The organism is Paraglaciecola psychrophila 170 (assembly GCF_000347635.1).
Taxonomy (GTDB): Bacteria; Pseudomonadota; Gammaproteobacteria; order Enterobacterales; family Alteromonadaceae; genus Paraglaciecola; species Paraglaciecola psychrophila.
On the sequence record NC_020514.1, the window covers coordinates 2,133,844 to 2,191,514 of the forward strand.

A 57,671-nucleotide genomic window follows, 5' to 3' on the forward strand; every position below is an offset into this window, starting at 1 on the left:
CAAAATACGACATTGGTGTTGTCGACTGACAGCGAACTATTTCAGTATTTGCAACACACCCAAACCGGCAAGTTAAGCCCTAAAAACTAGTATGCATTCTGTTGGTTGGGTGGGTTTTAGACGTCCAAATAAAAGTGATTTTAACTGATTGCATAAACGTCTCTGAAAACACCATCAGAGACGCGTTTTACATGTTTAGCTTATCTATAAAGTTGAATGTAGCAGACGCGATAATATTGCTTAAATTAAAGACTTAATAACGGATAATTAACGGAGTGAAACTAATGAGAACAAACAAGACCGATCAAAATGAAGCGAATATTCCAAACTTTGCGGCCTTAAACAACTCCATAGTAAATGAGCAAGAACAACTGGTAAAAAAATTATTGGTAAAAGAATTATTGGCAAACGAAACAATGCAAAAGCTTGAAAAAAACTATCTCATTGATATAGCTAAACATAAAAATAATAGCACTATCATAAAACTACTTGAAGATATTCCAACACGGTTGCACAGCTAGTATTGGCTTTATATATCATCAGGTGCTGTTTTAATCCTTAACATTGGAGGTGAATAAACATGGAACTTAACGTTATCGACGAACATTATCCTAGCAAAGTGGTTGGTATATATAATGAAGAATCTTGCGTAAACAAATCTTCTGAGAAGCTAATCAAAGAGGTGGGCTTTTTGGTAGAGCGGATTAGTACCGTAAGTCCTGAAGATACCGATTTTGAGTATAAATTGGTGCATGACAGCAAAGGACTGGTCAGACTGTCCTAAGTTCACATTTGATACTAGGGCTGCGGCTGTTCGGTGATTGGGCTTATAATAGCAGGCGTATTAATGACTATTGGCCCTGCTTTTGCCACATCAAGCCCAGTGATGATGTTATCGGTTGCGGCTATTTTAGGTGATTTTTAACGGTTTGTTAATTGCCGGGGCTATCTCTATACGCCCAGATCATGAACAATCGATTAACAGCGCTCGGCACGCCACTCATCATTAGATAGAAAAAGCTAAAAATAATAATGCAGCCCTTAGCAATAAAGCTGTCAGAGTCGTTTTAGTACTTCGATTGTCTCCTATATGTTATACCATTTCATCTTAATTACTGCCCACCTTTACCCAATCCCTTGGATCTGAATTTAGTATCCTTAGTGGGTCGCTAATATAATCTTCTCTCTGTGTAGCGCAGCGCTCGGCGCCAGACGCTCTTTTTTCTCTGTGGTGAAAATTTTTGTAGTTGAAAGGCTAAACAACAAGATATTTGGACCACCGAGAACACCGGGTGCCGCACACAGAGAGCACAAAGAAAAGAAAAGCCTCCTGATTAAGCAAATCTTGCTCTGCCCCTGAATTAGGAGTGAGCAATTAGCTCACTATTTTATATGGAATGGTATAAAACATGTGGCAAGCAGGCGCAATAGAGCATTTAAAAAGTACAGCTTTTGGTGCACTTAACAAGCCAACGAAATATCGCAAATTGTGAAGGTAAATAGATAAGGTATTCAGGATGCCATTGCAGGCCGATGACTTTGTCTTCTTTTGATTCTATAGCTTGTGTAATGTTGTCTAGATCCCAGCCTACTACCTTAAGGTTTGCCCCAGTAACTCTGATTGCTTGATGATGAAGACTGTTAACCAGCAGATGTCGCTTGTTGGAAATACTAGCTAATAAGGAACCTTTTGAGACTTGAACTTGTTTAGTTGGCAATAATCCAGGGCGATTGTAAGTATGCTGTCGTAACGATCTAATATCTTGAAAAAGAGAGCCCCCCAAAACCACATTAATCAGCTGGGCTCCGCGGCAAATACCTATCAGGGGAATGGTTTTATTCAATGCTTTTTTAATCCAATCGATTTCCAATTGGTCACGTTTAATGTCAATTTTGACGTTATTATTAATCTCCCCTTTATAGTATTCAGGATTAATATCATCGCCTCCACCTACAATTAATGCATCAATTAACTCGATATTTTGAGAATGGCGCACACTGATTCGTGCTGGTATGGCACCTGCTAATCTCAGAGCAAGCGCTGTGCACCACCAACTAGGCGACCAGCGTTTTGCGTTGCCGCTTACACCAATTCGTGGTCTTTTAACCATTGGTCTAAATATTTCACCCATTTGTTGCGGATTACTCCAATTAGAGGTTGCCCAGCATCAAGAAATGCACTACTGAGTTCCTCAAGATCATCTGGGCGTTGCGCTAATTGCTCAACTACCCACCAGATATTCCATGATTGTGCCAGTGACCAATCTCTGTGTTCGATATTGCAATTAGGCAGTCGATAATGAAAGGCCGGTCGGGACTTTATTTTGGGATCATCAACCTTATTGAAAACTCGCTGTTTATCTATCTCGGCTAAAAGAGGGAGCAAGTCTAAAGCGCGGTTACGGCTTGCATTGTACTCTAAATAATCATCAAAAATTTTATCCATAGTGGGAGATGTCTGGGATGCCAATAACTTAACGTAACTCTCTGGGTATAGGTCTATATAAGGACTTATCTTGCGTGAGGTATTGACATGATGAGCCTCAACCAACCACCACTGAAGTAAGGAAAAAGACCGCAAGTAAGCAAACAATGTCTCAGCGTCAAGGTTGGGGATCTCCGTGTTAATGTGTACGCCGTATGCCGCAATGAGGGATTCTTCGGTTCCCACCGCCCCAGCTCTGCGCAATCTTGATACCATAGGTTCTAGAAGGTTAAGGCTAGTTATTGGAATAGGTGGGCAGACTACTTCCACAGGAACCAGAGCACTCGCGACTTTACTAAGCTGCTTGATCCATTCATCGTCTTTTTCACTGTGGTTACTTGCTTTAGCTGTTCGTTTAAGAAAGTCCCAGTCAATTTCAACATTGAAATCACCCATTGAAGCGACATGAATAAGCTGCTCAGCTGCGTTATTGACACCGAGATTTCCACCAAGGGATGACTGAACTGTGTCAACGGTTTCATCTAAGGTCAGCCCAGAAAATTCCAATTCAAATCCGACTCTACGGGAATTCCCGTCACCTTTAATAGTGACCGATGGCTTCTTAAAAGTAACCTTTTGATCCATTGTGAAAATCTCCTTTATGAAAATAGTAAAACGCATTGTTAACATACTTAAGATAGTTGGCTAACGGTAAGGTTTAAAGAGTAAATGCTTTTGGTCCGGTTGCCGACACCTTGCAATACGTTAGATTACCGAAGGACCTTATCATTTCAACTCGCTCTCTTTATTATCTTGTAAAAAAGTATTACCCGCCTCGATACCGGCACGATAATCGTGTTGTAAATCCATATTGGTACTGCTTAACTGCTTACTTTGAATATTGTCTTTTGCAAAAATTTGAATGATCTCGACATCTTCAGGAGGGTTATCGATAAAGGTTCGCTCTTGCTGATAAGCATGCTCATGCTGAACCAAGTAACTAACGATTTTTGGGCAATACCCAGACTCGTAAACCCATGACTTTAGGTTACGTACCCAAGCAGATTGAGTATGTAGGTCTGCGTTTACAGTGCGAATAACTACAATTTTTCGAGCACCGCGACGATACGCTTCTCGAATGGGTAGTGGCGCAGCAAGTCCACCGTCAAGGTAGAAGTCCGCTTGAGGATAATCATCACTTGCTTCTGTCTGATTAACTGTACTTAAAGATAACCACGGCGCTAGTTTAACCCCTTGCTTATATAAAAAAGGTAATGCACTCGAGGCTTTAAGGAATTCGCGCCAGTTGTTGCTATCACCTTTTGGGCTTAAGAAATAAGCTTGTCTGTTGCGTGAATTGGTTGCGGTTATTAATAATTCTCGTTTTCCTAATGATTTCGTTGCCGCTATAAAGTCTAAGGCGTAAACACCTTTTAATGGTTTTATCAAAATACCAATCCAAATCGACAATATTGTCCCCCACTAATCCACGGCCTAGTTGGTAAAAACGTTTACGACGTGATAACTCACTAATTAATCGCTCGGCATAGCCTTTTTGACCAGATAAAAAACTGGTGATATTTTGTGAACCAGCAGATGTGCCTATAAATAAATCGAAGGGATCAAAATCATTCTCTAACCAGGCATCTAATACACCTGCTGTGAATATCCCTCGTTGACCACCACCTTCAGCAATAAGTGCCATTTTACCGCGGGGGGCTTTACCGGGATTAATGAGTTGCTTTGATGAAAGGAGATGCATGTTGGGCCCTTTTCAAATATTTACTTTTTGAGATAAGTCTAAATAACCAGCGAGCAGGGATCTTTAACGTACGTTGTTAGTCGATCAGACGCGAGTCGGCAAACATCAGTATTACCTCCTAATCTCGTGTTCGACGCAGGATGAACTAAGTCCAAAGTGATCCGAGCAATAAATGTTTAAATAGTATGATAGATCGGTAATTAATTTTATGAAATTAGAGGTTCCCGCACTCAAATAAGGGTTATCCCTAATTTCAAACACTTAAGGTTCGCTGTAGCTTAAAACCTCGGACTGATAAGCTTGGTTCAAATGACTAGAATTAAAATCACTAAAATAAATAAGTATTTAGTTCGAGTATCGCTTACGAAAATACACGACATGGGAGATGCAAAAATTACAACCATCATTCAGTTTATGTTGGTCACTTTGTTTTGCATCGTGAGTAACCATGCCACTGCTTCAGATTACATGAATGAACAGCAGAAGGTGCCGGAAATCGTTATTGCGTTTGGGGCGGCTAATATTTTTGACAGCTCTAGATATGCGGGGGTCGGGCTTGAGTATCGCTTCGTACCAGTTTGGCGAAAACTTCGACCGATTGTTGGCTATGCCACGACTCGTGAACAAGACCAATATGTTTACATTGGTGTTCGTTACTTCTTTAAACTTAATGATGTGTGGTTATTCAATCCCACCTTCGCCGTTGGGCTCTTCGATTCTGATGACGGTATAAATCTTGGTGGTAATGTCCAATTTCGTTCAGGATTTGAGTTTAGTCGTGAAATCAACGACAGAGCACGTCTCGGTCTTGGTTTTTCACACTTATCCAATTCTCGAATTTATCGCTCGAACCCAGGCACTGAGACAGTAGAGTTAACTCTAGCAATCACCTTTTAGCATCATGTCACACGTTTATTATGCCCGTTTAAATGTCTTGAGCTAAGAGCATTTAATCTGTATCGACAGTTACCATACGATCAATAAAGTTCAGACCGCTCTTAATTTTTAAACAGCGTTAACGCTATGAATACATATCCAAGAACGTTCTCACATATCGGAATATCCGTATCTAATGAAGAAAACGCAGTAAAGTTTTACAGTGACTTTCATGGGCCGGTTGACTTAATAGAACCAGCTGTTATTTTTGAAGAGAAGAATGCGCCAATCAGACAAATGTGTATTGATATGCTTGGGCCAAGCTGGGGCTTGTTCAAAATTGCCCATGTTTTTACTAGTGATAAGATTGGAGTTGAAAAGTTTGAGTTCAAAAAACAACGAAACGCCAAAAGATTCTGAACGTAAAAGTTAAAGACGGGTACCTTTCACTTTTACGTTCAGAATCCAGACATTTAAATACTGTAGCAAAAATTGGTGAACTCAGAGGTAAATAGCGTATGCCTATCCATGAATACTAACCTAGAGAAAAGCCCAACAGGATGTGTTATTTTGCAAACCCTTTTTTCATCATATTTGAGATTTACCCACATAGCTATGAACTGACTTATTCCCAAGGTGTGTACTAGAAGGTAGGTTGGTTATAGTATTAATTTATTCTTAACATCAAATTTTTACTGGCCTCACAGCTATTTTCAAGCCTTATTTTTAATACTGCTTCCAAGTCTATTAGCGTTTTAATCCAACAAGAAACAGGGCTGGACGTAGTAACCAATGTCATCACTTTCTAACTTCAATATCGTTAATCAAATTGCGCTCTAACCTTACTAAGGGATAGCCACAATCGTTTAGGGGATACCCACAGTGGTTCCTAGCAACCCATTAAAGTAAGATTTATTGATTAGTGGGGCAGGTTAAAAGTAGGACTATCACTAGCTCGTCAACTAATGTATTAAAAATATTGCGAGCTATAAACTTTGGTGTTACCACATAATGCAACTAGTCCTGAGTAATTAAGCGGAGCTAGATACTACTAAAATCAGGAGTAACAATATGCAAGTTGAAACAATTAGAGATGTACTCAATTGGACGGTTTTATTCCACAAAAATTTAAAAATTAGCTTAAAACATAGTTCTAAACAAAATAAAGATGAACGAGCAAGAATGATTCTTGGTTACTTGTCAGAGCATGAAGAGAGTTTAGAGCATATTGTTCAAGGGCTTGAAAATGACGCTGACGAAAAAGCGTTGAACACCTGGTGTTTTGATTATATCGAAAAACACTCGATTATTGAGTATGTCCATTGCGACTCACTCTTTGAAGAATTAGATATGCCGCACATTATGGAAAAAATAGTAAACCATCACGAACAAGTCATTGAGTTGTACATTCATATTTATTCTCGTGTCGATATAGACAGCGCAAAAAAATTGCTTGATGCGATTAAAGACGTTGAGGAAAACGAGATAAAGCGAATAGTACAATCGACTAATCGGTTTTCGGATATGTAGTTGGGAGTGGGGGAGGTGACATTATTGCTGTATCGCTACAATATGTCTGTTCACCAAATGTCTGAGTATATTAAAGTATGTAACTAGGCTTGAAAGATTGGAACTGAATGAATGGGGTATGAAATTATATTTGTCGCAGTTCAATGATTGGTATTCTAATGGCAGCAGTTCCGACAATGGCAGACATACGAACGAAGCATTATATTCCTGTATTTTGCTGCTAAAATCCTTCAAAATCGACTTCTTCTATCCGTCGGTCATGTGCCAAGACTCGTCAGTCAAGACTCATTGCTTGACTCAGCGGTTCTAGCAGAAAGGAGACATTAAGGCCTTAAGTCCTTTCTTCGTTTTATAAGTAAAAAGTGTCTATGGTTTAATGGGAACATCAGCAAACAACTTCGGAACGACTAGAACAACCTACGAAAGAATCAGAGCTGTAAAGCTCTTAAAGGTTAATACCATTACACTTCTAGGAAGCTGCCTTTTTAACATTCTTAATTCGCATAAATAAAGGTTTGATACATAAATGGGATAATACCGACACAACACTAAATATCACCACACCAACAAAAGGCATAACTGGCCCTGTGAAAAACGTAGCCCCCAATACATAACCTAAAATACATTCCATTTTGTGAAGTGGCACAAATATCGCTGCAAGCATTAACCCAAGTAAAAAAAACATGGCAATATTTGCATAGCCAAAGCTAAATATGGTCGATTGAACCAAGCTAACCAAAAGTAGTGTTATGAATGCAATCAAAACACCGCGATAAAATTGGCGGCTATCATCAAACTGCTGAGATGATAGGTTATTCACTCGTTTTTCAATACGCACTGCTGCCCACCAAACCAGAGCTGGTAAAATAACAAGCCCCCACCAATTCTATACACCAGGAAGATCTGACCGCATAAAAAAGTGATGCGTTACAACGCCTCCATTCACGTATTCCCATGCTAAGCAACACATTTGAAATATAACGACTCCAATCATCATACTGATTCTTAACCTATTGAATTTCTGATCGCTCATATTAGTTATTTCTTTTTTTAATTTAATTTTGATAACAGTAGCGTACTAAGGGCAATAACGGTGCCAAGTATAAGGTGTTGAATTTATATGTTTTAATTTATATGTTTTAATTTATAAGTTTTAATTTATATGTTTGGAAGGTATGTAGTTAATTAGAGTAAATGTTTATGTTTTAAGCCAATTGGTTGTTATTTTCGAGAATTGCACATTAATCACTGCAGGCGTGATACTTGTTTATTCTTAGGTGGCTGTTGACGTTGAATGACTGGTTTGACAGTAAACTTGTTATATAAGTCGTCCTTGCTGACCGTCTCTGTAAATCGTTCATTGCCGTCAGTCAAATTTGTTTAATCGTAAGATTATTTTTCGTTCAACATAGTCTGATAGTTCGAATTCTCTTAAGACCGCTTTAGGTCCAAACTGTGTGAAAACTGCTTTTACTAAATTAATCACGCAATGCTAAGTAAAATGTGTATTTGATTGGTTAGAGCACTTAGTCAGATTTTAATGTACGACACATAATTACATCAGTTCTCGTTTAAATAATCGCTTGGAAATAATTTACACACAGCCTGGGTCGATAGTAGCCCTTTTAGCCAAAAGCAATAGTGACGATTGAGTGGCAAACATCAGTTTAATTTAATTAAGCCCCCACTGACGGCTTAAGGTACAAACCCTTGTGTCAGTGAAAGCTGATATCGATGGGCTTTAGTAGCAAAGTACACATCTAAGATTCTTAGTACTAATTACGGCTGTATGCAATTTTAGTGATGTAATGTTGTTTCAAAAATTCAAAACAAGTCTTTTCGTTCTCAGTCCAAGACTTGGCAGCATTAGAGTAGTTCGATATCAATGATGTCTAATAAACTGCGATTCATTCTTTGCCATTGATGTCAGTAAGTTCAAGGCCGTCAACAACAAATCAAAAAATCACACACCCAGCAAAGTCCAATTCCAGATTTACTGCGTGGAGAAGAGTATTCAAAAATACTTAAGTCAAATGGATACTAAAGACGAGAATGAAAAAGAGTCGTCAAACACCGTCTCAGCCTCAAAGTTAGCAGCAGCGCTTGATTGAGCTTAAAGCGCTTGAAGTAGAAGCGAATGAGCACCCAGACAAACAGATATCACAAACCGACCCTGATGATGCACGTTTGATGAAGACGCGGCATATGGAAAGACAGGTTTGCTACTACGTACAAACGGCAGTAGACACCAAGCACCATCTCATTCACCCATCATGACGTTATGATGACCACTGATAGAGGCCAATTAACCTTAGTGGCACAGCAAGTACAGCAAGCAATGAAGAAGAAAGACATCATCATCATTGCAGAGAAAGGTTACTTCAGCCGTATTGATATCAAGGCGTCACATGACCTAGGTATGACTATTAATGTGCCTTAAATTGATACGTCTGGCTCGGCGAAAAAAGGAATATTCAACAAGTCCCTGTTTAAGTTTGACAAGGATAAAGATGTGTATATTTGCCCTGCGTGCGAGACCTTACAAAACCGTTTTCGTTCAAACGAAAAAGGAGTTGAACAAGACGTCTACTTTAATAATATCGCCTGTAGCCAGTGTGAAATACTTGCTAAATGCACGACTAGCGCAAAGAACGAGGTTCGGCGAATGAGGCGATGAATACACGAATCAATCATTGAAGATATGCAAAAACGGCTTGGCAATAATCCTGATATAACTTTTCTGAGAAAGCAAACAGTGGAACACCCGTTTGGCACCATGAAAATGTGGATGGGTACTACTCACTTTGTAACCAAGGGTCTTGATAGCGCCGGCACTGAAATGAGCCTCAGTGTGCTGGCGTATAACCTGAAACGAATGATGTCGATAATGGGAACAACTGGTTTGATGGAGGCTATGATGGCCTAGGGTAGTTAATCCTCAAAAAATAAAGTGTAAAGCCTTATTAACAGCCAATATTGCTACTCATAAGTCACTCAACGCTCACATTTACCATTTCAAATAGATATTCGACACATCAACTCCGATGCTAAGGATGTGACTGAAGCTGTCGCAGATTAGTATTTAAAATAGTTTTTACACAGTTTGTGCCAGTTGCGGTCGTAGCTGCGGCTCAAAAAAACTGGTTTTAAGGCGCTTATTTTCCACCATTGCAGACAGTCGAGGAATGAAAGTAATAACACACAGTCGTGTCATTACTTTTATGTCAGCAGGTGCGATATAGCTGACGTAAGCGATGTCGAACCCTTTAAATTTTAAGTAAAATTGTTTACATATTTGGGGAAGATCAGTGAGTCCAAGAGTGATGGATAAACTCCGCACCTTCGTTGTCGCGCGAGGTAACAATTCGAATATCTACATCTTCTGAAATTGTGTCAGTAGCGTCGATAAACCTGCCGTTCACTTGTGCCGAGACGGTGTTTTAGCCAAACCTAGGCCAATACCTGCTGCAACTTCCAGTGCGGTAACCCCTTATGAAAATTATTTTTTTGAACCATCAGGAGTCGTAATACATGTATTATTTATCATATTATAAAATGAAACTCTCAATATTCTTAACTTATTATTTTTGCTTCTGGTCAATCACAACCGCATTATGCGCATGAAGGCTCTCTTGATGCTCGACTTTAAACCAGTAATCATTCACAAAACTAGCCTGCTCAAGTGCTGACTTAATTCTTCGTGCTGCATCCTCACAGAACATCAAGTTTTCGGCGTTTAGTTTTGCAAATGCTTGTTCATCGCTTCGCTTGACGGCCGTTTGTACTGGCGTACCAATTGCTTTTTCTAGTTCGAAGATGAACCATGACAAATCAGGCCAGTCGTTGTTGCCTAATGCAAAATGAAGATAAGCATAAGAACGTTGACTGTGAGGTGTTGCGATTGAACCGGATTGAGATTGCACCCATTGCATTAGGGTAGCCTTATCAATCGCTAAACCTGGAAACTCTTCGTCAATTGCACTTGCATACAATTGGCGAGCCAGAGATGCCGAGCAAGGGCATGTGCTGGAATAAGGTATCGTGATCGAAAATTGACAGTTTAAGCCTTGATCACTTTTTTCAGCTTTCAGTGTCACAGGGTATGACTGATAGCCACTCTCATCACTAAGTAATGCAGGTTTGTTTAAAATCAAATCAAATGTAAGTTCTATCTTTGATTGATGAGAAATACCTAGCTGAGATTCAATGAGTGAATTGAGTAAGTGCTCTACGTTGTCTTTATTGCATTCAAGTTCAGCTAATTTATTAATTGTTTTATGTAACCGCGACATGTGAATGCCTTTTGCATCCGGTGTATCTAGGCTCACAAACACATTGGCTTTTGCGGGTATGGTTTGTAATTTTTTGCTCGATAAACGTACTGAAATAGGAACGGCAATCTCTTCCATGCCTACCCATTGTAAAGGCGATGAGGTTTCTGCTTTTAATTCAGAAGTAATATCTGGTAGCGTATTCATTAACATTGTTTTTTATCTCGTTTATCGGTTGAAGGTAAGGCGTTTGGAGGGCACTGATTGGTGAATCACTTGCTGGCCGTTAAATACTTGCTGACCATTTACCCATGTGCTTTGAATGCTTGAAGAAAATTGATGATTATCAAACGGCGTCCAGCCACAGTGATAATGCGTGTTTTTGTTGCTTACAGTAGTGGTCTGGTTCATATCCACTAACACTAGATCCGCGTAGTAACCTTCACGAATAAAACCGCGATTATTTATCGCATAACGCTTTGCTGGGTTATGGGCAATCTTTTCAATAACAAGTTCTATGCTCAAGCGTTTGTCTTTGACGGCCTCCAATAAACTTAACAAAGCGTGTTCCACTAAAGGTAAACCGGCCGGTGCCTGGTTATAGTCCTGCTGTTTTTCTTCCAAAGTGTGCGGTGCATGATCAGTCGCAATAATGTCGATTTGATTGGTGTGTAAGGCTTTTATCAATGCATCACGGTCTTTTGATGACTTAATCGAGGGGTTGCATTTAATTAAATTTCCCAACCGCTGGTAGTCTTGATCACTGAACCAAAGGTGATGTACACACGCTTCTGCTGTGATGTGTTTGCCTTCAATTGTCCCAGCCTCAAACAAACTCAGTTCTTTTTCTGTGGTGATATGTAATACATGTAACTGACTGCGGTATTTTTTTGCGAGGCTTACTGCATAAGATGACGAAGCGAAGCATGCTGCTGTATCCCTTATTACTGGATGATCCAATATGGTTGGAACCCTTCCTGAACGACTTATCCTTGCAAGGTTTTGCTGAATTATTGGGCTGCTTTCGCAATGAGTCACAATCAATACTGGGCTTTCACAAAAAATAGCCTCGAGTGCCTTAGGGTTTTCAACTAGTAAATCACCGGTAGATGCCCCCATAAAAACCTTCACACCACAGTGTTTTTGCGGATTCAGAAGTTTGATTTGATCAAGGTTATTTTCTGTTGCACCCAGATAAAATGAATAGTTAGCCATGGAGCTTTGCGCCGCTATTACAAACTTACTTTCTAAAGCATCAATTGATGTGGTGGCCGGATTGACATTCGGCATTTCCATATAACTGGTAATGCCACCAGCAACCGCCGCACGAGACTCACTGGCAATAGTGCCTTTATGAGTTAAGCCCGGCTCGCGAAAGTGTACTTGATCATCAATCATACCTGGTAATAGGTATTGCCCGCGTGCTTCTATAATTTGATCACCTTGTGAGGCTTTTATCTCTGAGCTAATACAGTCTATGTACCGCCCTCGAATTCTCAGGTCAGATTCTTTGATCGTTCCTTCATTTACGATCAGTGCATTTTAATAACGACGGAATGAGTCATCTGATTAGGCCTTGTGTTTAAAATTTATATTTTCAAATGATATGAGATGATATAACATATCTTTCTTGGATTATAGAAATTAAACTCAAAGACAATTTAATGCACAAACAACCAATGATACTTATTCAACCGCTTCACATCACAAATGGATCAACATGAGCGAAACGACTTCGCCTGAGATTAAAGAGTCTCAAACATCGAATGACAGCGCTCGCTCGAGTGTGCTTCATGTATGCACTTCATGCAGGGCGGCTGGTTCGGTGCGTGAGCCAATTGAAAGTCGTGCTGGTTTTAAACTCTATCAGGCGCTTCGTGCAATGTTTAATGAAAGCACTTTGGGTGACCATGTAGAGGTTAAGCCTGCTGAGTGTCTTAGCTTATGTCCGCGTCCTTGTGCAATTGCACTCTCATCGGCCGGCGCGTGGAGCTATCTCTTTGGTGATCAAGATCCCGAGAAAAGCGCAAGTGATATTGTTGAGTGCATCGCGCTATACCTCGATATCCCAGACGGGTTCATGCCAAGAAAAACACGCCCAAGGCTGTTACAGGCCAGCATATTAGGACGTGTGCCACCACTCGAAATAGCCACTGGTGTGGGTGATTCTCAGCCGACCCGCCGCGAAGAACAGTCTGATCGTTCCGCTAATAAAAATTTTAAATTACACGCATCTGTTCAAAGTTCGGGTGATTTAGCAAGTTTAGGATTAAAATAATGTGCCCAAAATCCAGGTAATATTGAGCTCTTAATCATGCTCAATGACATCGTGTGGATAAACAGCTCACGATAAATATGTATTATAAAATAGGTGGCCCCATATGAATACTCAGCAATTAAGTCATATTATTTGTAAAGCAAAGGATATTTGTGCTCGTTCTGGAGGGCGTTTGACTGAAAAGCGCAAACACGTTTTGGAACACTTGCTGGAATCTAGCACACCGTTATCTGCCTACGAAATTACCGATGCCTACAACAAGGTATCTGAAAAATCCATGCCGACAATGTCTGTGTATCGCATTTTAGAATTTCTCGAAACAGAGAGCCTAGTGCATAAGCTGAGCTCAGCCAACAAATACGTTGCGTGTTCGCATATATTAGGGGGTTGCTCACAAGAGATAACTCAGTTTTTAATCTGTGGTAAATGTCAAAGCACAAAGGAAATCGCAGTCTCAAAAGGCATCATTGATGAATTGGGTAAACTCGTGGATAAAGTAGGTTACAGGCTTACAAATTCACAGTTGGAGCTGCAATGCTTATGCAATAATTGTTCGGCGAGTACGGCTTAGTCATGCGGAATAATCTACATCGATTACTTGAGTCCACCTCTACAGGTGAACAAGCGTGAAGAAGCTCAAGGTCATGCTGCCAAACCCTCTGCTGTATTGGAGTGTCTTCAGTCGCATAGGTTTGGCAATCGGCTTGAGCATGATCATGTGGGCACTAGTATTAGGAATGACCTATTCATCATGAGTATTCGACTTAACAATCTCACGCTTGCCTACGAACGACATCCTGCGGTGCACCATCTAACCGCCACGATCGCTCAAGGTGACTGGCTGGCCATAGTAGGCCCAAACGGCGCAGGTAAATCGACTTTGTTGAATGCCATGGCTGGGCTAACAGCCATAAATGAAGGCAGTATTGAAGGCCTATGCCCAAATACAGTAGCTTATCTGCCGCAGCAAGCTCAGTTAGATAACAGTTTCCCTCTTACTGTATTTGAACTAGTCGTCATGGGCTTATGGGCCAAACTTGGCTTTTCTAAATCGCTGAGCGGGTTGCAACATAAGCAATGCGTAGATGCTATCGCAGTGGTCGGTTTACAGGGTTTTGAGCACCGGATGATTAATACGCTGTCCGGTGGGCAACTGCAACGCTGCCTATTCGCACGAGTATTGCTGCAAGATCAACCCGTGATCCTTTTGGATGAGCCCTTTAATGCGATTGATTTGAAAACCTTGACCGATCTCACTCAAGTGATAAAGCGATGGCACCAAAATAATCGCACCGTAATAATGGTGACGCATGACCTTGACTACGTTCAAAAACATTGCCCACAAACATTACTACTATCGCGAGAATGCATTGGACATGGCACTACAAAGGACATACTTACCACAGGAAATTTAAAAAAAGCAAGGCAGCTTTCTGAAGCATTTGATGAACGTGCTCACTTGTGCATGCAAGGTGCAGCCTGATATGGGGGAGCTATTACTAGGTCCTTTCAACGACTACGTTTTTATGCAGCGTGCACTAATAGGTTGCCTTAGCGTATGTTTGGGCGCTGTGCCTGTTGGAATATTCATGACACTAAGGCGCATGAGCCTGACCGGCGATGCTATGGCACATGCGATACTTCCAGGCGCTGCCATTGCTTATTTGTTATCAGGTTTATCCTTGCTGGCGCTCACCTTGGGTGGGTTAGTAGCGGGTCTTGTGGTTGCTGTGCTTGCTGGTTGGGTAGCGCGTAATACGCATCTTAAGGAAGACACCAGTTTGGCCGCTTTTTACTTAATTTCTCTGGCATTAGGTGTGTTAATTATTTCACTTAAGCACAGTAACGTAGACTTATTTCATGTACTTTTTGGCAATATTTTAGCACTCGATAATGCGGCGCTTTGGTTGCTAGCCAGCATCAGTAGTATCAGTTTAGTACTCTTAGCTTTCTTATATAGGCCATTGGTGATCGAGTGTGTCGACCCTTCGTTTTTACGCGGTTCCGGCTACGCGAGCTCAATCGCCCATTATGGCTTTTTATTTTTAATGGTGATCAACCTAGTCGCAGGGTTCCATGCATTGGGCACGTTGATGGCGATTGGCACAATGATATTGCCAGCGGCGGCGGCCCGCTTTTGGGCAAAGACACTAGACGGTATTTTACTTATCGCAATAGTGATGAGCTTTGCCGGTTGTTACGCCGGGCTATTACTGTCTTTCTATTTCGATTTACCTACAGGGCCAGCCATAGTGCTGTCATTAGGCATCGTCTACATTACCTCGCTATTGGTAGGTCTTAACGGCGGGTTACTTGAAAAATACAATTCCAATCGTCATCTCACAGGCTAAAAAACGATGAACAGACTACTCCCTTTTTCTACATTTCAGTTTCTTTGCTCAGGGTTTCTTGGCCTAGTATTTTTAATGAATACAGTCAGCGCCAACGAATCGAGTATTCGCGTCGTTACTAGTTTTTCCATTTTGGAAGATTTAGTTAACAAGTTGGGCGGTGAACACGTCGTGGTGGCCAATTTGGTTGCCCGCAATCAAGATGCGCATACCTATCAACCCAAACCTTCTGATGCGGTTGCCATTGCTAAAGCTGATTTGGTCGTCTTTAATGGCTTGGCATTTGAAGGTTGGATAACACGTTTAATAAAGAATAGCGGCTATAAAAACAAACAACTTATTGCCAGTGATGGGGTCAACGCTATACGTAATGGCGAAGAGGTTGACCCACATGCCTGGCAGAGTTTTGACAATATTCGTGTGTATATTCAGAACATCACTCACACATTGATCACGCTAAGGCCACAGCACACCGATGAATTTACCCAGCGCCAACAACAGTACCTTAATTCATTAAATACTTTAGAGAACAACCTGCTAAAAGAACTTGCAGATATCCCCGAGAATAAACGCATTGTTGTTACTAGCCATGATGCCTTCGGGTATTTAGAGCGTGAATTCAACATTCGTTTTTTAGCTCCGCTTGGCCTAAGCATAGAGATAGAAGCCTCAGCCCAAGATGTCGCTAATGTGATTGATCAGATACGCGAGCAGAATGTAAAAGCACTCTTTGTAGAAAACATCAATAGCCCGCGTTTGCTAGAGCGTATTGCATCTGAGACAAATGCGGTCATTGGTGGTCGCCTGTATTCGGATGCATTAAGTGACGTCGATGGCCCAGCAGGCACGTATTTAAACATGATGCAGCACAATATTAGTTCGTTAATCAGCGCCTTTAACTTGCCTTCGCATTAACTATAAAACGATATGATATATCACAACTTAAAAACTCAAAAAACGCAACAACGAGGATATCTTAATGCCTACTAAAACTCCCGTAACGGTACTCACCGGTTTTCTTGGTAGTGGTAAAACCACGCTGCTTAATCGTATCTTGTCTGAAGATCACGGTCTTCGCATCGCAGTGATTGAAAATGAATTTGGCGAAATTGGTATTGATCAAGACTTGGTGATCAATGCTGATGAAGAGATTTTCGAAATGAATAATGGCTGTATTTGCTGCACCGTACGTGGTGATCTCATTCGTATATTGGGCGATTTGGCCCAGCGCAAAGACAAATTCGACCTTGTGATTTTAGAAACAACTGGATTGGCGGACCCTGGCCCCGTTGCGCAGACGTTTTTTGTGGATGAAGCTACTCGTGAGCAATACGAGCTCGATGGCATTATTACACTTGTCGACGCAAAGCATGTCCACACACACCTTGATGATAATACAGATGAGGTTATGGCTCAGGTTGCTTTCGCTGATCGTATTATTATCAACAAAGCCGATTTGATAACGCAAGACGAGATGTCCGCTCTTAGAAGACGCTTGTATGATGTTAATCAAATGGCTGGTTTTTATTCGGCCACCATGGCGGATGCACCCATTGCTGAACTGCTGAATATTGGAGGTTTTAATTTGCAGCACGCGATTGAGATGAAACCCAGTTTTCTTGAGCCAGAATACCCCTTCGAATGGGGGGGTATTTGGAGGTTGCCAGCGGGTCACTACCGTTTTCAATTTGAAAATGGTCCAGATCCTGACATGTCCTTTCTAATGGCAAATGTGAGTGACGTCTCTGAGGCGGCTGTATTGGCGTTAGCCGAAACAGTGTTTGTTGAGTTTTCAAAGGCAACGGTGCCTCTGATGCACGGTCAGACAATGTCCGATGTTGGAACGTGTTACCGGCTTCAGCTCGAAGGGCAAGAATTTTATGAATTTAACTTCGAGATAGAGTCCAACAAAGAAATAGCGATTTTTTCCCAGCACACACCAGAAGAGTTTGAGTTGAAACTATTGAGTCAGGATGATACCGAATACACCCCAATTGCAGAGCACTATTTCAATGCCGAACATGAGCACGACGACGCAGTGTCGTCTGTCTCTGTTGAATTACCAGGACTGTTCGATTCAGACAAGATAAATGCTTGGCTCAGCGCATTTCTAGAAATAAAGGGCATTGATATTTATCGCATGAAAGGTGTTCTCGGCGTTCAAGGCGAGAGCCTTCGATTCGTATTCCAGGGCGTGCATATGATGTTTGGTAGCCAGCCCGGTGAACCTTGGGGCGATGAGCCACCTGTCAACCGTATTGTATTTATAGGTAAAGACCTAGATGAACAGTTTATACGTCATTCTCTTGAAGGCTGTCTGCATTAGCGTTTTGAAAAGGAATAACATGAGTCAACCATATGAAAGATATTAAGAACATTTTCCAAGGTCTTGAAAATAAACTAAGACAGTCACCTTGGTTTGAAGACGACTGGCAGATATACAACCGAGGTGCATACCTACAGCTCTATAAATCGAATTGGCACAATCAAAATCAAGGTGGAATACATTTTGAAACTTTTATTGAAGCGCCTCAGATTAAACAGAAAGCATTTCCAGTTTGCATGCATGCTGAAGAGGATTGTCCTTCTCAAGCAAAATTTATTCAAAAATTTCTAGAAATAGAAAGTTCTCGTATAGATGGTTGGAAAGGATTCAAGGTATCTGGAAAGGGTTACAGTATTTGCCAGCGAACACTACCGCTCAATTACAAAAATTTGGAACAACGGCTTTTAGAGGAGTTTAACCGACTTCGGCAATTAGAGTCTGGTGTTGAGCAGGTTTTACGTGAGCTTTGATTACAGAGTTATTTAAACCAGAGCGACTTGATTATAGAGCAAAAGTTATGAGAGCAAAAAAGTGAAGCAACATCAAAGCCCTTGCATTGATATCTGTGAATTCACTGGGCCTAAGAGGTGGTGTTTGGGTTGCGGGCGTACTCGTCACGAGTGCGAAATATGGAAGGAGATGAAACCGTACGCTAGAAATCGCCTTATGAATGAACTTCAAAAACGGATGTTTCAAATTACTGATAAGCGTTCTGAATAGTTCGGGACGCCGTCGGTAAATAAAGAAATCTTTTGCATAGATGTTATGATATGTTATATCATAACATCTAATGGAGTGGTGTTTGGCTAGCGGTCTTACTCGGCAAGAGTGTAAAAAGTGAAAGGCGATGAAACCGTATGCTAGAAACCACCTTATGAATGCACTTCAAAAACGGATGTTTCAAATCATCGATTAGTGTTCTGAATAATTTGGACGCCATCGGTAAATAACGACAATTTTTTTAAATACTTAATGATACGATGTATCATATCTTGATGTGAGATAGTTAATGTTTAATATTTATTATAAAAATAGGGTTTTGCAGAACAACCTAAAACCTGCTCTTTTACGCAAGCTTAAGGCTGCTCTGCGCAGCCTGCCCACCTTAGCAATAATAACGAGTTCCTGTGCGGCAATAGCCAACGATGCTAATAACGACATGCAGACGGGTTTCGAAAGTACAGTCGAGGTAATTCACGTCATTGGTAATAAGGTAACCTCTATTAGCGAAAGCGGCAGCCGATTAGGCTTAAGTTTGAAGGAAATACCCGCGACCATCGACATCATTAGTGGCGACGCCATACGCATTAGAAATGACTTTTCACTTCTAAATGCAGTGACGCGAAGTGCAGGATTTTCTGGCGCAGGAAACCCAGGTAATGGCGGCACGAGTATTAGCGCAAGGGGGTTTACAGGTCAAGATGCGGTCACCAAACTCTATGATGGCAATCGTTACTTCACGCTTGCCGGCACCCTTACTTTTCCTTTTGACACTTGGGCGGTGGAACGGATTGAGATTTTGAAAGGGCCTGCTTCCGTATTGTATGGACTTGGCGGTATCGCTGGTGCTTACAACGTCATTCCCAAATCTCCTTCAGAGGAGTTTGAGGCGGACATTCGGCTTTCGGTTGGCGAAAACAACACACAATTTCTAGGCGCGAGTGTTAATGGCACACTCGCGGAATCTGTGGTAGGTCGAGCCGATATTAGTGTTAGCAAATCAGATAATTGGGTCAGCAATGGCGCAAGCGAATCTGAGATGGTGGCTTTAGCGCTTAAATGGCAAGCAAGCGACAACCTAGCGTTAACTGTGCGTCATGACGCGGGCGAACAATCACCGTTACGTTATTTCGGCATACCCCTGGTTGACGGCGATTTTAATAAAGACTGGGTCGGATTAAATTTTAACGTAGGTGATTCGCGAATAAATTATGACGATCGAATAACACGCCTAATCGCTGATTGGAACATATCGGATTCTGTCAGCCTTGATGCAGAACTATTTTCATTGGATACCGACCGTTACTGGCAAACTGCAGAGACCTACTCAACCAACAGTGACAGTAGTTTGATTATACGTGCAGATCCACTGATTATACGCCACGAATTAAAGCAACAAGGGCTGCGTGGTAACCTTGTATTCAATTCAAATATTGGCGATATGGGGTGGAAGTCATCTGTTGGATTTGAGCTTACGGATGCCAGCATGAACTACACATCCAACTTTAATTCATCACACCCCAACTCGGTAGACTGGGGCGGTGATACTGATTCAGTGGACCCGACTAACTTTATTGCTGGCTCATGGTCGGATTTGACCGACAGTGTTGCGGTACTTGATCAGGTATCGGACGTCAGCCAAGTGGCCATATTTGCAGAAACACAGTTACGCTTCACTGATAAATTTGCGCTTGTTTCTGGTCTTCGCTACGACATTATCAAGACGGATTACGAACGACTAACCTACAACGAATTCGGTGTTCGAGATACTACTGTAGACAATAGTGTTAACCAGAACGTTAAGCCATTAATGGTGAGGTTAGGATTTGTTTACGATCTAAATCAAGATACTGCATTATATGGACAAGTCTCGACAGGTGACACACACCAAAATGGCGGTGATATTGTTCGTGTTAGAAATTCACTGCGTGAAGCAGACACGGTAACGGTGAAACAAACTGAAATAGGAATTAAACAATCGTTGATGGAGGGAGGGCTTACGTGGAATCTGGCGATATTTAATATCGCTAGAAAGAATATGCTGATTGACGACCCGGATAATTCCGATCCAACCGTCTTCACATTAGTACCCGAACAAACCGCGCAGGGCATTGAGATTGGACTTAACTATATTTTAAACGAAAGTCTGGTCACGTATATCAATGCGGCTATAGTCGACTCAGAACGCGATACAGGTAGTGAATTTACTCCCACTCCGTACAGCCCAGATATCACTTTAAATGCAGGCTTTTTTTATAACGCAACAGAGCGCGTTCGCTTCGGTGCTGACCTAAGATATGTTGACGAACGCCCTTATAAAAACACCCCCATACCGTCTTATACCGTTTGGGATCTGTTCCTTGGTTATAGTATCAATGAGTCTGCCCGGCTGACGGTCAACGCCAAGAACATTAGCGATGAGCTCTATGCAACATCGGCTCACTGGGCTGGCGGTCAATGGTCAGTTGGGGAGCCACGCACTCTTAGCCTTACGCTGGATCTTAATTTTTAAGAGGAGCCTCCCTCTTCTTATCCAACGTTCCTAATTAAAGTTCCTAGTTAAAGTCATAGATGTCCCATTTAAAGTGGGGTTTGTCTATGGCCTTTACCAGCTTTAAACAGATCACCTAAGCCCAATGGATAACAATGAATTTTAAACGCACCTTATATCTAACGCACCGTTGGTTCGGCATTGTAATGTCGATGATATTCTTTCTTTGGTTTGCGTCGGGCATTGTGATGTTGTATGTCGAATACCCTGAACTGACCGAACGTGAACGGGTTAATGCTGCGTCTCTATTGGAATTAAAAGCCATAAATACGAGTTTTTCTGACATTCAAGATCAAATTTTAAGTGAGTCAGCCATTAATCAATTGGACCTCTTGTCAGTACTAGGAAGACCTGCATACAAATTGACGTTCGCTGATAACAGCAAAACGATTATTTACGCTGATAATGGCAATACGCTTAAGGACATTCAGCCGTCAGATGCTGAAAAAATAGCGACTTTATACGCGCAAAATAGTGACCCTACTTCGCAGAACAATGCGCCTGAATATTTAGCAAGTATAGAGATGGATCAGTGGACGGTTTATGGAGGATTCAATGAGCATCGCCCATTACATAAGGTGGGCCTTAATAATACAAAAGGCACTATTTTATATATATCCAGCTCTACAGGTGAGGTCCTTCGAGATACTCATAGCTATGAACGAATGTGGAATTGGGTCGGTTCGACTATACATTGGATTTACCCAATGCAATTGCGCAAACATTCAAACCTTTGGGTCAACGTCGTCATTGTTATTTCGTTTGCGGGGGTTATTTCGGTTGTCTCAGGAACAATCGTTGGCTTTTTAAGGTTACGCCTAAAGCGTCGCTATAAAAATGGAGCGGTTACGCCGTATACAGGCATACAAAAATGGCATCACCTTTTGGGTGTTATGTTTGCCCTTTTTATCACCATGTTTATAGTGAGTGGTCTTTTTTCAATGAACCCATTTGGGGTTTTCAACAATAAGACCTCTTCTGTTGAGCAAATCAACCGTTATACCGGTGGCACTTATGACTTAACTAAGTTTGATCAGAGCCTTGAAAACCTAAGCGACAATGCCGAGACAATGCAAGATATTAAAGAGCTCTCTTGGCAGATGCTTGACGGCGAAGGTTTACTCATTGCTAAAAGAGAAAATGGCAATAATTTACTAGACCCTCTGCGCATAGTGACTAACTTAAACGCAGAGGAACTCGAACCAAAAACGCGTTCCGCAATTTCTCAATTACTACCCGATAGTGAATTAGTCAAACTAGATAAAATCACCGAATACGATAATTATTATTACACCACACATAACCGTTATATGCCCTTGCCGGTCTTTAGAGCTCGGTTTTCTGATATCGAAAACACTTGGTATTACATTGATGCCACAACAAGTAAAATATTAGCTCGTTCGACACAACCAGACCGGATAAAACGCTGGCTCTATAACGGTTTACATAGTTTGGATTTTCAATTTCTACTAGTAAATTGGCCGTTGCGGGAAGGTATAGTCATATTTTTATCGATAACCGGAGTTATATTCTCGTTAACCTCTTTGGTAATGGCCTGGCGCAGATTACGAAAAAACAAATTATTAAAAACCAAACAATTAACGAATAGCTAAAATGAACAGATATTACTTTAAGGTCTCATCACCCTGTCATCTTATAACCTAGTTGAGCTGTCTATTGGTTATAGAATCAACGAGAAAAGTCGAGTGACGGTTAATGCGCAGAATATCTTTGATTAACTCTTTTCAACAGCAGACCGCTAGACAGACGGACAATGGCTGGTTAGACAACTAGGAAGCCTCAGTTTTACACTTGATTTTGATTTTTAAAAAACTATTACAGTAAAAGTGTTGCTTGTATGGGTAGACTGAAATGAATTTTTTTCGATCCATACATGTATCACTCCATTTTTATATGACTCAAAAAAACAGAGGGTGTCACGATGAAATTAATAAACCTCATAGCTACTGCTTCAGTACTATCGGCCTGCAGCCAACTACCTACGGGAACTGCTGACAATGCCTCACTTACATGGATGGAGGTTAAACCTGAGCCTTTTGCATACCAAGATCAGTCCGAAAAATACAAGTCTACCGAACTTGAGATCGTACTCGCTGCTGGTAGCGCCATGGAGCTTAAATTTGCCATGCAGAAGCACGATACGATGGTTTATCAATGGCAAGTGCAAGGAGATGCTGAAGGCCTTTCCCTAACAGAGTTTCATGGGCATACGGCAAAACCGGACGATGGCAGCCTAGGAACCTTGGTTTTCTACAAAAAGCATCAAGACAGTCAAGAAAGTGGCAGTTTGACTGCAGCATTCGCAGGTGACCACGGCTGGTATTTCGAGAATGACACAGACAAAGACATTAGTATTCAACTCACGGCTGCAGGTTGGTACGAAAGTGTGAAGGAAATCCCCGTACCCAGGTAATCCATAAAGGTATCTACAAAGGCTGGCAGCTTAACGTTTTTAGTCTTTGTATTTACTATGGTTAAACATAGACTAAGGCTCTCTGTTTATAGATATTTAGCTTCTAGATAGCTCTTCAAATACACAGGGTCACCCATCTAGATTTTCATAATGTATTGATGCATACGCATCCCACAAAAGTACTCAGTGCCAGACAACGTTCAAGTGCTTTATCACAGATCTATGGCTTACTCCCAAGCTGCTAAGAAAACTTAAAAGGCAAAACTTAAATAGGCCACCCATAATAATTTGACTGATTTTTGTACTGTACTAAGTTTTGATAACACCAATTGAAATAGCACAAATTTAAAGGAGTCACTCATGCCCAAGCCTTGCTCTTCTGGGCAACCTCATCGACACCCCCTATTACCATTGCGTTTCACGTTGCGTTAGACGTGCCTTTTTATGTGGTACGGTAGCCACGCTATTGACGAATATTCAGGTACGAGTTACGAGCACAGACGGACCTAGGTCGAAGACAAGGTGTTGTGGTTACCGTTAGTATTTGCCATTGGTATATGCGCCTATGCTGTGATGAGCAATCATGTGCATTGGGTGCTGTGTGTGGATAAAGATAAAGATAAAGATAAAGACATGTCTTGGTCAGATAAACAAGTGGTAGGACGCTGGCATCGGTTACATAGAGGCACATTACTGAGCCAGAAATTCATGCGTAACGAGTTGTTAAGTGAGAGTGAATGGATAAGCCTTAAAGAGACTATCACTATATACCGTCAGCGTTTGTATGATATCAGTTGGTTGATGGCCAGTTTAAGCGAGCCCATCGCCAGGCAGGCCAATAAAGAAGACGGCTGTACAGGCCGATTTTATTCGCTGCCATCCCTGGCGCTCACCCTTCGGGCCAGCTGAAGCTGTTCAACTTTTTTTCCAGAAAAATTTGTGGGAAGGGCGTTTTAAATCTCAAGCCTGCTTTTACGACAAGAAGGGATGATGCTGCAGTCTTATCTTGTATGGCGCATGTCGACTTAAACCCGATTAGAGCTAAAATGGCAAAAACCTCCGAAACATCAAATCACACCAGCATTCAAAAACGAACCAATGCCATACAACAAAACAAACGCCAGCCTCATAAGCTACTGCCCCTTGTCGGCAACCCCAGACAAGACATGCCTCAAGGCATTGCCTTTTCTCTACAAGATTACTGTGAGCTGGTCGACACCACAGGCCGCATTATCCGAGCAGATAAAGCAGGTGCAATCAACTCAGCACAAAGCTCCATTCTGAGTCGATTAGGCCTTTCTGAAGAGCAATGGATAACCCTGACTACCGAATTCGAGCAACACTTTTGTTATGCCGTTGGCGCAGAGCAGATGATGAAAAAATTCAAAACGCATACCCACAGAAAACCGATAGGTGGGGTGAGGCAGGCCAAACGACTGCTATCCTAGAAAGACACAACAAACATTCAAACATCCCATTATTTTGTGCCTTTTTTTAATTGAAGAGGACGAAACATATCTAGAAATCAGCGTTCAACTCTTAGTTTTCTTAATGCAGCCAATACAGCCCCAGTTTTCCTACTGGCTTTACCCCATGACATTTTAAGCCCAAAATCAAGTGAGAAATATATACTTTTTATTTAATATTATTATGGATGGCCCATTTATTAGTGATTTATTACCGATAAATAACGCAGTTATTCAGCAGCAAAAAAAGAGCTTATACTTGGCTGGATCACTCCAGCCAGCATTACGAAAACAACCGATACAAGTTACCCCATCAACCTAGTCGGCAACAGGTGAGGCAGATGAGGCAATTTAAATCACAAGGTTAGGCTCAACGTTTTCATTCATGTCATGGCGTGGTTAATAATCTATTCGGCTTGGTCGCCATTTAATGAAAGCGAGTAATTATAGAGTGTTTTATGACTGAGCGTTCGTTGAGTGGGAGAGGGTGAGTTGTGTCCAAAATTTGGCATAGGTAATTAAATTCCATTCAATTGATCCAATCCCGGTAACTTGACAGTGCTCGGTCATCAACTGCATTGCCCGAAATGTGAAACTGACGTAATCGCGTATGACTCATGCTTTTGTTTATTTAAGGTTAGAATTTCCTACAATAGCGGCATAAATTACTCATCTTTAGCCGCTAAATTCCACTTTCGGTCGTTTATATATTATTGACAATGGCTAGAATTAGTATGCCTCTTCAGCGTAATTTACGTGTGTCTAACTATACCAAGCCACAAGACCATCTAAAATCAGGTCTTACTTTTTTGACCTTTTTTAAAATCATCAGGTCAGATACTCTAAACTCATTGCAGTCTTAGCCTGTTGCATAGATGTGGTACTGTCTTGGTTATTATATTATTCAAATAGTAACTCATCACAACTAAGGAACCGCTGAATGGAAGAAATTATTGGATCAAACATAAATGTTTCACAGTTAATAGACCAAGGTATATCGCTGGTGATCACATACGCACCTAAGCTTGTGCTTGCTATTATTACATTAGTTGTTGGTTTATGGCTGATCAACCGCTTTGTCGGAGTTCTAGACAAAAAGATTGGCGCTAAAGACCCAACACTGAATAAGTTTCTATGTGGACTAACTAGTGCAGTCATGAAAGTTATGCTACTTATTTCAGTCGCCTCGATGATCGGTATTGCAACGACCTCGTTTATTGCGGTGATCGGTGCTGCAGGTCTTGCAATAGGACTTGCGTTACAGGGAAGCTTAGCCAATTTTGCTGGCGGTGTGCTGATCCTAATTTTTAAACCTTTCAAAGTGGGCGATACAATCGAAGCTCAAGGTTTTCATGGTGCTGTCACCGAAATCCAGATTCTCTATACTGTGGTGGATACTTTTGACAACCGGCGTATTGTCATTCCAAATGGGAGCTTATCTAATGCTACCCTGGTAAATGTCAGTATTTACAAAAATCGTCGCTGCGACATGACCTTTGGGATCCACTACGACGACGACATCGACAAAGCGAAGGCTATTCTCCAACGTCTATTTGAGGAGGACGAACGCTCCCTGAAAGATCCGGAGCCAAGAATCTGTGTTGGAAGCCTTGGAGATAACTCAGTCAATCTTATGTTCCGACCTTGGGTTGCTACTGATGATCTGTGGCCTTACTACTGGGACATGCATGAAAAAGTGAAAAAAGCCTTTGATAAGCAAGGTATTACCATTCCCTATCCTCAACGAGACATGCATATTTATAAGTCTTAGCGATCACTGAACCTATTCCGTTATTCGAATTTCGCACACCGCCACTAAACTAAAATTTAGTGGCGGTGTGTCCGTAGCGCAGCTGTTTGGCGAACATCAACTGTTGATAAAAAGCTATTGATAAAAGCTGTTGATAAAATGCAAAGTGTTTAGTTGAGATCCCTTCACCTTGCTCAATTAACGTTATCGCCCAATTAGCTTGGCTTAAGTCCCTAACCACGCTAATGAGCTTGGTGCGCTGTTTAATCGACATCGAAGGCAATGCCTCATTCTGGCATTCGCCGTTTTATCGCAGAATCAAAGTAACAGACATTTTTTTCATAGGTCACTAGAGTAGGACAAATTGAGCGACAATAGATACCTCTGGTGAGTACGCCGGAAAAAAACTGTCAAGGCAAGCGTCACGGCTAACCTAGCTTGTTGACAAAGATATACAGTAAGATTGCAGTCGCTGTTAGTGTCCGCTGTGGAGCATAGCCCTATCAGAAACCAAATATCCCCAATGACAACTGATGATTATATCAAACCCGCCTGCCAGTTTATTAGGCAAGTCTGAGTTTTAAACATTGATATGCTCGTACACCAAATGAACGACTAGCCCTATTGTACATTAAGGCCAGTGCATTAAAGTATGTAGAGTATGGCCAAAGCCGACAATGGATTATTGAAGAACGGCTTAAAGCAAATGTTGTCTAGGATTTATAGCCTAGAATGTCGTTGTGAAGCTATAGTAAGCTCCTTTTCCCTTCGATTACCACATGTTCTAAAAGTAGGGCAAAAGTCAGCGTCACGTTGCTAATTTTGTTTGTCAATAATACATTAAGATGACGGATGCTCCGTCAAGGGTTCGCTTCGAATGTTAGTATCCAAAACGAACCGCTCTTTTATCTTTTATCCTTAATCTTCTTCATCTAAGGTCATGAGTGACGTATTACCACCAGTAGCGGTGGTATTAATACTGATAGCTTTTTCTGTTAATAATCGTTGCATTAAATTATCAAAATATTTTGAACTGATCACCGGTAAAATGGCACCTTGACGCTCTGCTAATTTCTCGCTGATATAATGTTTACGGTCACAATGACTATCAACAACAACACCTGATAATCCAGGTTGTGCCAGCAACGTTGTTAAATGGCATAACCGTGCAATTTGAAAAACATTCTTATCTTCACCTGTTGCAATGAATTCATCTCTAAAAGCTATTGCTTCATCATAAAACAAGTCAGAAACAACCGAGATAATGGTATTACCGGTTGCCAAAGCCGTTACGACAGAAAGCAACCAAAAGTGAAAAGTAACATTTTCGTCAGCAAAACAGATGATGTTGCCACGATTTTCTAAATATAGAGTATTAGACTCTCCTGTTGGACCCGGTAAAACGGTTGGTTCCTTCAAGTGTTTTTCAATATCAATTAATTGTGAGCGCGCCGCCTTTAAAGTCTGCGTTAAATCGTCTGCTAAATTATCAATGATTTCGATATGCGCTATATTTGCTAATACTTCGCTAACACAAGATATACGGGTATTTAACTCGGTCAAACGCCATATTTTTTCTGCGGTACTCGCTCTGTCCATCAATAATACTGCTTGTGCATCCGTATCGCGGTCTGAGGCTTCTGCTTGCTGTGGTAATAAATTGAGTTTCTTGGCACCGGGCGTTGTTATTTCTTTCACTAAACGCGTTAAATAATATGGGCCACCTGCTTTTGGCCCTGTACCTGAAAGACCACGACCTCCAAAAGGTTGCACACCCACAATAGCACCAATAATATTGCGATTTATATACACGTTACCTGCTCGTGATAGCTTCGCTAAATTTATGGCTCGCTGTTCAATGCGGGTATGGATACCCATAGTTAAGCCAAAACCTGTTGCATTAATATCATCAATAACTTTTTCTATTTCATCGCCTTTAAAGCGAACAATATGGACACAGGGGCCAAATACCTCCTGCTTCAGCGCCCTAATACTTTCTATTTCATAAAGTCGTGGCGCAAAAAAGAAATGTTCGTTATCTGCTATTTCATTTGTTATTTCATCAGAAATATCACATTGGTATAATAGTTGGCCATGGGTTTTCATATAGTCACTGTGAGCATTGAGTGAATCTAGCGCTTTTTGATCAATGACAGGACCTATGTCAGTACTCAGTTTTTCTGGATTACCTACATGTAATTCTGCTAATGCGCCTTTAAGCATTGTAATAACATTATCAGCAATATCGTCTTGTAAAAATAACACTCGAAGTGCAGAACAACGCTGACCTGCAGATTGAAATCCTGAAGAAATAACATCATCAATGACTTGTTCAGGTAGGGCAGTAGAGTCAACTAACATACAGTTTTGACCACCTGTCTCAGCAATAAAAGGGACTTGATCGCCGCCTCTATCAGCCAATGTTTGCGAAATTATAGTCGCTGTTTTAATTGAACCAGTAAAAATAACCGCTTGAACACGTGCATTAGGAATAATAACATTACCTACATTACTACCCTTTGCAATAACTGCTTGTACAACGCCATGTGGTAATCCAACAGATGTCATTAGTTCAATAGCGCGCAACGCAATTAAGCTTGTTTGCTCGGCTGGTTTAGCTAACACCGTATTACCAGTCGCAATGGCAGCAGTCACTTGCCCTATAAATATAGCTAACGGGAAGTTCCAAGGGCTGATACATAAGACCACACCACGGGCTTCTAAACGATCATCTTTTGCCAGTTCAATCGCTTGTTGTGCATAATAGCGACAAAAATCAACCGCCTCTTTGACTTCATCAATACCATCTTGTGCGGTTTTCCCTGCTTCTTTGATGCATAAGGCAATGAGCTCGTCGATATGATGTTCAAGTGCATCGGCAACACGGCATAATAAGGCCGCGCGTTCAGATACAGGCGTTTGTGACCATGAAGCAAATGCGTTTTGAGCGGTTTCGATCATCGCGAGCATTTCATCCTTGTTGTGATGTCGTTGAAAGCCAATAATTTCACTTTGCTTTGCTGGGTTCCTAATAGCAACAGACCCCTCTGGTACATCATCTTCAGAGAACAAGTTATCCATAAGCCAGTTGTCCAGTGATGTTTTTAAAGGGGTTACTGTATTGATATCTGTTAAATCTAGACCCTTGGAATTATCTCGACCGGCACCTTTTTCATCATGGTATAACGCGATGGGTTTGATTATCTGGCCGTTATATTTGTCTTTTAAGCGATGCATTTTATCAACGGGATCGACAAGCAAAGATTCGACCGGTTGTGACTCATCAATAATGGCATTAACAAAAGAAGAGTTAGCGCCATTTTCTAACAAACGACGCACTAAATAGGCGAGTAGCTCTTTATGAGGACCAACCGGTGCGTAGACGCGACATTGAACATTTTCATTGGCAACAACTTGATCATATAACGAGCCGCCCATGCCATATAGGCATTGAAATTCAAAACTTGTTTTGTCATTGCCCGCCAGTTCAAGAATAGTAGCGACAGTATAAGCGTTATGCGTAGCAAACTGTGGAAAAATAGTATCTCTATATTCTAATAATTTTTTCGCACAGGCGAGGTAAGATACATCAGTAGAAGCCTTGCGAGTGAATACCGGAAAATGCTGATAACCGCCTTTTTGGCTGTTTTTAATCTGAGTATCCCAATAAGCACCTTTTACTAAGCGCACCATCATTTTTCGGTCAACACGCATGGTGAGTTCACGTAACCAGTCAACTATAAAAATGGCGCGTTTTTGATAAGCTTGCAAGGCCATCGAAAAGCCATTCCAACCTTCTAACTCATCATCACTAAATACCGCCTCAATAACATCGAGGGATATATCTAATCGTTCAGATTCTTCCGCATCAACAGTTAAACCAATATTGTAGCTTTTGGCTTGCAAACAAAGTGCTTTAAGTTTGGGAGCAGCTTCAGCCATTACCCGTTCTTTTTGTGCAAATTCGTATCGAGGATGAATAGCAGAAAGCTTAACTGAAATACCAGGCACTTTGCGAGGGTCATTCTTACCCGACGCACGAGCAACTGCGCCAATGGTATCTATGGCAACTTGATAAGCTTTAAAATACTTTTCAGCATCACTCATGGTGCGCGCACCTTCACCTAGCATGTCGTAAGAATATACGAAGCCTTGCCGCTCTTTCTTGGTAGCATGATCAGTGGCATCTTGAATCGTTTCGCCAATAACAAACTGCTCACCCATAATTTTCATTGCGTAGTTCATTGCTTTACGAATGACAGGCTCACCTAATCGACCAATAACCTTCTTCAATAAACCAAAGCTATCTTTTTCGCGTTCATCAGCATAGTCAACCATGGTTCCGGTAACTAATAAGCCCCAAGATGAGGCATTAACGAACAGTGATTCACTGCTACCTATATGACTGTCCCACTGCCCTTTAGATATTTTGTCACTAATAAGGGCATCTTGAGTGTGCTTATCTGGTACACGTAATAAGGCTTCCGCTAAACACATTAACACCACACCTTCTTCACTTGATAATGTGTATTCTGCTAGTAAGGCATCTATTGCACCGTTTCCCGATTCGTCTCTACGTATTTTCAAAGACATTTTACGGGCTTTTTCCCACGCCCTGCTTGCAGCATTATCGTTAACTTCTGCCAAGGGTAAAATATGCTCTACCGAAACACTTTCATCAATACGATAAAACTCGCGAATTTTTTGACGAATAGGGGACGCCGTGATGTTTGAATTATTAAATAGCATATGCTTCACCTCAATATTTTTTTAAGTAATGTTTTGCAATTACATACGTTAATTACAATTTAATTTACTGCTTCGATTGAATGTAAAATTCAGTTGGTGTGAATCCACAGAAGCTCACATTGTAATCAGGGTACTGCTCATCATTTTGTGCAGATTAAGTTAATGCTTTTCGCTAATCAAAATAGTAGTAATACTCATCATTGAAGCTTGGCTCACTAAAATATCTGAATGTACTTTGAGCTATAGAAAAGCATCTAACCTAAATACTGGTTTTGCGTTAAATAGAATTGAATGTGTGCCCTAACTTTGACGGTCACTTTTTAGCTCTTCAATCTTAAATAGGCGCATGACCCATATAAAGAAGAATGGCGCGAAAAATAAAACCAATATTGTTGTGGCCGTAATACCACCCAGTACGCCAATTGATATCGCGTTTTGTGCTCCTGACCCTGGCCCTGCGGCAAATGCCAAAGGCATCACACCCAAAATAAATGTTAGTGATGTCATCAAAATAGGGCGAAGTCTCTGTTTAGCGGCCATGACCGCTGAATCATAGGCATTCATGCCATCTTCAAAATTAATTTTTGCAAACTCAATTATCAAAATTGCATTTTTGGCAGCCAAGGCAATGGTCATTAATAAGCCTACCTGAAAGTAAACATCATTTGCTTGTCCAGACCACCATGTGGCCAAAACAGCACCAAATATACCAAGTGGAACAGTTAGTATGATCGCCAAAGGTATGGTCCAGCTTTCATATAAGGCGGCCAATGCTAAGAACACGGCAATGATTGAAATCAAGTAAACAATCCAAGCCTGTCCACCGGATTCTTTTTCTTCATACGATAAGCCCGTCCATTCCAAACCAATTCCACTTGGCAAGCTTTCAGCGAGTTTTGATATCTGGTTAAGGGCTTCACCTGAACTAATGCCTTGTGCGGCCTCACCTTTAATTTCAAGAGAAGAATTACCGTCAAACCGTGTTAGCTTTGGTGCGCCATATGACCATTCACCTGAGCCGAAGGCTGACAAAGGGACCATACCACCAGTTGAATTGCGCACATACCATCGGTCTATATCTTTTGGCAGCATGCGGTACTCAGCGTCTGCCTGTGTGTAAACACGTTTAATACGACCATCTTCTAAGAAGTCATTAATATAAGAGCCGCCAAGTACAGTACTTAAGGTTTGGTTGATTGTGGCAATGGGTACACCCATTGCTTGCGCCTTGCTCGAATCAATATTGAGGTTATATTGTGGGCCGGGCGCCAAACCATTAAAACGTACACCTTTTAAAGAACTGCTTTGGTTAGCCTCTCCAAGAAACTGTTGCATGGCATTGTTAAGAGCGTCTTGCCCCAGTCCTGCTCGGTCAACCAATTGAAATTCAAAACCGCTGGAATTACCTAACGCTATTATGGCCGGTGGTACAATTGGAATAATCATAGCGTCTTTTACAGATGACAGCGCTTTACCTGCTTGTTTACTCACCTGAAAGACGCTTTGATTTTCTGTACGCTGGGCCCAATCTTTCATTTTGATAAATGCGATTCCAACGTTTTGACTGTTCCCAGAAAAACTAAAACCAGCCGCAGTAAATATTCCTTCAACCGCACCGTTTGTTTGGTCTAGATAGAAGTCTTCGACCTGCTTATTTTTCTCAACTGTTTGTTGCAAGGTTGAGCTGACAGGTCCGTTAACCAATGTGAACATCCGGCCTTGGTCTTCGTCAGGTAAAAATGACGTCGGTATTCTAACGAATAGACCAATTGCAACAGCGATTATCGTAAAGAACACTGCAGGTAGAATAAATCGGTTCGCCAATACTTTTTCTAAAAGGTTGGCGTGGCCCATCTTCATTTTATTAAATGCTTTATTGAAAAGTCCAAAGAATCCAGTGTTCTTTTCTATCTTCGCTTGTTTTAGAACAATGGCACATAATGATGGCGATAGGCTAAGCGCGACAAAAAGTGATATCCCCATTGCCACTGAAATCGTAACGGCAAATTGTCGATAAATTACCCCAGTCGATCCTTCAAAAAATGTAATCGGAATAAACACGGCCCATATAACTACGGTTGTGCCGACAAGTGCTCCTGAAATTTCTTTCATCGCTTTTATGGCTGCATCCTTTGGACTTATATTGGGATCCTTTTCCAATTTATTTTCAATGTTTTCGGTAACAACAATCGCATCATCAACCAACATTCCGATGGCCAGAACCAGCGCGAATAGTGTCAAAATATTGATGGAATATCCGATCATAAGAAGAAACGCAAAAGTGCCAAGCAGCACAACTGGAATGGCTACCGTCGGTATGAAAGTCGCGCGTGCTGTTTGTAAGAATATATAAATCACTAATATTACTAACAAGATTGCTATTAATAGCGTTTTTATGACGTCATAAATTGAAGCTTCAACAAAAGGTGAAATATCAACTGGATAAACGACCTTTAATTGTTTAGGAATAATATCGTCAAATTCTTGAATTCTATCTTTAACCGCTTGGATGGTTTGAAGGGCATTTGCATCTGACGCTAGTTCAATGGCAATTCCCGATGCAGGGCGGCGATTATAGCGGCCGATAACACTATAGCTCTCGGAACCAATTTCAACGCGGGCAATATCACCTAAGGTTACGTGTGCACCGTCTTGATCCACAGTCAGTAATATGTCTTCAAATTCATCCACGGTTTCAAGTAAGGTTTGTGCCGTAATGGTTGCGTTTAATTGTTGACCTTCAACACTCGGGGTCCCACCAATTTGTCCGGTGGCTAGCTGAACATTTTGTTGCTGCACCGCATTAATGACATCTTGTGTAGTAATGTTGAAATTGTACATTGATTGCGGGTTAAGCCAGATACGCATGGCGTGCTCTGGCCCGAATGTTCTGATTTGTCCGACACCATCAATGCGGCTAAGTGGTTCTTCCAAATTAGACGCCAAAAAGTCGGAAATTTCATTTCGCCCATATGCGTCATCTGTTGAATAAAACCCAACGATTAGGGAATAACTGCTTCCGGCCTTACTAACGGCAACACCTTGACGCTGAACCGCTTGAGGCAAAGAGGATTCTGCTTGAGATACTTTATTTTGAGTTTGCACTTGCGCGATGTCTGAATCGGTTCCTGGCTCGAAGGTCAGGTTAATGCTTGCCCGCCCAGATGAAGAACTTTCCGATTGGATGTAGCGCAGATTATCAATACCCGTCAGATTTTGTTCGATAATCTGCGTTACTGTATTTTCAAGTGTTTGTGCTGAAGCACCTGGATAAGTTGCTGATATTGATACCTTAGGAGCTGCAATATTCGGATATTGCTCAACTGGCAATGATGTTATGGCAAGCGTTCCGGCCCCCATAATAACGATGGCAATAACCCACGCAAAAATGGGTCTGTCTATAAAAAATTTAGAGATCATTAATTTGAGCTCGTTTTGTTATTTTCAGCATCGGCTGTAGCATGGTCATCAGATTTCGTTGCTTCAGAGGAGATATTATTTGAGACCTCCGAGTTGATGTTTTTAGGAACGACTTTGGAGCCCGGCTGCAACATCATTGTCCCCGCTACAATAACGGTATCGCCAGTTTTAAGACCGCTTTTGATTACCCAATTATTTTTGTAAGTGCTGTTGGTCACCACTGCACGCTTGCTTGCTATATTATTAACATCGACAATCCAAACCGCTTTTGAGCCATCGGACTCTATACTGACGGCTTTTTGCGGCACTATGATTGTTTCTTGAATTTCCATTTTGTCGATGGTTGCACGCACGAACATACCAGGTAACAAAGCTGCATTTGGGTTGGGGAACACAGACCTCAATCGAACTGTACCTGTGTTCTCGTCTACGGCTAAATCAGTAGCATACAGACTGCCTTTGTGGGGATAGATAAAATCGTTATTGCCAAATAAAAGTGTTACCTCAAACTTTGCATCTTCGCCTCTGGTCACTAAACTTAGTTGCAAAGTCTTTGCATCGGCTGCCGACTGAGACAAGTCGACGTAAACTGGGTCAAGTTGTCTAATGGTTGCTAAAGCAGCTTGTTGTTGAGCAGTAACGAGAGCACCGTCAGTGACTGTCGATGGGCTAATATATCCTGAAATAGGTGCATAAACCTTAGTGTAGTCAAGGTTGATTTTTGCTGTTTTTACCTCAGCCCGCGATAGAGAAACAGCGGCTTTAGCTCGTGCCACACTTGCCTTAGCGCTGTCAAACTGTTGCTCGCTTAGGGTGTTGGTTTTTATCAGGCTTCGATAGCGGCTTTGTAATGCAAGGGCAAGCCCTAGTTCTGCTTTTATATTCTGCAAATTCGCATTTGCGCTTTGCAAATTCGCATCATATCTTGCCGGATTAATCTGGTAGAGTTGCTGACCTTCTTCAACAAGGCTACCTTCTTCAAAAAAACGCGATTGAATAATACCGCTCACTTGAGGACGAATTTCTGCTGTTTTGAAGGCCTTTACACGGCCGGGCAATTCGTTGGGCATGGCAATTATTTTTGGTTCTATCGTCATGACACTTACTTGTTTTAAAGAACGCTGCCGTGTTTGATCCGAATTGTCCGTGCAGCCTACTAACAAAAATACGCTTAAACATGCCATAAATATTGAGGTCATTGTTTTCTTGGATGAAAAAGGGCATGTAACCGTTGCATTTGGTGAGCAGTGAGTTATGCCACCAGATTCGCCGCTTATTATTTTATTTGCTTCTAATGTTTTAGATTTCATCCATGAACCCGAACAGCAAGAACGTCTTGTTTCACGCCATGCAACACAGAATTGGCTGTTGAACCAAGCAGTAATTTAATGCCGCTTCTGCCATGTGTACCTATTACAATTAGGTCTCTATTTTTTTCATTGGCCATTTCTTTTATCTCATCTGCCGCGACACCAATTTTCACAAAAACATTATGCTCATTAATACCAAATTCTGTGGCGATATCACTTAGTTTTTTATGGGCTAAGGACATGCGTTCAGAATCGTCTATCGCGTTGTATTCCATTGGATAAAGGTATGGTTGAATATGTGTTGTAGGTAGCAAGGTATACATCAATATTAAATCATCAGGCGACTGAGAAACCGCTAATGCTTTGCGAATAATACTTTCGTGGGGTGCATTAACGTCTATTGCGACTAATATTTTTTTGTAATTACTCATCGTGTTTACTCCATTGAGTGTTTAAATTGTAGAACGATTTCATTGCTGATTTGTGTCTTTTAGTTATGATTAGTCGAAACTAAATAATGACCTTGACCATGTCATACTAAAGAGTCATCGAAAAAATAACTTGGCTTGAGTTTTTAGGATCAGTTATTGACGCCATGCCTAAAATTTCAGCTAGTTCCCGCATTTTATAGTTACTACAAAGTTCAATTAAGATAAGTTTTTTAATACTGTTAGTCCGTGCATGCTCGATCAAATGATTAGCTAGTTCTGTAGCGATACCCTGATGATGATACTCATCCGACACAGTGACAGCCATTTCACGTTCATCTGGTTTAGAATCGATCGCGTAAAGGCAAATGCCGATTTTTTTTCGTTCCCTCCCTGTTGAATTGTCGCGATATAGGCCATGGAATTTATGTAATCGATATTATAAAGTGTCGAAATCATTGACGAAGATAATTCCATGCTACTGCTAAGGAAATTCTTATGCTTAGCTAGTGCTGAAAAATCCCGCATGAAAGCTGCCTCTATTTCTATGTCATCGGATGTAATCGGTCGAATAGTGACGTCTAAATCGCCAGCTTTTATATGTTTGTAATCATTTTTGTCACTATTAATGAGCAGTTCTTTCATGATTAATAACCCCTGTAAAACAAAGTAGTAGTTTGTTTTACGCTTAATATATATATTGAGTTAGGTAAGCTCAATTAGGGGTATCCATGCACAAACTGTGGAAACCACGTAGTGATTTTAACCTCCACACTATTACTAACTCGCTTTTACCTGTGCCAGCAACACTATTTTTTGTTAATGATTTTCACAGTGGAATACGAGGTATCTCCGATAACGTTAATACTAGTTCATAGGTAAGCTGTGTTTCTCGACGTCACACTTAGCATAGTTGAATAACTCGGTTGCTATGATGTAATTGGTTTGGAACGGTTAATCGTGTTTAGAATATCCTTGATTCAGTCTAACCCTTGCAATGCATGTCATATTTCTGATGTACTGATGCTTTATCGGTGATATCCGCAACAAACAAATTTACGGTCAGTATCAAGGGCAAACGGTGCTGACAAAAATATGATCTCCAGGTGGGAGTTTTTGACTAAAGACAAATTAAGAAACAAGGGTTTAAATAATGCACAGATATGTATTGATGGTTTTATTTACATGGGTGGTATTACTGGCAAGTAATGTCAGAGCAAAAGATGTACAGCTTGTCCCTGGTGAAATATATAGTAAAGATAACTTTACTATTACATGTGGCCAATCGACAACTCATACCCCCTTGGCACTGAACGACTGCCAGTATTGGGATGATTTTAGTAACAAGTGTCTGTTTGAGAAAACCACTTATTCGAATGAAAACCTTGAATGCGTTGAAAAATGTCAGCGCTGGGATAAGTTCACAAACACTTGTTTTTACCAATCAAAATGTACCTTCTATCCATCCCATATGACATTTGTGAGGACTACATGCGAAAAGTTTGACGACTTCAATAATACTTGTTTGAAAATGAAGGATACAAAAATTGGGCGGTGAGATGAAAAAGGCCAAACAGATGTAAACTTTGTTTAATAGAGCAGTTGTACATTTTGTGATGATGAAGTTGTATTGAACTTGGACGCCACAGAAAGACGTACGTTGGTTGATGCACACTTAGTCTAATGAGGATTTACATGTGTTTCACGAAACAAGATACAAAATTATTTATGTCTAAACACTAGGCGCTTTAAAAGGAAGAGCGACAATAATACTTGATGCATAAACGCGTCATACGACGCTCTAAACGTGCCACAAAAAAGGATATGGAAATAGTAGTGCAGTTCGATGTTTCTGGTAAGGTGATATAATCCTGGTCTCAGGTAATGTTTAAGGTTAACGTCACTCCCATTATGTTAGCCAAGGTTTCAAACAATAAAACTGTCGCCATAATTGACGCGTCAATAAAACAATCTAAAAAGTTACCAGACGAGAAATATAAAGGTTAACTCGGGATAGAGGCTGCGAAATGTCTCATTATAAATTGTTCACACTTGCGACGGATATTCAAGTCTACTTCTGCGTTCCAATGTCAGCGAGGCACGAATAAAAAATATCAACCGCTTATTGCAACAAGGTTTCCCTAAAGGAACAGACTAAAGTATGTATTTAAATTCGAAATTAATAAGTCGACTACTTATTAATTTTTCGAAGAAAACAGCAAAATAAACACTCCCAAAATACTTGCGATTAATGAGCCCAATAATATTCCTAGCTTTGCTTGTTCAATTAACTCAGCTTGCCCTTCGAACGCCAACACAGAAATAAACAAAGACATTGTAAACCCGACTCCGGCTAAAAAACCGACCCCAACTATTTGAGAAAAGCTCACACTAGAGGGCAATCTTACTAAGCCCATTTTCAAACCTAGCCAAGCAAACAGGCTTATACCAATGTCTTTTCCTAAAACCAACGCAAGCATTATTGCCAGCGTAATCAAAGCATCGTCTACTCTTGGAACTGCAGTGGGTAGCATGGCCCCAGCATTTAAAAACGAAGGTAAAGGTAAGATAATTAGGCTTGCTGGCTTATCTAGAGTGGAGCCTTAATGTAAAATTGGTGCGGTGGATAGCTTAGCAATATCCTCAGCCTCTTCAGCAAGGGTGTGTTGCTTTCCATTCTCTATAATAGTTTTGTGCGGGTCATCCATCACTTTAAAATTTTCAACGACACTTTCCATTTTTTTTCGAAACCAAATTTTATTAGCATGTGGGCACGTAGGTACCATCATGGCAGCCAGAATACCCGTGGTTGTGGCATGAACACCTGATTGAAGAATGAACCACCACAGCAAAATGCCACTGGCTAAGTAAAAAATAGGTTTTTTATCCCTAAAAGGTTCATTAAGAGTATTGATCGTAATGTGAGACCAGCCCAAGCAAGTGACTCGCCAACAATCTACTCAGTATAAAAAAGGCTAATCACTGCCACAGTTCACATATCATCTACAATGGCTAATCCTGTCAGGATTACGAAAATTGCGCGCGGTGCTTTTACGCCTAAAAGCGTCAGAATGCTGATCGCAAAGGCTGCATCTGTCGCCATGGGTATGCCCCAACATTGATAAGCATCGGAATTACCATACCAAATGATGGATATATAAATAAGCGCGAGTAACAGCATTTCACCCAGTGCCATCGCAATCACCAATCCGGCATCTTTAATGTTACTCAGCGCACCGACTAAAATTTCATATTTTATTTTTAAACCTAAAATGAAAAAAAACAACGCTATTAATCCATCATTTATCCAATAATGTATAATGACGCTAATCCATAAGACTATTTTAATTTCAGTGGGATGTGTTGCATTTTTTCACTAAGTGGCAGCAGTAGGACTAAAACCAATAACAAACCAAACAAGCGAGGAAGCAAAGCCCAAACCTGACCATCGGCTTCCCAAAATGACCAGATAATCGTGATCATATAGGTCACGATGTAAAGCCAAACACCAATAAATTGTTACCTGAATATCAACCAACCAGCTACAACTAGCATGGAGCCAGCCAGAGCATAATAAACAGAGCCTCCAAGCCACCGAAGATAAATGCCGCCAACTGACATTGGTAGACCCAAAAAATGCAATAAACAGCCTTAATATTTTGATCATCCTATTCACCTCTCAAATATTAATTTCAAAAAATTATTATTGTCTTTTTGTCTTAGATGCGGCTCTTGGTTTCTGAGCCGGAGTGAACATCCCTGAAGGAAATTCACCGTTTTTGTGTTCCTCCCAGAGCGTTAGGCGCACTGACTCGAAACTTTTGCGCAACGAACTTCTGTTCCCAGAAGTTGGCTTCGAACTGATGCTGAACGCAAAAATCTTACTCCCGTCGTGGTCACAAGAACTCCTATGAACCGGCCGAAAGGTGATGTATGAATGGCCAATTTTTATATATTTGTAATCATTGGTGAGTCGTACCTTCATGACCATACCCCGTGTAAAACAAATTAGTGAACCCAACATATATATTTCATTCGATATGCACAATTAGGGGTATCCATTCAAAATTGTGGAAAATACGAAGAGATTTCTGGGTTCACCTTATGACTAACTGTGTTTCTAATACGCAGTCACAAACAACATCGCAGTATATTTCGATTGCTTTGAGGTTGTTTTTTGGAGCAGGTAATTATGTTTAGAATATTCTTGATTCAGTCAAACTCTTGTAAAACATGTCATATTTCTGATGCATAGACGGATATAAATATGAATTCTCAACTAAAATTAAGCCTTGTCGCTAGACATCTAAAAGAAAGAATGAAAAACGTTACAATTTGGTAAACCAGCAGTGCAATTTTACCAACGCGTTGCATTGACAGACTATTATTCAGCGTAAATTTCATGCAATATTATTTCACGGCTCTGTATTTGGACCAAATGTTCTTATCAACAATATTTTTAAAGCAACATTTGACCCAACCTGGTCCGAACACAAATTTTCTTTTACTGACGAAATGAGTTTTATGTATGGCTTCAAACAAAAAGTATGACGAAAACGAAAATTCAGATAGAAACTCTAATGATATTAATCAGTCTGAAGGTCCCGATGTGGGAAAAACTGAAAGGTCTTTGGTGCTAGGCGTTTTTCATCTAATTGAGCGGATAATACTCTTCATCGTCGTTTTGATGACTATGGGAGCCGTCGTCTTTGAGATTCACGCAATTTATATTGCACAGACGATCAGCCTCGCCGACATACTGTTGATGTTTCTTTATCTAGAGGTTATTGGCATGGTGGCTGTATTTTACTCGGACCGACGCTCGGCGTTCGTTTACCCTATTTTTATTGCGATTACGGCACTGGCTCGATTAATTGTTCTGCAGGGCAAAGATATGGCCCCTGAAAATATTTTGTATGAGGCAATCGCCATCTTTATTCTTGCTATTGCTGCAATCGTACTTATCCGAATGCGAATTGAATGACGGTTGTAAAGAAGAAATGTACTGGTTATGAGACACTTATTTTATGCAACGTTCGATTTTTAATAAGCCATCATTATAGAAACTGAACTTGAATCATTAGTAGTTATTAGTCAAGTACATCGCTTTATTTAAGACATTGTTAAACACTACCTGCCTTTAGGTAGGATAAGATAACATAATACAAAAAGCCGAATTTGTACTTAATTCACCCAAGTACTCATAATAAAATTATGCTCAACGTTGTCGCTTTTACTCTGAAATAGGGGATGTAAAATTAGCTTTGTTAAATTAAAACGTAATGACGGCTAAGGTCTTTTTACCGTTCGTAATTTAAGTTCCTCCAGAGGTCAGTTCAGTGACTATAACGGCATAAAGTCCACGTTTTTTTGAATGCATTATGTACAGCTTTTATTGTTTTTGTACTTTACTTTTCATCACTCAACTTGAGGTTTTTCGCCATTAATTTTAACTCTTTGACACTTTTCCTTGTAAGAAAAATGTAAGGGTGTCGAGAATTAATTTAGAGGTAAGGATACCAATAATTTTTTGTTGAATAAAATTTATGAATAACAAACATGAGGTATTTAAATGAAACTGTCAGAACATGCAAAACCAGGCTTATTACTTGCTTTGACCCCAGTTGTGTTAACTCTGCTAATTCTTGGGACGCAAATTTTTTACTTTGGTGTGTTCGAACCACATATTCCTCTTGCCATTGGCTTAGCTATCACTAGTGTTGTTGGTATTAAGCTAGGGCTTAGTTGGAAGGGTATAGAGAAGGGCATTTTTCACGTTATTCACGTCGCTTTACCTTCGGTATCTGTTTTAATAACAGTTGGGATGATCATTGGCGTTTGGATTGCCAGCGGTACGGTACCAAGTATTATCTATTTCGGCTTAAAAGTACTTTCGCCTGAACTATTCCTGGCTGCTGGCATGGGAATTTGCGCCTTAGTTTCCCTTTCTCTTGGCACTAGCTGGGCGAGTGTAGGTACTGTTGGTTTGGCCTTAATGGGAATTGGAGAAGGCTTCGATATCCCTGCATATTGGACAGCTGGCGCTGTAGTTTCAGGTGCATTTTTTGGTGATAAAATTTCGCCACTTTCCGACACCACTAATTTAGCCCCTGCGGTTACAGGCACCGACGTTTTTTCTCATATAAAAAATATGATGGCAACTACCATCCCAGCTATGCTTATCGCTCTTATTATATATTTGTTAGTTGGATTTTTCGTAATCGACACTCAAAGCATTTCATTTGAAAAGATCAACGACATCACTAATGCTTTAGATGAAAACTTTTATATTTCAGGATGGGTATTATTGCCAGCTTTGATTGTGATGGGCTTAGCTATAAAAAAAATATCCTCCCATGCCATCACTATTCGCCGGCGTTTTAGCGGGCGGGGCAACGGCAATGATTGTTCAAGGGCAGAGTCTACAATCAATTTTTGATTTTGCGAACAATGGCTATTCAATAAACACCGGTATTGGAGAAATTGATAGCCTGTTAAATCGAGGTGGTATTCAATCCATGATGTGGACGATTTCCTTAATATTGATTGCTTTAGGCTTTGGCGGTGCGCTAGAGAAAACAGGCTGTTTGAAAACGATTATTAATGCCATTAAGAGTAAAGTCAGTAGTTTTGCTGGCACTCAAACTGCCGCTATTGGAACCGCGTTTGCGACTAACCTAGTAGCTGGCGACCCCTACTTATCCATCGCTTTACCGGGAAGAATGTATTCACCGGTTTACCGTGGTATGGGTTATTCAACTTTGAATCTATCACGTGGAATTGAAGAAGGCGGAACATTAATGTCTCCGCTAATTCCATGGAATGCGGGTGGTGCATTTGTAATTTCAGCTCTCGGTCTTGGTATTGCCGATGGTAATATAGAAAATCTTTTGTATATCCCCCTTGCTTTTGCCTGCTGGACGGCACCCCTGATTGGAATTTTCTATGCTTATACGGGGTTATTCTCGCCAAAAGCAACAGACGAAGAAAAAGAACAATGGGAGTCCGCTGGTGAAGCAATAGCCGAATTTAATTCTGATGGTACGCCAAAAGTCGAAGATGAAGACAAAGACACTGAGAAAGAAGGTGTCGATAACGATTCAGATAAAAGTGGGCAATAGCTATAACATATTTATTTAAGCTCCGGATAAATTCGTTCTGCATGGAAATAGATGGCAAGGAACTTGATGACACCAAAGGCGCCATCGTAAATAAATAGAATCAGACCCGCTCGGTTTTAAAACGTGCAGATTTCACTGCAGCCAACTCGGTGTGGTTGTTGGCTAATGCACATTTATTCGAATGAGGATTTACAGGTGTATTACAAAGCTAAATATAAACAAATTATGTTCTATTAAACGTTACATTATAGAAAACATGACAGTGTCGATAATATGGATAACGCCGTTTGAAGTCATGATATCCGTTTGAAACACACTTGCATTGATGACTTTTACGTCATCTGACTTATTAATCACTATATCGTTGCCTTAAATAGTTTTAGCTTTATTCCATTTCACGACATCTGCTGCCATTAGTTTACTCCCTAAAAAATGGTAGATAGATGTAGCCGCCAGTTTTGTATTTATGACCGTCAGCTAGTTGATAAGTCATTATTGATTTTCGCGTGCAATGCAAACAAGTAGTCAGTTAATCACTCAGTTAATCACTCAATTTAAATCTTACATTCGAAAAGTACAATTAGGGATGTCAAAACCCAAATTGTGAGAGTTACGTGGAGATATTGCTCTCATGTTACGACTAACTTGATTTTATCTGTGTTAAAAAACCTAATTTTTGATACGGGTTTTCCACAATGGAATACGAGGAATCTCCAATAACATTAATACTAGCTCAGAGATAATCTATATTTAAAATACGTAGTCATTCAGAGCATCGCAGCTTATCTGGAGTGTCTTAATGAAATTAGTTTGAGAAAGTCACTATGTCTAAAATACTCTTGTTTCGGTCTTAGCCTTGCAAGACATGTCATATTTCTGATGTGTTTAATGGCACAGTTAATCCACGTTTAAGACTTTCTCATCAAAATACTTTATTTCAACAGATGACAAGTTTATCAGCATTTATATTTGCATTTAGAGTAGCTAAATTATAAGCACCAATTAATCACATTGATAAACACCGAAGGTTTCATTTTGACTATAAAACAAGATAGGAAATACTATGACTAATATAGATATTGGCTTAAGCGCTAATAATAGGAAACAAACAGCTGAAGAGTTAAGCAAACTCTTAGCTGATTCGTATACTTTGTATTTGCAAACACACAACTTTCATTGGAATGTAACGGGGTTGCACTTTCGCGAATTACACTTAATGTTCGAAGAACACTATACTGAATTAGCAATAGCCGTAGACGATATCGCCGAACGTATACGTACCTTAGATTTTGTAGCTCCAGGCACTTACAAAGAGTTTTCCAAGTTGAGTTCCATTGAAGAAGTTGAGGGGGTCCCGACTGCAAGCGATATGATTATAATATTAACCGAAAGTCACGAACGAGTGATCAGAACCGCTCGTGACGTTTTGAAAATCGCACAAATCTCAGCAGATGAATCAACCGTATCTCTTGTGACCGACCGAATGCGTGTGCATGAAAAGGCCTTATGGATGTTGAGAGCAATGACAAAGACTTAACAATTGCGTTCGATAATCAATGCGTCCAAGTAATAAGAATACCGGCTATAAATACAATAATTGGTAAGCAGAATGAGGCATTTGTGATAAGTGTTTTTTGACGATCTATGATGCTATCTTAATTATTAATCGAGCACTTAACAAATCTCTCCAATCTGAAGACGGCGATTGTAGGTGTAGTTAATGAAATAGCAAATACTGTTGTCAAAAATTAATAACGTTATTAGATCCTAAATGTGGTCTAGCCATTTTGAACTTATAAGTATTTTTAAACCAAAAAAGCATTCCAAAAAAGGGGAATAAATTGAAATCATTAAATAAACATGTTTCCACATTAACAGTGCAAGGCAAAGATTATCAATATTTCGACTTATCCAGTATAGATGCCAACATAAAGCGACTGCCGCTCACGGCTAAAATACTATTAGAGAACCTACTGCGTCATGGCGATGAACTATATGTACGGCCAGAAGATATTCAAACCTTAGCCAAGTGGGACACAAACGCTTCGTCTGAGACTGAAATCGCTTTTGTACCTTCCAGAGTGATATTACAAGACTTTACTGGTGTCCCGGCTATTGTCGATTTAGCTGCGATGCGTGATGCGATGCTTGATTTAGGCGGAGATCCAAACAAGATTAATCCGCTTAAACCAGTAGATTTAGTGATTGACCATTCAATTATGGTAGACGAGTTTGGTCACAAAGATTCGTTTAAACACAATACTGAAATTGAAGTGCAGCGTAATAAAGAGCGTTATCAATTTTTGAAATGGGGCCAAAGTGCTTTCACTAATTTTAAAGTGGTCCCACCCGGCAAAGGCATTGTGCATCAAGTAAATTTGGAATATTTGGCGCGAGTCACCTTTGTTGAAGAGCAGCAAGACGCTGTTATGTTGTATCCGGATACGCTGGTAGGCACGGACTCTCATACCACCATGATTAACGGTTTAGGTGTGCTTGGATGGGGAGTCGGCGGCATTGAAGCCGAGGCGGCCATGCTGGGCCAACCCGTCACCATGTTAATACCAGAAGTCATTGGTATGCAGTTGACCGGTAAATTGCCAGCGGGTACAACAGCAACCGATTTAGTGTTAGCCGTCACCCAGCAATTGCGCGCATTTGGTGTTGTGGGCAAGTTTGTCGAATTTCATGGTGCTGGCGTAAAACACTTAACGGTTGCTGATCGGGCAACAATAGCCAATATGTCGCCCGAATATGGCGCAACCTGCGGTCTTTTTCCTATTGATGAGCAAACGATTAAATACCTAGCGTTAACTGGCCGCAGTCAACTGCAAATTGAGATAATAGAAGCTTATTCCAAAGCCCAAGGAATGTGGGGCAGTGAATCTCAGAAAGACGCTGAGTACCACGCCAATTTAGAGCTTGATTTAAACCAAGTCGTGCCGGCTATTGCAGGCCCTAAAAGACCACAAGATAGAATTGACTTAGACAATGCAGCATTGGCATTTAAAACATGGATAACCGAGCAAAAAGAGCTCGCCATTGCGCCCAATGATACTCAACAAGGTAACTTTGAAAGCGAGGGTGGTCACTCAATAGAATCATCAAAAAACAGCGTGTCTTGTCACTTCAAGGGACAAGATTTTGAACTAGATGAAGGCGCGGTAGTTATCGCAGCCATCACTAGTTGCACCAATACCTCTAATCCATCGGTGTTAGTAGCTGCCGCACTGGTTGCTCAAAAAGCCAATGAACTTGGTCTTACGGTTAAACCTTGGGTAAAAACAAGTTTTGCGCCTGGCTCACAGGTAGTAACTGAATATTTAAACAAAGCCGGCTTATCTAAAGAGCTTGATAAAATGGGGTTCAACTTGGTTGGCTATGGCTGCACCACTTGTATTGGTAATTCTGGCCCATTACCAGAACCGATTTCTGAGGCCATAAGAGAAGGCAAACTAACGGTAACCTCGGTGTTATCGGGCAATCGTAATTTTGAAGGCCGAATACACTCTGAAGTTAAGGCAAATTACTTAGCATCACCACCACTAGTCGTCGCTTATGCAATTGCCGGTAATATGAATATTGATATTACCAAAGAACCTCTGGGTACCAGTCGCGATGGCAAACCTGTCTACCTTAGAGATTTATGGCCAACCCAAGAAACGATTCAAAACATAGTTGCAGAAGTCGTCAACGAGGCGATGTTTACTGATAAGTACGGCAGTGTGTATGAAGGTGGTGATGTATGGCAAAACCTAGAAACGGTAGATGCCAACATTTATAACTGGCCCGACAGCACCTATGTAAAAAAACCAAGCTTTTTTACCAATATGCCGGCTAAGCCTGAACCCGTAAAAGCGATTGAAAATGCACGGTGTTTATTAAAGTTAGCTGACAGTGTTACCACTGATCATATTTCCCCAGCTGGCGCAATTGGTAACGACACACCCGCCGCTGAGTATTTACGGGCTCATCACGTTGAGCCAAAAGATTTTAATTCCTATGGCTCGCGCCGTGGTAACCATGAACTCATGATGCGCGGTACGTTTGCTAACGTAAGACTGCGTAACGAATTAGCCCCCGGCACAGAAGGAGGTTTTACACGAAAACAGCCTGGTGGCGAACAAATGTCTGTGTTTGAGGCTGCTCAGCAATATATCACTGCTAAGGTGCCTACCATCGTTATTGCGGGTAAAGAATATGGAACGGGCAGCTCTCGAGATTGGGCTGCAAAAGGTCCACTATTGCTAGGCGTAAAGGCGGCAATTGCAGAAACGTACGAACGTATTCATCGCTCTAATCTTATTGGTATGGGTATTTTACCGTTACAGTTTATATCGGGGGAGGGCGCGCATACTTATCAATTAGACGGCACAGAACAGTTTTCAATTGAAGCGGTTAAAGCCAAGCAAAGGCAAGCCAAGGTTAAAGTAACAAGAGATGATGGCAGTGAATTCAGCTTTGTTACAGATATTCGTATTGATACTCCGAATGAATTTGAATATTTCCGACACGGAGGCATTCTGCAATATGTGATCCGCTCACTGCTCTAAAAAAGTACTTATCACTAAGGATAAGACGCCCATCCTTAGTGATAATATTTCAAAGTAGTATGCGGATAGTGAAAGGTTTTCGATATAAGTTACTATCCCATATTGATGTCTAAACACTTCTCACCTTGGTTCAATACATGCCCAAACTTATGGGATAACCAATAAGGGTAATGTCAAGTTAACGAGCAGACTCAGAAACGTGCGATAATCAAGGTATGAAAAATACTAATATTTATGCCGGATATCGCTATCCATCCCAAATTATCAGTCACGCTGTGTGGCTTTATCACAGATTTACGCTTAGCTTCCGTGACATCGAAGAGTGGCTGGCAGCAAGAGGCATTACCGTCAGTTACGAAACTATCAGAAACTGGTGCCAGAAATTTGGTCAAAGATATTGCAAACTTCTAAAAAAGAACCGTGGACGATTAGGTAATACTTGGTATCTTGATGAGGTATTTATCAACATAAATGGAGTGCTGCATTACCTTTGGCGGGCAGTCGATCAGGATGGTGACGAAATTGACATTCTGGTTCAGAAACGTAAAGACAAGAAAGCGGCGAAACGATTCTTCAGAAAGTTACTCAAAGGGCAACAAGCCGTGCCAATCGGGATAATCACCGATAAATTGCGCAGTTATTCAGCAGCAATGAAAGAACTGATACCTGATGTTGAGCATTCTACCCAGCACTACGAAAACAACCGATGTGAATTATCTCATCAACCTAGTCGACAACAGGAAAGGCAGATGAGGAAATTTAAATCCCAAGGTCAGGCTCAACGATTTCTCTCCTGTCATGGAGTGGTTAATAATCTGTTTAGGCTTGGTCGCCATTTAATGAAAGCGAATAATTATAGATTTATCCGTGACAAATCGTTTATTGAATGGAACAGGGCGAGTTATTTCCAAAATTTGGCATAGGTAGTTAAACTACCATTCAATTCATCCGATCCCGGTAACTTGACAGTACCCTCGGGGCCTATAACCAAAGGTAGGAACATCAACGGTCACCACTAATACTTGGTAACCCGCTTGTTTAACCCTACCTAATAAGTCATCACGAATACTCTTATCCGTGGGGTTGTAGAGTTGATACCAGGCTTTACCTTCGGGTATTTTAGCGATGCTCTCTAGGCTTGCTTAGGATACGGTACTAAGTGCATAGGGTACATTTAGGTCAGCAGCAGCTTTGGCTAAGATTTCAGGCGCTTTTGGCCACATTAAGCCTTGCAAGCCGATTGGCGCGATACCAAAGGGCGCATCGTATTTATGCCCAAACAGCTCCACTGACATGTCTGATTTATCAAACGATTTTAACAAATGACTACGCAATCGCACCGATTGAATATCTTGACGGTTACGTTGTAAGCCAATCTCATCATGGCAGCCGCCTTCCAGATAATCAAAAGCGAAATTTGGTATACGTGCCTTGGCACGTTTTTTTTATGTTGCAACATCAGGCAACGTAGGATCAAAATAATCTTTCATTACACATCCAGTTTTTTAGTCTTATTGTTAATGCGTTTCTGCCATTCACTGCCCGTAGGGTAGGTGAAAGCTTCAATACTTTCCTCGAACATTTCAATACTATAACCTGGGGCGGACGGCGCGACATAGGCGCCCTTTTTAATCACGCATGGATCCACAAAGTGCTCGTGTAAATGATCGACAAACTCCACGACTCGGTCGGTTAAATCTGCAGAGATATGCACATAATCAATCATAGATAAATGTTGAACGTACTCACATAGTCCAACGCCACCAGCATGTGGACAGACCGGCTTGTTGTATTTTGCGGCCAACAAATAAACCGCTAAAATCTCGTTCACACTGGCTAAACGACAGGCATCAATTTGCACTATATCGATGGCATCATTGGCAATAAATTGTTTGAACATTATGCGATTGTGACAATGTTCACCTGTGGCGACTTTCACCTGGCCAATGTTTTCTTTAATTTTTTTATGGCCAAAAATATCGTCTGGGCTAGTGGGCTCTTCAATAAACCAAGGGGAAACGTGGGCCAGTTCATTTACCCATTCGATGGCCTGATCTACTTCCCATATTTGATTAGCATCTACCATTAACTTGACGTCTTCACCGATCACATCGCGGGCGATTTGACAACGCCTAATATCGCTAGGCAAATCCTGTCCGATTTTTAATTTTATATGTTTAAAGCCCTGATCTAATGCTTCTTGACAGAGTCTTTTTAGTTTTTCGTCACTGTAGCCTAGCCAGCCTGCTGAGGTCGTGTAGGAGGGATAACCATTTTCTTCTAGGTACTCGATCCGTTCGGCTTTAGTGGCATGATTCGCCCTGACCATAGTCAGCGACTCTTCTTTTGTGAGCACGTCAGACAGGTACCTGAAATCAACACAATTAATAAACTCTTCTGGACTCATATCGGCTAATAAACGCCAAAGTGGTTTGTTTGCATGTTTTGCCCACATATCCCAAATCGCGTTCATCACACCACCTATAGCCATATGAATAACACCTTTCTCGGGTCCCAACCAGCGCAACTGGCTATCGGATCGTAAGGTATCGTAAAACGCGCCAATATCTTGAATGATTGCGTTGAAATCTTTGCCAATGACCAAATCCTCTAAGGCCTCAATAGCCTTGCAACAAATATCGTTTCCGCGGCCTATAGTAAAAACTAAACCATTTCCTTTATTACCCTGCTCAGTACAGATAGTTAAATAAGCAGCGGAGTAATCTGGATCCTTATTGATAGCATCAGAACCGTCTAAGCTTTCTGACGTAGGGAAGCGAATATCATGGGTTATTAAGGAAATAATAGTATTTTTACCGTGCATATAGTCATTAATTTTGTATATAAAAGAATTATTTAAGTATAAAATTAACAATGTGTCAACCGATAATTGATTTTGATGTGTTAAACATAGGTATAACGAATTTAAGGTTTTTCTCAATAAACTTGTTCGATTAGAGATTGTGATTCATTATTTCCCACTGATAATTTACATTCAGCTCGCGAGATAAGTAATGGATAAACCTCAAGAAAAAGATAAGTAGTAAAAGCGTAAACAATATCCGGCACCAGCGTTATAAAAGGGGGTGGATATTTTAGAATTGTTGTCCTGAGAAGCAGAGGGCTTAAATATTGGTGAGATAACTACACATCTAAAACGCTCTATGGGTCACTTGTTTCGAATGTTAGTGGTACTGGAACAGCGAGGATACGTATTTCTAAAACCAGGTAGTGATAAGTATGTTTTGACCTAAAATATGTTTGGGTTCGCCCATTGCTTTCCGCCCGCAAAACGCCTCACTAGTGTCGCAACACCTATATTTAGACGTCTATATTATGACATAGAGCAATCCTGCCATTTAGTGATCTCTTACGAAGGTAAAGGTCATGTTGTGGCCCAGCAAGACTCGCTTTCTGAAATTGTTTTCAGTGCAGGCCGGAATATGCACCCGAATACTTAAGATGAACCGTGATTGTATACCTTCATTTATTTGATTTGCTCATGTATGTAAGTATTTTGTTAATTTATATTTGTTGTTTTCTATTGTCTGACAGCCTTAGGAGGGATTCTAGGTACGCTTTATTCGCATATAAAACTAAATTGCATATTTAAAATAAGCTTGCGCATGTAAAAATATTGTGCGAGTCTTGTGATGATTTTGTAAATGCATCAATATTTTACTGGTGAAGTAAATGTTTTTAACATTAAAATTGACGACACATAAAGGGCACAATTCATATGAAAAATAAAATAGATAATAACAGTTTCAATCAAAACAAAATTTCACATGTCATCAAATTAGTTTTAGGGATTGCAGCAACCGCTGCTTTGCAATTGCCTTTGGCAACCAGCGCAGGTGCTCAAGAATCTGACAACGTTGAAATTATTGCCGTAAAAGGTATCCGTGGCAGTATTCTCAAAGCTCAACATCTGAAACGAAATTCTGATTCTGTTGTTGACGCCATTTCCGCTGATGATTTAGGTAAGTTTTCCGATGCTTCGATTTCTGACGCCATACAGCGTATACCCGGGGTGCAAATTGAACGTAATGATGGAGGTCAAGAAGGCGATCGGGTATCTATTCGAGGTTTAGGACCTACATATGTGACGACGACAGTTAACGGTAGAACCGCGTTATCATCGGGCACAGAGGGTCTATCAAATTTACGCTCATTTAATCTTGAAGTAATACCTACCGATATTATATCGAACATTGTTGTTAAAAAGACGCCAACAGCAAGTGATCCCGAATCAGGACTTGCCGGTCTGGTCGAGTTAACGACTAGAAAACCTTTGGATGAGCATCAGTACCTTAAAGGGCGGAGCTACTTTGGCTCGTTGACATTGCAAGGGGACAAAGGCTCTATTGGGAATGAAACTGGCGACCGTTTAAGTGCTTTATTTGGTGCAAAATCAGAGGATGATACTTTAGGTTTTTATGTTTCTTATCTTGATTCATCGTCATATCCAGGTAGGGATCAACTCTTTCCTACTGTAGTCACCTCAGATATTCAATTAGATAATTCTGGTGATGGTATCGCTGACGAAATTGTTGAAGATGTATTTATTATCAACGCAATTGACTTTGAACCTATTCGTGAGAAGCAATATCGAGAGTCGTGGTCAGGCGCTATTCAATGGAAGGTAAATAAAGACCTAACGATTATTGCGGATACTGTTTATACAACGTTTGATAATTCATCGATCCGTAATCGAATAGCGCCAATTTATGGTCCAGCAATTAGAAATTCTGTTTTCGATCCGAATGATATTGTTATTGATGCCAATAATACCCTGCAGTCTGTAGTTCAGGGAGGATTTTCGGATGATCAAGAAGTGAGGGTTCAATTTATCCCTTTTCTTTTTAGGAACGAAACTGAATCTTCTGTTATAGGCCTAAATGTCGACTATCAGTTAACACCAAGTTTACATGCTAATTTTGACGTTCATTATTCTGACGTTGATTATTTTCAAGATCTAGATCTGCCCATACTTTTACAAAATATTCCGGCAAATCAGGTTAGTTTCAATGCTGATAATGGCTTGTTCAGTACAGATCTAGGTCCTATTAATAATGCGGACTATGCGCTACTTCCCGGGATGTCTTTGGTGCGAGATATTTTTATGGGTGGCGAACAATGGGGTGCTAAAGCTGACTTTGTGTGGACTATGGATAATGGCGCTGTCGAATCAGTTGAATTTGGCGTTCGTTATACCAAAGACGATATAGTAACTACTCGGACACATATTTCGGATGTTGCAGGCGATTTAACCGCAGACGAGTTATACAACATAAGTCAAGCAGGTATTGGTGATACTAACAGCGATTACGATTTTTATTCCGGCGACAATGTATTTAGCGACTTTCCTGATGGCGATTTGAATGTATTTTATGACAATATTCCTGCCTTAGGAGAAAGTAATTATCTAGGCGTTGCCCCGGCAGGTTCATTTGCTTACAAAGAGGACGTTTTCGCGGCATACGGTGAGGCAAATTTTTATGGTGAATTATTTGGCTTAGATTACTCAGCGAATGCTGGCGTAAGAATCGTTAACGTGAAGTTTGAGGGGCAAGGTGCTCGTATAAACCCTGATAGTTCTATTACACCTACAGCTACGGATAACAGCTATTGGGAGTTTTTGCCTAGTGGTAATATAAATTTTAATCTCGACGATGGACTTGCGCTTCGATTAGGTATAGCAAAGGTCATGTCTCGTCCTAATCCATCGGATTTGGTTCCCAGAGAAGCGTCTAACGAACCAAACAACCCCGGCGATATACCCACGGGTCAACGTGGTAACAGTGATCTAGAACCTACAATTTCCTATATTTTTGATGCAACTTTAGAATATTACAATGATATTGAAGGGGCATACGTGGCTAGCTTCTTTTATAAAGATGTAAATGACTTTATTTTTCCGTTACCACACAGGAGACATTACCTGGACAAGGAGACACTTTATTTGATGTGCGAACACCTAAGAATTTTTCAGATGGTAATGTAGTGGGATTTGAGCTTGGCTTTAATCAACCACTGCTTTTTTTACCTGAGCCATTTAATGGTATTGGTATACAAGCGAATTATACTTATTCAGATAGTGAGTTCGATGAAGATGTAGGGGATAATGGTTTTGGCTTCCCTGGCTCATCAAAAAATAATTTTAATTCCATTTTATATTTTGAGAAAGATGATTTTGGTGTTCGTTTAAGTTATATATTTCGTGACGATTATTTTCGTAATTTACCTGGTCAAGGTGCACAGGCTGCGAACTCTAGAGCCGTGTTTACCGAATCTGACGAACGTTTAAATATTAATGCTAGTTATGATTTAACTGAAAAGTTGTCTGTTTTTATTGATGTAAACAATATCACTGAAGAAGGGCGTCGTGATTTCTTTCAGGAAAAATCAACCTTTAACGGTTCATTTAATAGAGAACGTACCGTAACTGTTGGTATAACCGGTAGATTGTAACAAGGCAATAAATTGAGCAGGTATCATAATTTTACATTAGTTATGATGCTTGTATTTTTATATAAAAACCCAGCATATAATCATTGAGACGCTAATTCAACACGTGCAATCCCAAGTTAACGGAAGGACTAATATGGGCCAGCCTGCTCGTATTGTTAGTGAAAATGGGTATCGGTTTCAGCCTTGGCCGACTAAAAGGCGTGGAGATATCTTCGTTTATGGTGGTATGGAATCAATAACTCATTGTGATGTGGTTGTGTTAAAACAACTATGGAATTGGACGGTCGATTACCTATTAATATATGCTAAACGGGCACATCCTGATCGAGACAGGAAAACCAGCGATTGCAGTGTGGTTTGAATCCGGTTATTTCTTAAAGTCCAACCTATGAAGAAACATTAAGATAATTAACAATAGGAACAGTTATGAAATTTAAACGTTTACGAGTGTGTTATCCATTCAAAGCACTTAGTATATTAACGGTTTGTTTAGCTCTTTTTGCATGTCAGAAAAGTGCAGATATGGCTGATCCTTTAGACTCCAGTGCCAAAAATGCCGTCACCTCGGCAGAGCACCCAAACATTATTTTGGTGATGACAGATGATCAAGGTTATGGCGATTTTGGCATGTTCAATAATCCCATTGTGAAAACTCCTAAAATTGAAGAATTAGCATCACAAAGTCACCGTTTTACCAATTTTCACGTAGATCCCACCTGTTCACCCACCCGTGCTGCTTTGATGAGTGGTAAATATTCGCTGCGTGCTGGTGTTTGGCATACGGTGATGGGACGGCACATGTTATCGGACAAGCATGATATTCTCCCCGAATTATTGGGCGATGCCGGCTATAATACCGCGATGATTGGTAAGTGGCATTTAGGTGAGAACTATCCATTTCGCCCACAAGATCAAGGTTTCAAACATGTCCTAAGTCATGGCGGCGGCGGAGTAGGCCAGTCTCCCGATTATTGGGAAAATGACCAGTTTGATGACACCTATTTCCTTAATGGTAAAGAGAAAAAATATAACGGTTTTGCTACCGATGTTTGGTTTGATGAAGCAATCGACTTTATTAAAAAACAAACGAATGAAGAGGCTCCATTTTTCTTATATTTGTCTACCAATGCGCCGCATATTCCTTGGCGAGCGCCAGAGGAAAACATTGAGCCCTATCGCGCCTTAGGTCTGAACGACGATATGGCCAAGTTCTTCGGCATGATTACCAATATTGACGACAATATTGGACGACTACGCCAAGCGATGCGTGATGAAAAAATTGAAGATAGCACCATTTTTATTTTTATGACCGATAACGGTTCATCAATGGCGGCCAAAAGTAATGGCGAACCATTAACCTGGATTGCAGACGACGTTAAGTTAGAGATTGAAGCGAAAACAGGCAAAAAACTGAATACCCTAAACAATTATATGCGCGAAGGTAAAGCCTCAGTGTATGAAGGTGGTCATAGAGTGCCTTTCTTTATTCGCTGGCCGAATGGAAAATTGACTGACCCTACCGATATAAACGACCTAGCCGCACATATAGACATACTGCCCACCTTACTAGACTTAGCCGGTATCGATAGTGAAAACCTTGATACTGACGGTACGTCTTTGGTAACAGTATTAAGAGAAGGGATTAGTCTACCTGATAGAACCATGGTAGTGACTAACCAAAGAGTGTTAAACCCTGATCCACAGCGTCCTTATGCTGTAATGCAAGGCAATTGGCGCCTTGTACATGCTGAGCACGATGGTGGTGAGGCCTTGTTTGATTTGACTACTGATCCCGGGCAAGTTAATGATATTAGTGAGCAACATCCACAGCGCGTCATTGCTATGGCTAAAACCTATGAACAATGGTGGCAACATACTACTGGCAAGGGTACACCAACGACACGTCCAATTATCGGCAGTGAACATGAAAACCCGTCTCGTTTAACCGGTATGGATTGGTTAGCACCCAACACAAATCAAGTGCCTTGGTGGCCAGGGTTTGGCGACGACAAGTGGGGCAATGGTCATGGCTGGGTGGGTAATGAAGAAAAATTTATGGTGTCACCTTGGGCATTAAATGTGGCTGAAAACGGTAATTACGCCATAACCTTGTATTTACACGATATTCCAGCGAATAAAGTGATTCCAAAAAGCTATGCTCATTTACAGCTTAATGGCGAGGCAACGACCATGCCGATCCCTCCGGGGGCAACATCTGTTACTTTCAATGTTGCATTAGATTCTGGTGATATCGATATTCGCGCTTGGTTTGATCATCAATCCGATGAAAGCGGATTAAGTAAAGGCTTGGCAGCATTTTATATGTATGTCGAAAAGCTGAATTAACGCACCTTTAATTAGAACAGAATAATAAATAAGGAAAAAAATCACATTTTTTATCTCATTTTAAAGTGTGCGTAAAATATTTAGCCTTTTGTTTTGAAGAAAATGAAATGGCCAAACGCGTTTATTTGTCCGTGCAGTGGTCATGATCGGAACTATGAAATAAGTGATCGTCGTTTATACGATGTGGGCATGGTAAAAAACAAACATCGGTGATGGCGGGGACGCGGTTTCATGGCAGGCACCTCTCTTTAGTTGAGTGGTTTTGGGTTATCTTTTTTCTTGACTTAGATAAAGGCAGTATATCGGCCCTTAGCTTAAGCAAACGTATTGAAGTGAACTGGCGGACAGCCAGGCTGATATTAAAGAAACTCGGATTGGCTATGGGCCACAGGGATGGTTTGTATCAATTAAACGGTACCATTAAGCTGGATGATGCCCTGATTGGCGGCAGACACAAAGGCAAGCGAGGCCTCACCTAGCCCTAAAATACAAAACGCCCAATTAGATTCATCGAGCGTTTTAATGTGAAA

At 40.8% G+C, this 57,671-nt stretch carries 42 protein-coding genes and 8 pseudogenes (1 of these 50 running past the window's edge); 31 read left to right on the plus strand and 19 right to left on the minus strand.

Translation table 11 applies throughout. From position 1 onward, the window contains the following. The 3 genes from hflC to C427_RS09235 all read left to right on the plus strand — a co-directional run. A protein-coding gene (gene hflC / locus C427_RS09225) for a protease modulator HflC (protein WP_007638323.1) crosses the window boundary here: on the plus strand, positions 1–90 show its end. It extends 894 nt beyond the left edge of the window; only the last 90 of its 984 coding nucleotides appear in the window; its start codon lies beyond the left edge, outside the window; its stop codon occupies positions 88–90. A gap of 194 nt (positions 91–284) precedes the next feature. Beyond that, a complete protein-coding gene (locus tag C427_RS09230) occupies positions 285–521 on the plus strand; it encodes a hypothetical protein (protein WP_007638325.1) in 237 nt (78 codons plus the stop codon). Positions 522–580: 59 nt separating this feature from the next. Further along, a complete protein-coding gene (locus C427_RS09235) occupies positions 581–784 on the plus strand; it encodes a hypothetical protein (protein ID WP_007638326.1) in 204 nt (67 codons plus the stop codon). 652 nt (positions 785–1,436) lie between these two features. Here the strand turns inward: C427_RS09235 and C427_RS09240 are convergent. From C427_RS09240 to C427_RS09250, 3 genes and pseudogenes are all read right to left on the minus strand, one after another. Further along, complete coding sequence (locus tag C427_RS09240) at positions 1,437–2,111, minus strand: gamma-glutamyl-gamma-aminobutyrate hydrolase family protein (RefSeq protein WP_007638328.1); 675 nt, start codon at positions 2,109–2,111, stop codon at positions 1,437–1,439. Then, positions 2,084–3,070 (minus strand): amidoligase family protein, encoded by a 987-nt coding sequence (locus tag C427_RS09245; RefSeq protein WP_007638330.1) that lies wholly within the window; start codon positions 3,068–3,070, stop codon positions 2,084–2,086. The genes C427_RS09240 and C427_RS09245 overlap by 28 nt, the downstream gene beginning before the upstream one ends. 141 nt (positions 3,071–3,211) lie before the next feature. Further along, positions 3,212–4,187, minus strand: a pseudogene (locus C427_RS09250) (patatin-like phospholipase family protein). Positions 4,188–4,496: 309 nt separating this feature from the next. Here C427_RS09250 and C427_RS09255 point away from each other — a divergent pair. The 3 genes from C427_RS09255 (at position 4,497) to C427_RS09265 (ending at position 6,593) form a co-directional block, all read left to right on the plus strand. Further along, positions 4,497–5,084 carry an acyloxyacyl hydrolase gene (locus tag C427_RS09255; RefSeq protein ID WP_007638335.1) on the plus strand — a complete coding sequence of 196 codons (588 nt, stop codon included), beginning with the start codon at positions 4,497–4,499 and terminating at the stop codon, positions 5,082–5,084. Positions 5,085–5,210: 126 nt separating this feature from the next. Next, complete coding sequence (locus C427_RS28805; protein ID WP_407636122.1) at positions 5,211–5,483, plus strand: VOC family protein; 273 nt, start codon at positions 5,211–5,213, stop codon at positions 5,481–5,483. Between the two features lie 651 nt (positions 5,484–6,134). Further along, positions 6,135–6,593, plus strand: a complete 459-nt coding sequence (locus tag C427_RS09265) for a hypothetical protein (RefSeq protein ID WP_007638336.1) — start codon at positions 6,135–6,137, stop codon at positions 6,591–6,593. 469 nt (positions 6,594–7,062) lie between these two features. On the opposite strand, the gene C427_RS09270 is transcribed toward C427_RS09265, so the two are convergent. Beyond that, positions 7,063–7,431, minus strand: a complete 369-nt coding sequence (locus C427_RS09270) for a hypothetical protein (RefSeq protein ID WP_007638338.1) — start codon at positions 7,429–7,431, stop codon at positions 7,063–7,065. A 1,066-nt stretch (positions 7,432–8,497) separates the two neighbouring features. Here C427_RS09270 and C427_RS28985 point away from each other — a divergent pair. Then, a pseudogene (locus C427_RS28985) lies at positions 8,498–9,519 on the plus strand (transposase); the annotation flags it as partial. A gap of 655 nt (positions 9,520–10,174) precedes the next feature. Here the strand turns inward: C427_RS28985 and folE2 are convergent. Together folE2 and C427_RS09285 are read right to left on the minus strand one after the other, a co-directional pair. Then, a complete protein-coding gene (gene folE2 / locus C427_RS09280; RefSeq protein ID WP_007638348.1) occupies positions 10,175–11,077 on the minus strand; it encodes a GTP cyclohydrolase FolE2 in 903 nt (300 codons plus the stop codon). Positions 11,078–11,092: 15 nt separating this feature from the next. Then, a complete protein-coding gene (locus tag C427_RS09285) occupies positions 11,093–12,400 on the minus strand; it encodes a dihydroorotase (protein ID WP_187292414.1) in 1,308 nt (435 codons plus the stop codon). 184 nt (positions 12,401–12,584) lie between these two features. Here C427_RS09285 and C427_RS09290 point away from each other — a divergent pair, with 184 nt between their 5' ends. The 14 genes and pseudogenes from C427_RS09290 to C427_RS09350 all read left to right on the plus strand — a co-directional run bounded on the left by C427_RS09290 (position 12,585) and on the right by C427_RS09350 (position 26,761). Further along, positions 12,585–13,142 (plus strand): DUF1636 family protein, encoded by a 558-nt coding sequence (locus C427_RS09290; protein WP_007638352.1) that lies wholly within the window; start codon positions 12,585–12,587, stop codon positions 13,140–13,142. A gap of 103 nt (positions 13,143–13,245) precedes the next feature. Further along, positions 13,246–13,713, plus strand: coding sequence for a Fur family transcriptional regulator (locus C427_RS09295; protein WP_007638357.1), 468 nt, complete (start codon positions 13,246–13,248; stop codon positions 13,711–13,713). 45 nt (positions 13,714–13,758) lie between these two features. After that, positions 13,759–14,625 (plus strand): metal ABC transporter ATP-binding protein, encoded by an 867-nt coding sequence (locus tag C427_RS09300; RefSeq protein WP_226991154.1) that lies wholly within the window; start codon positions 13,759–13,761, stop codon positions 14,623–14,625. 1 nt (position 14,626) lies between these two features. Next, entirely contained in the window at positions 14,627–15,493 is an 867-nt protein-coding gene (locus C427_RS09305; protein WP_007638363.1) for a metal ABC transporter permease, read from the plus strand. A 6-nt stretch (positions 15,494–15,499) separates the two neighbouring features. Next, positions 15,500–16,408 (plus strand): metal ABC transporter solute-binding protein, Zn/Mn family, encoded by a 909-nt coding sequence (locus tag C427_RS09310; protein ID WP_226991155.1) that lies wholly within the window; start codon positions 15,500–15,502, stop codon positions 16,406–16,408. A gap of 64 nt (positions 16,409–16,472) precedes the next feature. Beyond that, a complete protein-coding gene (locus C427_RS09315) occupies positions 16,473–17,819 on the plus strand; it encodes a CobW family GTP-binding protein (RefSeq protein ID WP_007638366.1) in 1,347 nt (448 codons plus the stop codon). A 32-nt stretch (positions 17,820–17,851) separates the two neighbouring features. Beyond that, the gene (locus C427_RS09320; protein ID WP_007638367.1) at positions 17,852–18,289 is read left to right on the plus strand and encodes a hypothetical protein; all 438 of its coding nucleotides are present in this window, start codon (positions 17,852–17,854) and stop codon (positions 18,287–18,289) included. Between the two features lie 61 nt (positions 18,290–18,350). Continuing rightward, the gene (locus tag C427_RS24810) at positions 18,351–18,539 is read left to right on the plus strand and encodes a DUF1289 domain-containing protein (protein WP_081589016.1); all 189 of its coding nucleotides are present in this window, start codon (positions 18,351–18,353) and stop codon (positions 18,537–18,539) included. A 289-nt stretch (positions 18,540–18,828) separates the two neighbouring features. Continuing rightward, on the plus strand, positions 18,829–21,051 hold the full coding sequence (locus C427_RS09325; RefSeq protein ID WP_007638368.1) for a TonB-dependent receptor: 2,223 nt from the start codon (positions 18,829–18,831) through the stop codon (positions 21,049–21,051). Positions 21,052–21,185: 134 nt separating this feature from the next. Further along, positions 21,186–22,703, plus strand: a complete 1,518-nt coding sequence (locus C427_RS09330) for a PepSY domain-containing protein (RefSeq protein WP_007638370.1) — start codon at positions 21,186–21,188, stop codon at positions 22,701–22,703. A 329-nt stretch (positions 22,704–23,032) separates the two neighbouring features. After that, positions 23,033–23,524 carry a hypothetical protein gene (locus C427_RS09335; RefSeq protein ID WP_007638376.1) on the plus strand — a complete coding sequence of 164 codons (492 nt, stop codon included), beginning with the start codon at positions 23,033–23,035 and terminating at the stop codon, positions 23,522–23,524. Positions 23,525–23,884: 360 nt separating this feature from the next. After that, positions 23,885–24,972: pseudogene (locus tag C427_RS25885) on the plus strand (transposase). Positions 24,973–25,215: 243 nt separating this feature from the next. After that, positions 25,216–25,456, plus strand: a pseudogene (locus C427_RS28990) (IS6 family transposase); the annotation flags it as partial. 474 nt (positions 25,457–25,930) lie between these two features. Further along, positions 25,931–26,761: a mechanosensitive ion channel family protein gene (locus tag C427_RS09350; RefSeq protein WP_007638390.1), complete on the plus strand. Its 831-nt coding sequence runs from the start codon at positions 25,931–25,933 to the stop codon at positions 26,759–26,761. Between the two features lie 49 nt (positions 26,762–26,810). Here the strand turns inward: C427_RS09350 and C427_RS09355 are convergent, their stop codons facing one another. From C427_RS09355 to C427_RS28185, 10 genes and pseudogenes are all read right to left on the minus strand, one after another. Further along, positions 26,811–27,014, minus strand: a complete 204-nt coding sequence (locus tag C427_RS09355; RefSeq protein WP_007638392.1) for a hypothetical protein — start codon at positions 27,012–27,014, stop codon at positions 26,811–26,813. A gap of 13 nt (positions 27,015–27,027) precedes the next feature. Next, the gene (locus tag C427_RS28810; protein ID WP_081589018.1) at positions 27,028–27,120 is read right to left on the minus strand and encodes a hypothetical protein; all 93 of its coding nucleotides are present in this window, start codon (positions 27,118–27,120) and stop codon (positions 27,028–27,030) included. A 538-nt stretch (positions 27,121–27,658) separates the two neighbouring features. Beyond that, positions 27,659–31,489 (minus strand): bifunctional proline dehydrogenase/L-glutamate gamma-semialdehyde dehydrogenase PutA, encoded by a 3,831-nt coding sequence (gene putA, locus C427_RS09360; RefSeq protein WP_007638393.1) that lies wholly within the window; start codon positions 31,487–31,489, stop codon positions 27,659–27,661. Between the two features lie 300 nt (positions 31,490–31,789). After that, positions 31,790–34,909 (minus strand): efflux RND transporter permease subunit, encoded by a 3,120-nt coding sequence (locus tag C427_RS09365; RefSeq protein ID WP_007638394.1) that lies wholly within the window; start codon positions 34,907–34,909, stop codon positions 31,790–31,792. Beyond that, complete coding sequence (locus tag C427_RS09370) at positions 34,909–36,219, minus strand: efflux RND transporter periplasmic adaptor subunit (RefSeq protein WP_007638396.1); 1,311 nt, start codon at positions 36,217–36,219, stop codon at positions 34,909–34,911. Before C427_RS09370 ends, C427_RS09365 begins: the two co-directional genes overlap by 1 nt. After that, positions 36,216–36,650 (minus strand): universal stress protein, encoded by a 435-nt coding sequence (locus C427_RS09375; RefSeq protein WP_007638397.1) that lies wholly within the window; start codon positions 36,648–36,650, stop codon positions 36,216–36,218. Before C427_RS09375 ends, C427_RS09370 begins: the two co-directional genes overlap by 4 nt. A gap of 106 nt (positions 36,651–36,756) precedes the next feature. After that, positions 36,757–36,975 (minus strand): GNAT family N-acetyltransferase, encoded by a 219-nt coding sequence (locus tag C427_RS24820; RefSeq protein WP_015430735.1) that lies wholly within the window; start codon positions 36,973–36,975, stop codon positions 36,757–36,759. Between the two features lie 1,870 nt (positions 36,976–38,845). Continuing rightward, positions 38,846–39,184 (minus strand): annotated as a pseudogene (locus C427_RS27380) (Na+/H+ antiporter NhaA); the annotation flags it as partial. 66 nt (positions 39,185–39,250) lie between these two features. After that, positions 39,251–39,583, minus strand: coding sequence for a Na+/H+ antiporter NhaA (locus C427_RS28180; protein ID WP_015430737.1), 333 nt, complete (start codon positions 39,581–39,583; stop codon positions 39,251–39,253). Between the two features lie 56 nt (positions 39,584–39,639). Further along, positions 39,640–39,933: a Na+/H+ antiporter NhaA gene (locus C427_RS28185; protein WP_015430738.1), complete on the minus strand. Its 294-nt coding sequence runs from the start codon at positions 39,931–39,933 to the stop codon at positions 39,640–39,642. Positions 39,934–41,175: 1,242 nt separating this feature from the next. Between C427_RS28185 and C427_RS09400 the strand changes: the two genes are divergently transcribed. Together C427_RS09400 and nhaC are read left to right on the plus strand one after the other, a co-directional pair. Continuing rightward, the gene (locus tag C427_RS09400) at positions 41,176–41,631 is read left to right on the plus strand and encodes a phosphate-starvation-inducible PsiE family protein (protein WP_007638407.1); all 456 of its coding nucleotides are present in this window, start codon (positions 41,176–41,178) and stop codon (positions 41,629–41,631) included. Positions 41,632–42,219: 588 nt separating this feature from the next. Beyond that, a pseudogene (gene nhaC / locus C427_RS09405) lies at positions 42,220–43,768 on the plus strand (Na+/H+ antiporter NhaC). 240 nt (positions 43,769–44,008) lie between these two features. Here the strand turns inward: nhaC and C427_RS24830 are convergent. Continuing rightward, positions 44,009–44,125, minus strand: coding sequence for a fasciclin domain-containing protein (locus C427_RS24830; RefSeq protein ID WP_007638411.1), 117 nt, complete (start codon positions 44,123–44,125; stop codon positions 44,009–44,011). A 706-nt stretch (positions 44,126–44,831) separates the two neighbouring features. On the opposite strand from C427_RS24830, the gene C427_RS09410 reads away from it, so the two are divergent. From C427_RS09410 to C427_RS09420, 3 genes are all read left to right on the plus strand, one after another. Beyond that, complete coding sequence (locus C427_RS09410; protein ID WP_007638415.1) at positions 44,832–45,305, plus strand: Dps family protein; 474 nt, start codon at positions 44,832–44,834, stop codon at positions 45,303–45,305. A gap of 304 nt (positions 45,306–45,609) precedes the next feature. After that, positions 45,610–48,321: an aconitate hydratase AcnA gene (gene acnA / locus C427_RS09415; protein ID WP_007638417.1), complete on the plus strand. Its 2,712-nt coding sequence runs from the start codon at positions 45,610–45,612 to the stop codon at positions 48,319–48,321. Between the two features lie 215 nt (positions 48,322–48,536). Continuing rightward, on the plus strand, positions 48,537–49,244 hold the full coding sequence (locus C427_RS09420) for an IS6 family transposase (protein WP_007638419.1): 708 nt from the start codon (positions 48,537–48,539) through the stop codon (positions 49,242–49,244). A 21-nt stretch (positions 49,245–49,265) separates the two neighbouring features. On the opposite strand, the pseudogene C427_RS09425 reads toward C427_RS09420, so the two are convergent. Together C427_RS09425 and C427_RS09430 are read right to left on the minus strand one after the other, a co-directional pair. Beyond that, positions 49,266–49,745, minus strand: a pseudogene (locus tag C427_RS09425) (alpha-hydroxy acid oxidase). Positions 49,746–49,810: 65 nt separating this feature from the next. Then, on the minus strand, positions 49,811–51,196 hold the full coding sequence (locus C427_RS09430) for an L-fuconate dehydratase (RefSeq protein ID WP_015430742.1): 1,386 nt from the start codon (positions 51,194–51,196) through the stop codon (positions 49,811–49,813). An 864-nt stretch (positions 51,197–52,060) separates the two neighbouring features. Here C427_RS09430 and C427_RS09435 point away from each other — a divergent pair. From C427_RS09435 to C427_RS09450, 5 genes and pseudogenes are all read left to right on the plus strand, one after another. Beyond that, a complete protein-coding gene (locus C427_RS09435; RefSeq protein WP_015430743.1) occupies positions 52,061–54,328 on the plus strand; it encodes a TonB-dependent receptor in 2,268 nt (755 codons plus the stop codon). Beyond that, complete coding sequence (locus tag C427_RS28190) at positions 54,328–54,795, plus strand: TonB-dependent receptor domain-containing protein (protein WP_015430744.1); 468 nt, start codon at positions 54,328–54,330, stop codon at positions 54,793–54,795. Before C427_RS09435 ends, C427_RS28190 begins: the two co-directional genes overlap by 1 nt. Before the next feature lie 133 nt (positions 54,796–54,928). After that, the gene (locus C427_RS09440; protein WP_034899441.1) at positions 54,929–55,156 is read left to right on the plus strand and encodes a hypothetical protein; all 228 of its coding nucleotides are present in this window, start codon (positions 54,929–54,931) and stop codon (positions 55,154–55,156) included. A 65-nt stretch (positions 55,157–55,221) separates the two neighbouring features. Further along, a complete protein-coding gene (locus C427_RS09445; protein ID WP_007638425.1) occupies positions 55,222–57,141 on the plus strand; it encodes an arylsulfatase in 1,920 nt (639 codons plus the stop codon). Between the two features lie 93 nt (positions 57,142–57,234). Beyond that, positions 57,235–57,611, plus strand: a pseudogene (locus C427_RS09450) (transposase); the annotation flags it as partial. Positions 57,612–57,671 lie beyond the last annotated feature (60 nt).

Bases quoted from the DNA above. Each gene is read 5' to 3' on its own strand.
- C427_RS09350 (WP_007638390.1), top strand. From the start codon at position 25,931: ATGGAAGAAATTATTGGATCAAACATAAATGTTTCACAGTTAATAGAC.
- C427_RS28805 (WP_407636122.1), top strand. From the start codon at position 5,211: ATGAATACATATCCAAGAACGTTCTCACATATCGGAATATCCGTATCT.
- C427_RS09330 (WP_007638370.1), top strand. From the start codon at position 21,186: ATGAATTTTAAACGCACCTTATATCTAACGCACCGTTGGTTCGGCATT.
- C427_RS09245 (WP_007638330.1), bottom strand. From the start codon at position 3,070: ATGGATCAAAAGGTTACTTTTAAGAAGCCATCGGTCACTATTAAAGGT.
- C427_RS09295 (WP_007638357.1), top strand. From the start codon at position 13,246: ATGAATACTCAGCAATTAAGTCATATTATTTGTAAAGCAAAGGATATT.
- C427_RS09235 (WP_007638326.1), top strand. From the start codon at position 581: ATGGAACTTAACGTTATCGACGAACATTATCCTAGCAAAGTGGTTGGT.
- C427_RS09325 (WP_007638368.1), top strand. From the start codon at position 18,829: ATGTTTAATATTTATTATAAAAATAGGGTTTTGCAGAACAACCTAAAA.
- C427_RS09240 (WP_007638328.1), bottom strand. From the start codon at position 2,111: ATGGTTAAAAGACCACGAATTGGTGTAAGCGGCAACGCAAAACGCTGG.
- C427_RS09370 (WP_007638396.1), bottom strand. From the start codon at position 36,219: ATGAAATCTAAAACATTAGAAGCAAATAAAATAATAAGCGGCGAATCT.
- C427_RS09310 (WP_226991155.1), top strand. From the start codon at position 15,500: ATGAACAGACTACTCCCTTTTTCTACATTTCAGTTTCTTTGCTCAGGG.
- C427_RS24820 (WP_015430735.1), bottom strand. From the start codon at position 36,975: ATGGCTGTCACTGTGTCGGATGAGTATCATCATCAGGGTATCGCTACA.
- C427_RS09420 (WP_007638419.1), top strand. From the start codon at position 48,537: ATGAAAAATACTAATATTTATGCCGGATATCGCTATCCATCCCAAATT.
- C427_RS09355 (WP_007638392.1), bottom strand. From the start codon at position 27,014: ATGTCGATTAAACAGCGCACCAAGCTCATTAGCGTGGTTAGGGACTTA.
- C427_RS09290 (WP_007638352.1), top strand. From the start codon at position 12,585: ATGAGCGAAACGACTTCGCCTGAGATTAAAGAGTCTCAAACATCGAAT.
- C427_RS09440 (WP_034899441.1), top strand. From the start codon at position 54,929: ATGGGCCAGCCTGCTCGTATTGTTAGTGAAAATGGGTATCGGTTTCAG.
- C427_RS09375 (WP_007638397.1), bottom strand. From the start codon at position 36,650: ATGAGTAATTACAAAAAAATATTAGTCGCAATAGACGTTAATGCACCC.
- C427_RS09230 (WP_007638325.1), top strand. From the start codon at position 285: ATGAGAACAAACAAGACCGATCAAAATGAAGCGAATATTCCAAACTTT.
- putA (WP_007638393.1), bottom strand. From the start codon at position 31,489: ATGCTATTTAATAATTCAAACATCACGGCGTCCCCTATTCGTCAAAAA.
- C427_RS09410 (WP_007638415.1), top strand. From the start codon at position 44,832: ATGACTAATATAGATATTGGCTTAAGCGCTAATAATAGGAAACAAACA.
- folE2 (WP_007638348.1), bottom strand. From the start codon at position 11,077: ATGTTAATGAATACGCTACCAGATATTACTTCTGAATTAAAAGCAGAA.
- C427_RS09320 (WP_007638367.1), top strand. From the start codon at position 17,852: ATGAAAGATATTAAGAACATTTTCCAAGGTCTTGAAAATAAACTAAGA.
- C427_RS09315 (WP_007638366.1), top strand. From the start codon at position 16,473: ATGCCTACTAAAACTCCCGTAACGGTACTCACCGGTTTTCTTGGTAGT.
- C427_RS09255 (WP_007638335.1), top strand. From the start codon at position 4,497: ATGACTAGAATTAAAATCACTAAAATAAATAAGTATTTAGTTCGAGTA.
- C427_RS09335 (WP_007638376.1), top strand. From the start codon at position 23,033: ATGAAATTAATAAACCTCATAGCTACTGCTTCAGTACTATCGGCCTGC.
- C427_RS09400 (WP_007638407.1), top strand. From the start codon at position 41,176: ATGGCTTCAAACAAAAAGTATGACGAAAACGAAAATTCAGATAGAAAC.
- C427_RS09265 (WP_007638336.1), top strand. From the start codon at position 6,135: ATGCAAGTTGAAACAATTAGAGATGTACTCAATTGGACGGTTTTATTC.
- C427_RS09445 (WP_007638425.1), top strand. From the start codon at position 55,222: ATGAAATTTAAACGTTTACGAGTGTGTTATCCATTCAAAGCACTTAGT.
- C427_RS09435 (WP_015430743.1), top strand. From the start codon at position 52,061: ATGAAAAATAAAATAGATAATAACAGTTTCAATCAAAACAAAATTTCA.
- C427_RS09365 (WP_007638394.1), bottom strand. From the start codon at position 34,909: ATGATCTCTAAATTTTTTATAGACAGACCCATTTTTGCGTGGGTTATT.
- C427_RS09305 (WP_007638363.1), top strand. From the start codon at position 14,627: ATGGGGGAGCTATTACTAGGTCCTTTCAACGACTACGTTTTTATGCAG.